Annotated in this window: 51 protein-coding genes and 1 pseudogene (1 of these 52 cut by a window edge); 25 read left to right on the top strand and 27 right to left on the bottom strand. The window is 70.1% G+C overall.

The genetic code is table 11. The features are described 5' to 3' along the window. Positions 1-293 carry the 5' end (the start) of a phosphatase PAP2 family protein gene (locus ABD235_RS32355; RefSeq protein ID WP_344181105.1) on the bottom strand. 409 nt of this gene lie to the left of the window's left edge, so the window shows 293 of its 702 coding nt (coding positions 1-293); it begins with the start codon at positions 291-293; its stop codon lies off the left edge, out of view. Between the two features lie 252 nt (positions 294-545). On the opposite strand from ABD235_RS32355, the gene ABD235_RS32350 reads away from it, so the two are divergent. Next, complete coding sequence (locus ABD235_RS32350) at positions 546-1088, top strand: nucleotidyltransferase family protein (RefSeq protein ID WP_344181103.1); 543 nt, start codon at positions 546-548, stop codon at positions 1086-1088. Here the strand turns inward: ABD235_RS32350 and ABD235_RS32345 are convergent. The 5 genes from ABD235_RS32345 to ABD235_RS32325 form a co-directional block, all read right to left on the bottom strand. Further along, positions 1060-1641 carry a hypothetical protein gene (locus ABD235_RS32345; RefSeq protein ID WP_344181101.1) on the bottom strand — a complete coding sequence of 194 codons (582 nt, stop codon included), beginning with the start codon at positions 1639-1641 and terminating at the stop codon, positions 1060-1062. The two genes, ABD235_RS32350 and ABD235_RS32345, sit on opposite strands and share 29 nt — an antisense overlap. A gap of 17 nt (positions 1642-1658) precedes the next feature. Further along, the gene (locus ABD235_RS32340) at positions 1659-2804 is read right to left on the bottom strand and encodes a zinc-dependent alcohol dehydrogenase (RefSeq protein WP_344181099.1); all 1146 of its coding nucleotides are present in this window, start codon (positions 2802-2804) and stop codon (positions 1659-1661) included. A 143-nt stretch (positions 2805-2947) separates the two neighbouring features. Beyond that, a complete protein-coding gene (locus ABD235_RS32335) occupies positions 2948-3508 on the bottom strand; it encodes a DUF1360 domain-containing protein (protein WP_344181096.1) in 561 nt (186 codons plus the stop codon). A 100-nt stretch (positions 3509-3608) separates the two neighbouring features. Further along, positions 3609-5249 carry a DNA repair helicase XPB gene (locus tag ABD235_RS32330; protein ID WP_344181094.1) on the bottom strand — a complete coding sequence of 547 codons (1641 nt, stop codon included), beginning with the start codon at positions 5247-5249 and terminating at the stop codon, positions 3609-3611. Between the two features lie 72 nt (positions 5250-5321). Then, positions 5322-6767: an MFS transporter gene (locus tag ABD235_RS32325; protein WP_344181092.1), complete on the bottom strand. Its 1446-nt coding sequence runs from the start codon at positions 6765-6767 to the stop codon at positions 5322-5324. A gap of 129 nt (positions 6768-6896) precedes the next feature. On the opposite strand from ABD235_RS32325, the gene ABD235_RS32320 reads away from it, so the two are divergent. Next, positions 6897-7520: a TetR/AcrR family transcriptional regulator gene (locus ABD235_RS32320; RefSeq protein WP_344181090.1), complete on the top strand. Its 624-nt coding sequence runs from the start codon at positions 6897-6899 to the stop codon at positions 7518-7520. Between the two features lie 31 nt (positions 7521-7551). Continuing rightward, on the top strand, positions 7552-8424 hold the full coding sequence (locus tag ABD235_RS32315; protein ID WP_344181089.1) for a DUF2797 domain-containing protein: 873 nt from the start codon (positions 7552-7554) through the stop codon (positions 8422-8424). Here the strand turns inward: ABD235_RS32315 and ABD235_RS32310 are convergent, their stop codons facing one another. The 3 genes from ABD235_RS32310 to ABD235_RS32300 are packed head-to-tail and all read right to left on the bottom strand — an operon-like array spanning position 8425 to position 12091. Continuing rightward, positions 8425-10704 (bottom strand): helicase-associated domain-containing protein, encoded by a 2280-nt coding sequence (locus ABD235_RS32310; protein WP_344181087.1) that lies wholly within the window; start codon positions 10702-10704, stop codon positions 8425-8427. A 53-nt stretch (positions 10705-10757) separates the two neighbouring features. After that, positions 10758-11315, bottom strand: a complete 558-nt coding sequence (locus ABD235_RS32305) for an AAA family ATPase (RefSeq protein ID WP_344181086.1) — start codon at positions 11313-11315, stop codon at positions 10758-10760. After that, complete coding sequence (locus tag ABD235_RS32300; protein WP_344181084.1) at positions 11312-12091, bottom strand: GNAT family N-acetyltransferase; 780 nt, start codon at positions 12089-12091, stop codon at positions 11312-11314. Before ABD235_RS32300 ends, ABD235_RS32305 begins: the two co-directional genes overlap by 4 nt. 84 nt (positions 12092-12175) lie before the next feature. Between ABD235_RS32300 and ABD235_RS32295 the strand changes: the two genes are divergently transcribed. Then, positions 12176-12958, top strand: a complete 783-nt coding sequence (locus ABD235_RS32295; protein WP_344181082.1) for an alpha/beta fold hydrolase — start codon at positions 12176-12178, stop codon at positions 12956-12958. Here ABD235_RS32295 and ABD235_RS32290 read toward each other — a convergent pair. The 4 genes from ABD235_RS32290 to ABD235_RS32275 form a co-directional block, all read right to left on the bottom strand. Next, positions 12945-13322, bottom strand: coding sequence for a DUF427 domain-containing protein (locus ABD235_RS32290; RefSeq protein WP_344181080.1), 378 nt, complete (start codon positions 13320-13322; stop codon positions 12945-12947). The two genes, ABD235_RS32295 and ABD235_RS32290, sit on opposite strands and share 14 nt — an antisense overlap. 63 nt (positions 13323-13385) lie before the next feature. Continuing rightward, positions 13386-14192 carry a metallophosphoesterase gene (locus tag ABD235_RS32285; protein WP_344181078.1) on the bottom strand — a complete coding sequence of 269 codons (807 nt, stop codon included), beginning with the start codon at positions 14190-14192 and terminating at the stop codon, positions 13386-13388. 1 nt (position 14193) lies between these two features. Next, the gene (locus ABD235_RS32280; RefSeq protein WP_344181076.1) at positions 14194-15429 is read right to left on the bottom strand and encodes an Nramp family divalent metal transporter; all 1236 of its coding nucleotides are present in this window, start codon (positions 15427-15429) and stop codon (positions 14194-14196) included. 62 nt (positions 15430-15491) lie between these two features. Beyond that, positions 15492-16112 carry an SIMPL domain-containing protein gene (locus ABD235_RS32275; RefSeq protein WP_344181074.1) on the bottom strand — a complete coding sequence of 207 codons (621 nt, stop codon included), beginning with the start codon at positions 16110-16112 and terminating at the stop codon, positions 15492-15494. 101 nt (positions 16113-16213) lie between these two features. On the opposite strand from ABD235_RS32275, the gene ABD235_RS32270 reads away from it, so the two are divergent. Further along, positions 16214-17839 carry an AMP-binding protein gene (locus ABD235_RS32270; RefSeq protein WP_344181072.1) on the top strand — a complete coding sequence of 542 codons (1626 nt, stop codon included), beginning with the start codon at positions 16214-16216 and terminating at the stop codon, positions 17837-17839. A 62-nt stretch (positions 17840-17901) separates the two neighbouring features. Here the strand turns inward: ABD235_RS32270 and ABD235_RS32265 are convergent, their stop codons facing one another. Next, the gene (locus ABD235_RS32265; RefSeq protein WP_344181070.1) at positions 17902-18852 is read right to left on the bottom strand and encodes a R2-like ligand-binding oxidase; all 951 of its coding nucleotides are present in this window, start codon (positions 18850-18852) and stop codon (positions 17902-17904) included. Beyond that, entirely contained in the window at positions 18849-19430 is a 582-nt protein-coding gene (locus ABD235_RS32260) for a TetR/AcrR family transcriptional regulator (RefSeq protein WP_344181069.1), read from the bottom strand. The genes ABD235_RS32265 and ABD235_RS32260 overlap by 4 nt, the downstream gene beginning before the upstream one ends. A 120-nt stretch (positions 19431-19550) precedes the next feature. On the opposite strand from ABD235_RS32260, the gene larE reads away from it, so the two are divergent. Together larE and ABD235_RS32250 are read left to right on the top strand one after the other, a co-directional pair. Next, on the top strand, positions 19551-21020 hold the full coding sequence (larE, locus tag ABD235_RS32255) for an ATP-dependent sacrificial sulfur transferase LarE (RefSeq protein ID WP_344181067.1): 1470 nt from the start codon (positions 19551-19553) through the stop codon (positions 21018-21020). Between the two features lie 225 nt (positions 21021-21245). Next, positions 21246-21629 (top strand): cold shock domain-containing protein, encoded by a 384-nt coding sequence (locus tag ABD235_RS32250; protein ID WP_184798346.1) that lies wholly within the window; start codon positions 21246-21248, stop codon positions 21627-21629. A gap of 3 nt (positions 21630-21632) precedes the next feature. Here ABD235_RS32250 and ABD235_RS32245 read toward each other — a convergent pair whose 3' ends face one another. Continuing rightward, positions 21633-22352: a TetR/AcrR family transcriptional regulator gene (locus ABD235_RS32245; protein WP_344181064.1), complete on the bottom strand. Its 720-nt coding sequence runs from the start codon at positions 22350-22352 to the stop codon at positions 21633-21635. Between the two features lie 97 nt (positions 22353-22449). Here ABD235_RS32245 and ABD235_RS32240 point away from each other — a divergent pair, with 97 nt between their 5' ends. Together ABD235_RS32240 and ABD235_RS32235 are read left to right on the top strand one after the other, a co-directional pair. Further along, entirely contained in the window at positions 22450-23976 is a 1527-nt protein-coding gene (locus ABD235_RS32240) for an MFS transporter (protein ID WP_344181062.1), read from the top strand. A 270-nt stretch (positions 23977-24246) separates the two neighbouring features. Further along, positions 24247-24429: a hypothetical protein gene (locus ABD235_RS32235; protein WP_344181061.1), complete on the top strand. Its 183-nt coding sequence runs from the start codon at positions 24247-24249 to the stop codon at positions 24427-24429. Positions 24430-24568: 139 nt separating this feature from the next. Here the strand turns inward: ABD235_RS32235 and ABD235_RS32230 are convergent, their stop codons facing one another. Beyond that, a complete protein-coding gene (locus tag ABD235_RS32230) occupies positions 24569-26671 on the bottom strand; it encodes an MFS transporter (RefSeq protein WP_344181060.1) in 2103 nt (700 codons plus the stop codon). 86 nt (positions 26672-26757) lie between these two features. On the opposite strand from ABD235_RS32230, the pseudogene ABD235_RS32225 reads away from it, so the two are divergent. Continuing rightward, a pseudogene (locus ABD235_RS32225) lies at positions 26758-27513 on the top strand (DUF3027 domain-containing protein); the annotation flags it as partial. Positions 27514-27771: 258 nt separating this feature from the next. On the opposite strand, the gene ABD235_RS32220 reads toward ABD235_RS32225, so the two are convergent. Beyond that, a complete protein-coding gene (locus ABD235_RS32220) occupies positions 27772-28092 on the bottom strand; it encodes a DUF2530 domain-containing protein (protein WP_344181056.1) in 321 nt (106 codons plus the stop codon). 71 nt (positions 28093-28163) lie between these two features. On the opposite strand from ABD235_RS32220, the gene ABD235_RS32215 reads away from it, so the two are divergent. Continuing rightward, entirely contained in the window at positions 28164-29630 is a 1467-nt protein-coding gene (locus ABD235_RS32215) for an NCS2 family permease (RefSeq protein WP_344181055.1), read from the top strand. A 41-nt stretch (positions 29631-29671) separates the two neighbouring features. Here ABD235_RS32215 and ABD235_RS32210 read toward each other — a convergent pair whose 3' ends face one another. Next, positions 29672-30841 carry an InlB B-repeat-containing protein gene (locus tag ABD235_RS32210; protein WP_344181053.1) on the bottom strand — a complete coding sequence of 390 codons (1170 nt, stop codon included), beginning with the start codon at positions 30839-30841 and terminating at the stop codon, positions 29672-29674. A gap of 210 nt (positions 30842-31051) precedes the next feature. Between ABD235_RS32210 and ABD235_RS32205 the strand changes: the two genes are divergently transcribed. Then, a complete protein-coding gene (locus tag ABD235_RS32205) occupies positions 31052-33118 on the top strand; it encodes a S9 family peptidase (RefSeq protein ID WP_344181052.1) in 2067 nt (688 codons plus the stop codon). Here ABD235_RS32205 and ABD235_RS32200 read toward each other — a convergent pair. After that, entirely contained in the window at positions 33060-34148 is a 1089-nt protein-coding gene (locus tag ABD235_RS32200) for a hypothetical protein (protein ID WP_344181051.1), read from the bottom strand. The two genes, ABD235_RS32205 and ABD235_RS32200, sit on opposite strands and share 59 nt — an antisense overlap. Before the next feature lie 104 nt (positions 34149-34252). On the opposite strand from ABD235_RS32200, the gene ABD235_RS32195 reads away from it, so the two are divergent. From ABD235_RS32195 to ABD235_RS32185, 3 genes are all read left to right on the top strand, one after another. Then, a complete protein-coding gene (locus tag ABD235_RS32195) occupies positions 34253-34702 on the top strand; it encodes a MarR family winged helix-turn-helix transcriptional regulator (protein WP_344181050.1) in 450 nt (149 codons plus the stop codon). Then, on the top strand, positions 34699-36000 hold the full coding sequence (locus ABD235_RS32190) for an MFS transporter (RefSeq protein ID WP_344181048.1): 1302 nt from the start codon (positions 34699-34701) through the stop codon (positions 35998-36000). The genes ABD235_RS32195 and ABD235_RS32190 overlap by 4 nt, the downstream gene beginning before the upstream one ends. A 67-nt stretch (positions 36001-36067) precedes the next feature. Continuing rightward, complete coding sequence (locus tag ABD235_RS32185) at positions 36068-37468, top strand: mycothione reductase (RefSeq protein WP_344181046.1); 1401 nt, start codon at positions 36068-36070, stop codon at positions 37466-37468. Here ABD235_RS32185 and ABD235_RS32180 read toward each other — a convergent pair. Beyond that, positions 37465-38931, bottom strand: coding sequence for an LLM class flavin-dependent oxidoreductase (locus tag ABD235_RS32180; RefSeq protein ID WP_344181044.1), 1467 nt, complete (start codon positions 38929-38931; stop codon positions 37465-37467). The genes ABD235_RS32185 and ABD235_RS32180 overlap by 4 nt on opposite strands. Before the next feature lie 30 nt (positions 38932-38961). On the opposite strand from ABD235_RS32180, the gene thpR reads away from it, so the two are divergent. From thpR to ABD235_RS32155, 5 genes are all read left to right on the top strand, one after another. Further along, the gene (gene thpR / locus ABD235_RS32175) at positions 38962-39525 is read left to right on the top strand and encodes an RNA 2',3'-cyclic phosphodiesterase (protein WP_344181042.1); all 564 of its coding nucleotides are present in this window, start codon (positions 38962-38964) and stop codon (positions 39523-39525) included. Positions 39526-39567: 42 nt separating this feature from the next. Then, positions 39568-40401 (top strand): iron uptake transporter permease EfeU, encoded by an 834-nt coding sequence (efeU, locus tag ABD235_RS32170; RefSeq protein ID WP_344181040.1) that lies wholly within the window; start codon positions 39568-39570, stop codon positions 40399-40401. 39 nt (positions 40402-40440) lie between these two features. Beyond that, positions 40441-41583, top strand: a complete 1143-nt coding sequence (gene efeO / locus ABD235_RS32165) for an iron uptake system protein EfeO (protein WP_344181038.1) — start codon at positions 40441-40443, stop codon at positions 41581-41583. Further along, the gene (gene efeB / locus ABD235_RS32160) at positions 41580-42851 is read left to right on the top strand and encodes an iron uptake transporter deferrochelatase/peroxidase subunit (protein ID WP_344181036.1); all 1272 of its coding nucleotides are present in this window, start codon (positions 41580-41582) and stop codon (positions 42849-42851) included. The genes efeO and efeB overlap by 4 nt, the downstream gene beginning before the upstream one ends. 91 nt (positions 42852-42942) lie before the next feature. Then, positions 42943-43728: a hypothetical protein gene (locus tag ABD235_RS32155; protein ID WP_344181035.1), complete on the top strand. Its 786-nt coding sequence runs from the start codon at positions 42943-42945 to the stop codon at positions 43726-43728. A gap of 53 nt (positions 43729-43781) precedes the next feature. On the opposite strand, the gene ABD235_RS32150 is transcribed toward ABD235_RS32155, so the two are convergent. From ABD235_RS32150 to ABD235_RS32135, 4 genes are all read right to left on the bottom strand, one after another. Continuing rightward, positions 43782-44621 carry a carbohydrate ABC transporter permease gene (locus ABD235_RS32150; protein ID WP_344181033.1) on the bottom strand — a complete coding sequence of 280 codons (840 nt, stop codon included), beginning with the start codon at positions 44619-44621 and terminating at the stop codon, positions 43782-43784. Next, positions 44614-45594, bottom strand: a complete 981-nt coding sequence (locus ABD235_RS32145) for a carbohydrate ABC transporter permease (protein ID WP_344181031.1) — start codon at positions 45592-45594, stop codon at positions 44614-44616. The genes ABD235_RS32150 and ABD235_RS32145 overlap by 8 nt, the downstream gene beginning before the upstream one ends. An 88-nt stretch (positions 45595-45682) precedes the next feature. Then, the gene (locus ABD235_RS32140; RefSeq protein WP_344181029.1) at positions 45683-46999 is read right to left on the bottom strand and encodes an ABC transporter substrate-binding protein; all 1317 of its coding nucleotides are present in this window, start codon (positions 46997-46999) and stop codon (positions 45683-45685) included. A 215-nt stretch (positions 47000-47214) separates the two neighbouring features. Next, positions 47215-48300, bottom strand: coding sequence for a LacI family DNA-binding transcriptional regulator (locus ABD235_RS32135; RefSeq protein ID WP_344181027.1), 1086 nt, complete (start codon positions 48298-48300; stop codon positions 47215-47217). A 97-nt stretch (positions 48301-48397) separates the two neighbouring features. Between ABD235_RS32135 and ABD235_RS32130 the strand changes: the two genes are divergently transcribed. Together ABD235_RS32130 and ABD235_RS32125 are read left to right on the top strand one after the other, a co-directional pair. Next, the gene (locus ABD235_RS32130) at positions 48398-50071 is read left to right on the top strand and encodes an acyltransferase (protein ID WP_344181025.1); all 1674 of its coding nucleotides are present in this window, start codon (positions 48398-48400) and stop codon (positions 50069-50071) included. A 102-nt stretch (positions 50072-50173) separates the two neighbouring features. After that, complete coding sequence (locus tag ABD235_RS32125; protein ID WP_344181023.1) at positions 50174-51277, top strand: hypothetical protein; 1104 nt, start codon at positions 50174-50176, stop codon at positions 51275-51277. On the opposite strand, the gene ABD235_RS32120 is transcribed toward ABD235_RS32125, so the two are convergent. Together ABD235_RS32120 and ABD235_RS32115 are read right to left on the bottom strand one after the other, a co-directional pair. Then, positions 51210-52535 (bottom strand): MFS transporter, encoded by a 1326-nt coding sequence (locus ABD235_RS32120; protein ID WP_344181022.1) that lies wholly within the window; start codon positions 52533-52535, stop codon positions 51210-51212. The genes ABD235_RS32125 and ABD235_RS32120 overlap by 68 nt on opposite strands. Next, complete coding sequence (locus ABD235_RS32115; RefSeq protein WP_344181020.1) at positions 52532-53104, bottom strand: ArsR/SmtB family transcription factor; 573 nt, start codon at positions 53102-53104, stop codon at positions 52532-52534. The genes ABD235_RS32120 and ABD235_RS32115 overlap by 4 nt, the downstream gene beginning before the upstream one ends. Before the next feature lie 164 nt (positions 53105-53268). Between ABD235_RS32115 and ABD235_RS32110 the strand changes: the two genes are divergently transcribed. From ABD235_RS32110 to ABD235_RS32100, 3 genes are all read left to right on the top strand, one after another. Beyond that, on the top strand, positions 53269-53634 hold the full coding sequence (locus ABD235_RS32110) for a hypothetical protein (RefSeq protein ID WP_344181018.1): 366 nt from the start codon (positions 53269-53271) through the stop codon (positions 53632-53634). 72 nt (positions 53635-53706) lie between these two features. Continuing rightward, a complete protein-coding gene (locus ABD235_RS32105; protein WP_344181016.1) occupies positions 53707-54972 on the top strand; it encodes a class I SAM-dependent methyltransferase in 1266 nt (421 codons plus the stop codon). Positions 54973-54995: 23 nt separating this feature from the next. Then, positions 54996-56168, top strand: a complete 1173-nt coding sequence (locus ABD235_RS32100) for a hypothetical protein (protein ID WP_344181014.1) — start codon at positions 54996-54998, stop codon at positions 56166-56168. Positions 56169-56555 lie beyond the last annotated feature (387 nt).

Genomic DNA, 56555 nt, shown 5'->3' with positions numbered 1-56555 from the left:
GTCCAGCGCACCCGGGGGTAGGCCATCGGGCGCCAGATGCTCAACCAGAGCAGGACGATCGCGGTGAGTGGGGCGTGGACGGACGCGTAGTACAGGTTGGCGCCCTCGACCAGGTGGGGGACCTGCAGGGCGTGCTGCTGGAGTGCTGCCTCGTTCGGCAGGTGCAGCCAGCGCTGCAGCGACAGCACCTGGTCGGCGTGGTCGAAGGCCGAACCGGTGTGCTTGGCGGCGATCTGCCGGCCCGCGCTGTAGACCAGGAAGAGCGTCGCCAGCAGGACTGCTTCCCGGACCACCCGCCACACCACCGGACCTGCCGACCGGTGGCGTTCACCTAACCCGACGGGCTCCAGTGCCTGTGTCCCCATACTTTTCGACGGTACCGGTCGAAGCCTCCGGAATGGCCCAGGCTCGACCCTGATGTTGCCCTGGGCAACCCCCGAGCCACGGTCCGCTACCGGTCCGTCACCCCCTCTCCTGGGGTGCAACCCACGCCGGTGCCAGGTCAATTCCTGGATGACTCGCAGATCACAGTCCAGACTGTCCGGATGGGAGAACTGGTGGGCGTCCTGCTGGCCGCCGGCGCCGGGACCAGGCTCGGGATGCCGGGCGGTCTGATGCGCGCGGCGGACGGTACGCCGTGGGTCGTCACCACCGTCGCCACCCTGCGAGCGGCCGGGTGCGGACCGATCGGTGTCGTCGTCGGCGCCGCGGCGCCGGATGTGGTCGCACTGCTCGCGGGGGAGGACGTCACCGTCGTACCGTCGCCGGACTGGTCCGACGGCCTGTCCCAGTCGGTCAAAGCCGGCTTCGCCTGGGCCGAGCAGACCGACGCGGCCACAGCGCTCTTCCACATGGTCGACCGCCCGGAGGTCGGCCCGGCCGTCCTGAAGCGAGTGGCGGCCGCTGCCGAGCCCGGCCCGGCCGCGCTGGCCCGAGCCGGCTTCAACGGCTTCGCCGGCTACCCGGTCGTCATCGGCCGGGACCACTGGTCAGGCGCAGCGGCCGCCGCCACCGGCGACCGCTCGATGGGCCCTTACCTCAAACGCGTCCCCTGCCCGCTCATCGCCTGCGACGACCTGCTGGCCTGAGCCGCCGGTAGACGGCGTAAGCGGACAGCCCGAGCGCGATCCACCGGCCACCGATGAACAGCGCGTCCAGAGGCTGGTGGACCAGGTCCACCCGCTTCTGGCCGCGGCGCGACTTCAGACCGTGGTGAGTGACCTCGGTGCGAATGCCGGTCTCGGTGAGCGGGTTGTCCGGCCGCAGGGTCGCGAACGAGCGCAGCGTGCTCCCGAAGGTGTCCACCCGGTCGGCGGCCAGCAGGAGCAACCAGTGCGCGGCCCTTCCTTCGCTGTACTTCGCGTACGACAGGCGCCGGATCGCTCCGGACACGCCGCGCGGCGGGCACGACGTACCGAAGACCGGGGTCAGGAACGCGTGCTCGATCGAGCGCTCACGCGGCCACTTCTCCGGCTGCCGCTCCGGGAACTCCCAGTGCGCCCCGGACAGATTCGGGTCGAACTGCTCCCGGGGGACCGACGGGCGGTCCGCGGGGTCCAGGTCGGCACCCCAGCCGGGAATCCGGGCCCGCAGCTGCTCACTGGTCTCCGGGGCCGGCGGTTTCTGCGCGGTGTAGGCCATGGTCTGCTCCCGTCAGGTCAGGCGGCCGGGACGATCAGCGGCTTGATGCAGCCGTCGAGCTTGGCCGAGAAGATGTGGTAGCCGTCGGCGATGTGGTCCAGCGGGATCCGGTGCGTGACCAGGTCGCTGGGCTTGAGGTAGCCGTTGCGGACGTGCTCGAACAACCGGGGCCACTGGCGCTTCACCGGGCACTGGTTCATCCGCAGCGTGAGGCCCTTGTTCATCGCGTCGCCGAACTTCACCGCGCTGAACATCGGCCCGTACGCGCCCATCACCGAAACCGTGCCGCCCTTGCGGACCGAGTCGATCGCCCAGTTCAGCGCGATCGGCGAACCGCCCTGCAGCTTCAGCTTCGCGGCCGTCACGTGCTGCAGCAGGTTCCCGTCGGCCTCGGCGCCGACCGCGTCGATCGCGACGTCCGCGCCGAGGTGGTCGGTGGTCTTCTTCATCTCGACCACGATGTCGTCGTACTCGGCGAAGTTGCGGGTCTCGGCGTGGGCGAACTCGCGCGCCTTCTCCAGCCGGTACTCCAGGTGGTCGATCACGATCACCCGGCCGGCGCCCATCAGCCAGGCCGACTTCGCGGCGAACAGGCCGACCGGGCCGGCGCCGAAGACCACGACGGTGTCGCCCTCGGAGATGTCGCCGAGCTGCGCGCCGAAGTACCCGGTGGCCAGGGCGTCGGTCAGCAGGACGGCGTCGTCGTCGTCCATCCACTCCGGTACGACGGACGGCCCGACGTCGGCGAACGGGACCCGGACGTACTCGGCCTGCCCGCCGTCGTACCCGCCGCAGGTGTGCGAGTAGCCGTAGATGCCGCCGACCGCGGTCGCGTTCGGGTTGACGTTGTGACAGTTGGAGTACAGGCCGCGGGCGCAGAAGAAGCAGCTGCCGCAGTAGATGTTGAACGGCACCATCACCCGGTCACCGACCCGCAGGTTCCGCACCGACGAGCCGACCTCGTCCACCACGCCGACGAACTCGTGGCCGAACGTGTGGCCGACGCGGGTGTCCGGCATCATCCCGTGGTACAGGTGCAGGTCGGACCCGCAGATCGCCGCCCTGGTCACCCGCACGATCGCGTCGTTCGGGTGCTCGATCGCCGGCCGGTCCTTCTCCTCCACGCGGATCCGGTACGGCCCGCGGTACACCATCGCTTTCATCATCGCCTCCACCAAGGCATCGTCGGGAATCGGTCAGCGCAGCAGGAGATTCAGTACGACGGTCAGCAGCACCGAGGCGACGACGGAAAACAGGATCATCGCCAGGCAGCCCTTGGCCCCGCCCACCGGACGGACCGCGGCCATCAGTCGCGCTCCCGCGTCGCGGCGTCGGTCAGGATCGTCGAGGACAGCTGCAGCAGGTCGGCGCCGGCCAGCACGGTCAGTCCGGTCGCTCCGAGCCGGGTTGCTTTCGGGCAGAGCGCCAGACCGGCCGTGTAGGTGGCGGCGGCCCAGACGGAGACGCAGAACGGGCAGGTGATCAGCTCACCGATCACCCGGCGCGCGCCGGATCCGCGGGCCTCCTCGAGCGTCTCGGCCGGGCCACCCGGAGCGGCGTACTGGGTGAAGGGCGCTCTGAGCGGACTGGTCACCGAGTTGCGGCTGACCAGCTTGCTGAACCGGAACGTCGCGGCCGCGCCCACGACCAGATCCAGCGGCTCGATCCGTCCGGGTAGTCGCCGCCCGGTCGCTCGGGCGGTCGCGGCCAGCGCGACGGAGTACGCCGCGAAGGCTGCGATCGCGCCCAAGTATCCGCGCAGTGATCGTTCCGGCCCGTACGCCTGACTCTGCCGCCGCGCAGCGGTCGCCAAGCGTCTGCCCCAGGTCTGGTCCGCCTGGCCGGCGGTCCCCGTCTCGGCTGTCATGGAGCAGCGGTACCCCGCCGATGCCGCCCGATTCACGCGAACGACAGAAATCGCATCAGGCGAAGAGGTTCCCGGCGATCGAGAACCCCTTTCCCTTGGATCAGGCGAACAGGTTCTCCGCGTCGACGATCGTGTACGCGTAGCCCTGTTCGGCCAGGAAGCGCTGGCGGTGGGCGGCGAACTCGGCGTCGACGGTGTCGCGGGCGACGATCGAGTAGAACCGCGCCGTCCGGCCGTCGCCCTTCGGGCGCAGCACGCGGCCGAGGCGCTGGGCCTCCTCCTGCCGCGACCCGAACGTCCCCGATACCTGGACGGCGACCGAGGCTTCGGGCAGGTCGATGGAGAAGTTCGCGACCTTGCTGACCACCAGGCGGTCGATCTCGCCGGTCCGGAACGCCTGGAACAGCCGCTGGCGCTCCTTGACCGTCGTCTCGCCCTTGATCACCGGGCACTCCAGCCGCTCGCCGAGCTCGTCCAGCTGGTCGATGTACTGCCCGATCACCAGCATCGGCTCGCCCTTGTGGTGGTCGGCGATCCGCCGGACCAGCCGCGACTTGGCCGGCGTCGACGCGGCCAGCCGATACCGGTCCTCGGGCTCGGCCGTGGCGTAGACGAACCGCTCGGTCTGCTCCAGGTCGACGCGCACCTCGACGCAGTCGGCGGGCGCGATCCAGCCCTGCGCCTCGATGTCCTTCCACGGCGCGTCGTACCGCTTCGGGCCGATCAGCGAGAACACGTCGCCCTCGCGGCCGTCCTCGCGGACCAGCGTCGCGGTCAGGCCGATCCGCCGCCGGGTCTGCAGGTCCGCCGTCATCCGGAAGATCGGCGCCGGCAGCAGGTGCACCTCGTCGTACACGATCAGGCCCCAGTCGCGGGCGTCGAACACCTCCAGGTGCGAGTAGACGCCCTTCCGCCGGGTCGTCATCACCTGGTACGTCGCGATGGTGACCGGCCGGATCTCCTTGCGCGCGCCGGAGTACTCGCCGATCTCGTCCTCGGTCAGGCTGGTCCGCTTGAGCAGCTCGTCCTTCCACTGCCGCGCCGACACCGTGTTGGTGACCAGGATCAGCGTGGTCGCCGAGGCCTGGGCCATCGCGGCCGCGCCGACGATCGTCTTGCCCGCGCCACACGGCAGGACGACGACGCCGGAGCCGCCGTGCCAGAACGAGTCCACCGCCTGCTGCTGGTACGGCCGCATCTCCCAGCCGTCGTTGACCAGGTCGATCTTGTGCTTCTCGCCGTCGACGTACCCGGCCAGGTCCTCGGCGGGCCAGCCGAGCTTCAGCAGGGTCTGCTTCAGGTGGCCACGCTCGGACGGGTGCACCAGCACCATGTCGTCGTCGATCCGCTCACCCAGCAGCGGCTTGATCTTGGCCGAGCGCAGCACCTCCTCCAGCACCGGCCGGTCCGTCGTGACCAGGACCAGTCCGTGCTCCGGGTGCTTCTCGAGCCGCAGCCGGCCGTACCGGTCGAGCGTCTCGGCGATGTCGACCAGCAGCGAGTGCGGGACCGGGTAGCGGCTGTAGCGCAGCAGGACGTCGATCACCTGCTCCGCGTCGTGCCCTGCGGCCCGCGCGTTCCACAGGCCGAGCGGAGTCAGCCGGTAGGTGTGCACGTGCTCCGGTGCCCGCTCCAGCTCCGCGAAGGGGGCGATCGCCTTGCGGCAGTCGTTCGAGTCCGGGTGCGCCGTCTCCAGCAGCAGGGTCTTGTCGGACTGCACGATCAACGGCCCGTCGGTCACGCCTGTCTCCCGTCAAGTGGAGGGTCGGGCAGGACACCCTGCCCGACCCTCCATTGTGCCTCGTCCCGCAAATCAGCCGACGGGGTCGGCTTCCAAGGCCCCCGGTACGGCGGCCGGCTGCACCACCGGCGGCGTGTGCTTGGGCAGGAACGCCGCGATCACCAGTGCCAGCAACGACGCCCCGCAGCCGATCGCGAGGATCAGGCGGAACCCGTTCTGCGACGGGACCTGGAAGCCGCCGAACGAAATGGTCACCTGGGCCAGCACCAGCCCGGCGACCGCACTGGACACCGACGTTCCGATGGACCGCATCAGCGTGTTCAGGCTGTTGGCGGCGGCCGTCTCGGAGACCGGTACGGCGGCCATGATGAGCCCCGGCATCGCGCCGTACGCCAGACCGATGCCGGCGCCGATCACCGCGGCGATCACGACCAGCTGCCAGACCGCGGACATCATCACGATGCCCAGGCCGTAGCCGAGCGCCACGATCACCGCGCCGAGCATCAGCGTGACCTTCGGCCCGCGGGTGCGGGAGATCTTGGCGGACAGCGGAGCCGTCGCCATCATCACCAGCCCGGACGGCGCCAGGACCAGGCCGACGGCGAGCATCGAGCGGCCCAGCCCGTACCCGGTGGCCTTCGGCAGCTGCAGCAGCTGCGGGAGCACTAGCGACATGGCGAACATCGCGAAGCCGAACACCGCCGAGGCGATGTTGGTCAGCAGCACCTGGCGCCGTGCGGTGGTCCGCAGGTCGACCAGCGGCTGCTTGGCGCGCAGTTCGTACCAGCCCCACAGCACCAGCACCAGTACTGCGGCGGCGAACAGGCCGTCGGTCAGTCCGCTGCCCCAACCCCAGTCTGCGCCCTTGGAGATCGCCAGCAGCAGGCAGAAGAGCCCGACGGACAGTCCGACCGCGCCGAGCGCGTCGAAGCGGCCGCCACTCCGTACAGAGGACTCCGGTACGAGCGAGACGACCAGTACGAGGACCAATGCGCCGGCCACGGCTGCCGTCCAGAACAGCACGTGCCAGTTGGTGTACTCGGCGATCAGTGCGGCGGCCGGCAGACCCAGTGCGCTGCCGATGCCCAGTGAGGCGCTCATCAACGCGATGGACGTACCGAGCCGGTCGGACGGCAGCTCGTCACGCATGATGCTGATGCCGAGCGGGATCACGCCGGCGGACAGGCCCTGCAGCGTGCGGGCCACGATCATCGGGGTCAGCGAGTCGCTCAGCGCGCCGATGACCGAGCCGATCACCAGCATGCTCAGGCTGAGCAGCAGCATCCGGCGCTTGCCGTACATGTCGCCGAGCCGCCCGATCATCGGCGTCGCGATCGCACCGGCCAGCAGGGTGGCGGTGATCGCCCAGGTGGCGTCGCTCGGGGTGGCGTGCAGCAGGGCCGGGAGCTGCGGGACCAGCGGGATGATCAGGGTCTGCATCAGCGAGACCGTGATACCGGCACAGGCCAGCGCGGCGACCACCGCGTTGGGGCGTGGCGCGGCAGGGACAGCAGACATGCAGGGGCCTCCGGGCGGCAGTGTTTGGTTGCGGAATACAACTAACGGTAAATCAGTCAGTTGACTTAAAGCAAGCGAGTCGGCAATCTGATGCCGACAACCGGCGAACAGGTGGGGCAAGGTAGGGCGATGGCAGTCCGGGCACAGCAGACACGCGAGCTGATCCTGGCCGCCGCCGAGCGGCTGTTCGCCGAGCACGGCGTCGGCGCGGTCTCCAACCGGCAGATCAGCGAGGCCGCCGGCCAGGGCAACAACACGGCGGTCGGCTACCACTTCGGCACCAAGGCCGACCTGGTCCGGGCCGTCGTACGGCGGCACAGCGAGCCGATCGAGCAGATCCGGACGCGGATGCTGGCCGAGCTGCCGGCCGAGCCGCAGCTGCGGGACTGGGTCGGGTGCATGGTCCGGCCGAACCCGGAGTACCTGGGGACGTTGAGTACGCCGACCTGGTACGCGCGGTTCGGCGCGCAGGTGATGACCGATCCGGTACTGCGGCAGATCATCCTCGAGGAGGCAATGACGTCGCCGCAGCTGCAGCAGGTGCGGAACGGGCTGAACACGTGCCTGCCCGCCGTACCGGCCACCGTGCGGGCTGAGCGGGGCGAGATGGCTCGGCACCTGATCGTGCACACGTGTGCCGAGTACGAGCGCGCTGTTGCCGCGGGGGAGCCAACGCCTAGTCCGACCTGGTCCCGGCTGGCCACTGGGCTGACCGATGCGATCACCGGATTGCTCCTGGCGCCGGTGTCCTGAGGTTGTCCGTGGGCTGCTGTAGCTTTCGCGCATGCGGGTGACTGGGCTGCTGTGGAGCGGTGGGGAAGCGCAGCTGGAGTGGGCCACAGGGAAGGTCATTCCGCTCTCGGTAGGGACCGAGTTGGCGTTCGTGTTCGGGGCGGACCGGCGGTGCATCGGGATCTGGCGGTCGGGGCGGCGGTTGGCGTGCTCGACCGCGACCGTCCTGGATCCGGCGAGCCGGAGTCCGCAGTGCCCGGACTGCCAGGCGATGGAACGGTCGAACTCGATCGCCGCTGACACGCGGCTGGACGATCCGCGGTCGTTCTCGGTGTACCTCGCGCACCACGGGAGCGTGGTGAAGGTCGGCATCACGGCGACCGAACGCGGGGAGGCCCGGTTGCTGGAGCAGGGCGCGCTGTCGTCGACGTTCATCTCCAGCGGCTCGCTCCTCGGTGCGCGCCGCATCGAGAACCTGCTGATGACGACGCTGGGCCTGCCGGACCGGGTCTCCACCACCCGCAAGCGCGCGGCTCGCAGTCGGCCGGCGGCTGGCGCCGAGCGCATTGCCGCTCTGCAGGATCTGGTCGGCCGAGCAGCTGAGTTGTCCTGGCCGCAAGGTCAGACCCGCTGCGAGTCACCGATCCGCGACCACACCCCGACGTACGGGCTGCCAGCTGAAGGACTCCACCCGGGCGCTGCTCTCCGGTCACCTACTGCCGGCAGCACCCTGACCGGTGAGATCGCCTGCACCATCGGCGCAGACGTCTACCTCCGTACGACGGCGGGCGTGGTGCTGCTGGACACCCACCTGCTGGCCGGCTGGTCACTGCACAGGGCTCAACCCGACGCCGAGCTCACTGTCCCGCTCGAACCGGTGGAAGCGTTGCCCCCACCGGAGATCGAGCAGGACGCGCTGTTCTGATCAGACCGGTCGCGCGGTGGCTATGCGGTGGAGGGCGTAGGTGCGGGGCTGGTCGGCGCCGTCGTCGTACGCGGTGAGCCAGCCGTCGGCGACGCGGACCGGCTCGACCACGCGTTCCGAGGCGTTGCCGTTGTGGTCGACGTACGAGATCCAGGTACGGCTGTTCGCCTCGGCGGCGTTGGTGAGGATGCTGATGGTCTCGGCGGGGGCGCTCGGCTCCTGGCCGGCGTCCTCGGGGCGTTCGGCGGCCAGGCGGTCGCCGGTGCGGACCTTCTCGATGACGGCCTTGACCTGGTCCTCGGTGAGCTCGGTCGGGGTGTCGACGAAGTCCCGGCTGGTCCGGCGACGCGGTGCGTCACCGCGGCGCGCGGTCGCCGTACTGATCTGGACGACACCGTCGAACGTCTCGGCCAGCGGCGCCAGGCCGGCTTCACGCAGGCGAGCGAGCACCATGTCCGGCGGCGAGGGTGAGACCACGACCGTCGGCGCGAGCCGGCGGAACCGCACGCCGGGCAGGTTCGAGTTGAGGAGTTGCGTCAGCACGTCCTCGTCGTCGCAGCGCAGGTACGTCGTCGCCGTACCGATCCGCAGTACGCCGTGCCGCCGCGCGACGTCGTCGATCAGGTAGGTCAGCGGCTGCGGCACCGGAGTGCGCGAGTGCTCGGCCAGCCACTTGTGCAGCTGGTCGCTGGTCCGGCCCATGTCGAACGCACGCCGTACCGAGCTCTCGCTGAAGCGGAAGACCCCACCACCACCGTGCGACTCGGCATCGGCCATCGCCGCCAGGTCATCCTGTACGGCGCGCACCAGCGGCCCAGGCGCCACAGCGGTCAGGTCGGCCTGCAGCAGGAACTCCGTCACCGGCGCGGGCACCATCGGCTCGATCGCCGCGGCCAAATCGTCCGCCGTCGGCTCCTCGTCCAGCAGCGGCCGCGCATGAGCACCCAACGAACCAAGGCCAGTCAGGCCGAGCAGAGCGGCCTCCGTCAGCGTCCACTCGACCAGGTCGTCCCGGAACTGCCCGCCGCGCCGCGGCCGGTGCCACGCCACCCAGGTCACCACCGACTCGGTCGCCGGCGCTGAGCCCGGGCCGGCCTCGGCCAGCGCCTGCAGCGTCAACTGACGCACCTCGGGCGCCAGAAGCCGTTCCAGGTCAGGCGCCAACGCATTGACCAGTCGCTCGCGCGCAGCAGCAGTCGCACCGCCGCTGTCGCGCCGGCCGATCAGACCGATCGCCCGCAGGCCCGTGTGCCACGCGATGACCAGCTGCGCCCAGCGGTGTGCGGTGTCGAGCTCCAGCCAGTCGTCATACGCGCCGGTCGGCAGCCACATGTCGTTGGAGCCGACCTCGACGGCAGCGACCAGCCCGGCGGCGTACGCGATCTCCAGCACGGCACCGGCGGTCTGCTCCTCGACACCGATCCGCCCGGCGAGCGAACGCAGCTCACGGACTCCGACGCCGCCGGTCCGCAGTACTGGCGGCGGCTCGGTGCCCAGCTGCTCCAGCGCACGGTCGACCAGTCGAACCAGGTCGAGCGCAGCACCAGCAGCAGCCCGGTCGGCGATGGACGCCGACACCTGCTTGCCGTCCAGCGGCGGGGGAGTCGGCCGGGTCGACGGCAGCACCCGGCCACCACGCAGGTGCAGACCGATCTGCCGAGGCAGTACGACGGTCGTCGGGTCCTTCGGTACGACGAGCCCGCGGGCGAGCAGCTGCTCCACCGGACTCTTCGCCGAGGCGATGGTCACCGGCCGCTCGGCCTTTTCCACCGTGCCGGTCGGCGGACCCCAGGTGAGCTTGGCGAGCACCTCCCGGGCCTCCGGACCGGCCTCCTCGATCAGCTTGTCCAGGTCGCCGAAGTGGCGGGTCGTGACAGGGCCCAGCCCAGCAGGGGTCGGGCCGAGCAGCTCGTGCACGGCTCTGATCGGGCGCAGGTCGTCCTCGGTGCCCCAGACCAGTGCCAGCGCCAGCAGCTCGACCACTCGGGGCTGGACAATCTCCACGGGCTGGCCGACGCCGGCGGCGAGTCCGGCGACGTCCACCGGCTCGGGCAGCGCCGACAGTGCCTCCAGCAGGTCGACGCCGAACTCGTCGAGCCGGTTGATCGCGCGGGCCGCGGAGGCGTTGGTGGTGGCCCTCGCCGCCAGCTGGCCGGTGTCGGCAGGGATCGGCGTCGCCAGGTCGGGCCGGTGCCGCAGCAGGTGCCCGAGAGCAGCGTCGTCCCAACTCCGCAGGGCCTCGGCGAGGGTACGGGGGCGGGTCCGCTCGGTGTTGCTCATCCCTCCCACGGTACGGCCCCCGGCCCAACCCGGACGACTCGCGCCCGAATTCTTCACCGACCGTACGAGGTCGCCCCCGGATCGGCGGGCAGGTCCGGCGGCAGACCCAGGTCCTTCAGGATCCGGCCCAGTACGGCGTCCAGGTCCTGGTGCTCGTCGAACACGTGCTGCTCGACCCCGGCCAGCAGGTCCCGGGCCTCGTACCACTCGCGCATCGACTCGGGCGCCACGTTCGCGGCCCAGGACCGGGTCGCGTGCCGGACCAGCGTCTCCTCGAACGGGATGTCGAAGTAGTAGTGCCGGGTGGTCCCGCGGTGGTCGGCGGTCAGCCCGCGCAGCATGTCGCCGTACCGGTCCTCGTTCATGATGCCCTCGACGATCACGTCGAAGCCGCGGGCGAGGCAGTACCGGGCGTTCAGCCCGATCAGGTCGATCGCCGCGTTGCCGGGCACGTCCTTCTCCCACAGCAGCACCCGGCGGATCTGGTCCTGCTCGACGATCGCCGTCCCGCGCCCGAGCCGCGCGCGCAGCTGCCGGGCGGTGGTGGACTTGCCGGATCCGGAGTTGCCCCGGAGCACGATCAGGCGCGACTCGGTCGTGCCAAGACTCACTCGGCGCCGCCGGCGTGGCCGATCCGGTGGAAGCCGACTCGTTCGTAGACCGCAGCCACCGCGTCGTTCTGGGCGGACAACAGGATCAGCTCGACGCCGTTGGCCAGCGCGTGCTCGACCAGGCAACTGGTGACCGCGGCGCCCAGGCCTTGGCGGCGGGCGGACGGGAGGGTCGCGACCCCGACGATCTCCGAAGCGGTACCGACCGGCTGGTGTACGCCGGACGCCAGCATCCCGTCGTCGCCGAAGGCCGCGGCGGTCACCGAGACCCCGGCTTCGGCCCGCTCGAGCAGAGCGGCCGCCGTCTCGTCCGAGACCTCGTGCGCGTCCCGCTCGGCAGCGCCGGCCTCGCCGACGTCGGTGCCCGGAGTGCTGAAGCCGACGTTCGCCACCGCCCGGGCCTGGCGCAGGAGCTCCACGTCAGCCGGCAGGATCTCGCAGCGGGCGGCGGTCTCCACCGGCTTGAAGTCGGCGCGCTCGAGCACCAGCAGCGGGTACTCGACCACAGTCAGCCCAGCAGCCTCAGCGGCCGGTCCGAGCGACGGGCAGGTCTCCACGACCCACTCGAAGCTCAGCGGCAGGTCCAGCTCGGCACACCGCTCCCGCACCCGTTCCACGTCCGCCTGCTCGACCACACTGCCGCCAGGCAGCGGGCGGGCGTAGTACGGCCAGATGGTGGTCGTCCGGAAGAGCGTGAACGGCCCAATCTGCTCCCCGGTCGCACCGGACAGCGGGACCGCATGCAAGTACTCGTCGACGCGCGTGAGATGAGTCATCGCCCGCAGTGAAGCGCATGGACCGGCTCATGTCGAGCAAATTCCGTCGGCTCCGACGTCCCTGCCGATCCCCAGGAGGAACCGATGGACCACGTTGTATCCGCCGACGGCACCCGCATCGCCTACGAGCGCTCCGGCAGCGGCACGCCACTGATCCTGATCGGCGGCGCGCTCTGCGACCGCGGCAGCACCCGGCCACTGGCCCAGGCGCTCGAGCCCGACTTCACCGTCGTCTCGTACGACCGGCGCGGTCGCGGCGACAGCGGCAACACCAGCCCGTACGCCGTCGCCCGCGAGGTCGAGGACCTCGCCGCACTGATCACCGCGCTCGGTGGGACCGCGGCGGTCTACGGGCACTCGTCCGGCGCGGGCCTGCTCGTGGAGGCCGCCGCGGCCGGCCTGCCGATCAGCAAGGCCGTGCTGCACGAACCGCCGTACAGCCCGGACGACCCCGAGGCGCAGCGGCAGTCCGACGAGAGCGCGGTCGTCGTCGAGCGGCTCATCGCGGACGGCCAGAACCTGAACGCCGTCACCGAGTTCTTGCAGATGACGGGCATGCCGAAGGATGCCGCCGAGGAGTGGGTGGCGTCGTACGGTCTCGCGGCGCTGGCGCCGACCATCCTGCACGACTTCGCCGTCATGGACAGCTCGCCCGGCGGCGTCGTGCCGGTCGACAAGCTCGCGCGCGTCACCCAGCCGGCGCTGGCGCTCTGCGGCAGCTTCAGCCCGCCGTTCATGGTCGACGCGGCGCGGCTGGTCGCGAAGGCGCTGCCGAACGGGCAGTACGTCGTGCTGGAAGGCCACCACCACGTCGTACCGCCCGAGCTGCTTGCGCCTGTGCTCAGGGACTTCCTCAGTCCGCGATGATCTCCAGCTCGACCCGGTCGGTGTAGAACGCGACGTGGTCCTTGATGTCGGCGACCGCGTCGTACGGCTGCTCGTAGGTCCACACCGCGTTCACGCCGGCCTCGCCGAGTGCCGGGATGCTGTAGTACGCCGCGTCGCCCTTGTACGGGCAGTACGTCGTGTGGTCGGTGCGCTCGAGCAGGCTCAGGTCGACGTCACCGCGCGGGAGGTACTGCACGGCCGGGTACGTCGACTCCTGCAGCGACAGCGCGCCGCGAGTGTCGGCCAGCACCTGGCCGGCCACCTTCACCACCACGCGGTCCGGGTTCTTCTCCACCGTGATCGGGTGGTCAGGGCCCGGGATCTTGACCGGCTTGTCCGACATCTGGGTCTCCGCTCTCGGCAGGCAACTACGTCCTCTCAGCAGCAACCCCGGTGTCGACCGGATTCATTCCCCGGAGTCGCCGAGAGGTTCGAGCTCGACCACCAGCGACGGTCCGCCGTCGAAGGTGCCGGCGTCGATGCCGAGCACCAGGTCGTCGCAGTACAGCAGCGGACCGGTGACCCAGGCCGGGTCGATGCCCATCTGGTCGGCCACGATGCTGTGCCCGTGCACGATCCGCTCGCCGCCGAGGTGCTGCAGCAGGGTCCGCGCGATGGCCGGCCCGTCCGGCCCGCGGAACGCGTAGCGCGACGTCATCCGGCGCCAGATCTCCCACCAGACGGTGATGTCGTCGCTGTGCAGGTCGGCCCGCGCGGCCGCGTTGATCTCGTCGATCGTGCTGCCCCACTCGACGTACTCGGCGGTGTCGGAGTGCATCAGCAGGTGCCCGGCGTCCAGCCCGAGCATCGGCTGGTCCAGCAGCCACTCGACGTCCTCGTCGGTGAGCAGCTCCTGGTCGCGGTCGATGCCGCCGTTCAGCGCCCAGCTGCGCTCGAAGCTGCGCAGCGTGATCCCGTCGTGCGGCACCGCCTCGTCGCCGAACTTGTGCATGCCCAACGCGAGGATCTCGTGGTTGCCGAGCAGCATCCGCACCTCGCCGGTGCCGTGCGACGCCTGCGCGCTCAGGCGCTGGACCAGACGCAGTACGCCGATCCCGTCCGGGCCGCGGTCGAAGAAGTCGCCGAGCAGCCACAGCCGGGCGTCCCGGCCGGACCAGTTGCCCTCGGCGTCGACCAGCCCGGCCTCCAGCAGCGAGGCGGCCAGCTTGTCCGGGTGACCGTGCACGTCGCTCACCACGAACGACGCGGTCACGTCAGCCTCGCAGCGTCAGCACGATCAGTACGACGTTGAGGACCGAGACGGCGGTGGCGACCAGACATGCGGTGAGAGTAGTCGGCAACCGGTTGACCAGGCTGCCCATGATGCGCCGTGTTGCCGTCAACTTCACCAGCGGCCACAGCGCGCACGGGATCCCGAAGCTCAGCACGACCTGCGAGACCACCAGCGCGCGGCTCGGGTCGATGCCGATCGCGAGGATGACCAGCGCCGGCAGCAGCGTGACCAGCCGCCGTACGGCGAGTGGCACGTGCCGCTGCCAGAACCCTTCCAGGATGACCGATCCGGCGTACGTGCCGACCGAGGACGACGCGAAACCGCTCGCCAGCAGGGCCAGCGCGAACAGCAGCGCCGGCAGCTGACCGAGCCGGTCGCCGATCGCGGAGTGCGCCGCGTCCAGCGAGTCGGCGCCTGAACCACTCAGCGCGGCCGCGGCCAGCACGACCATCGCCAGGTTGACTGCGCCGGCCAGGGCCATCGCCACGGCCACGTCGATCCGGGTCGCCCGCAGGACGCGCTGCTTGCCCGCTGCCGAGCGCAGGGACTTCCAGTGCCGGTCCGTGACCAGGGCGCCGTGCAGCCAGATCGCGTGCGGCATCACGGTCGCGCCGAGCATCCCGGCCGCCAGCACCAGCGACTCCGTCCCGTCCAGCCGTGGCACCATCCCGCCGATCACGCCCGACGCCGACGGCTCGGCCTGGATCGTCGACACCACGAACCCGACCAGTACGACGGCCAGCAGCCCGATGATCGCCGCCTCGAACGGCCGCTGCCCCCGCTTCGACTGATAGATCAGCAACCCGAACGAGACCGCGCCGGTGATCACGCCACCCAGCAGCAGCGGTACGCCGAACAGCAGGTTCAGCGCGATCGCCCCGCCGACCACCTCCGCCAGGTCGGTCGCGACGGCCACCAGCTCGGCCTGCGCCCACAACCCGCGCGACGTGGTCGGCCGGAAGTGCTCGCGGCACAGCTGCGGCAGCGTCTTCCCGGTCGCGATGCTGGCCTTGGCCGCCAGGTACTGCACGAGCACGGCCATCAGGTTCGCCCCGACGACGACCCAGCACAGCAGGTACCCGTACGTCGCGCCCGCGGCGATGTTGGTGGCGAAGTTCCCGGGGTCCACGTACGCGACGGCCGCCACGAAGGCAGGGCCGAGCAGCAACAGACCCGATCGGTTCAGCTGTCGTCGAAGCGGCGCCGGTGCGTACATGGGAGAACTATGGCCGACACAACCGACATCTGGGCCGGTTGTCTTGTTTTGAGACCAACAACTCAGCCCCAGTTCCAGCGGACCTCGAGCGTGACGTCGACGGTCTGCTCGCCGGGGCTGACTCCCATGTCAGCGGCGAAACCGCCTGTGCTGGCGGCCTTGGCCGACATCTCCCGCAGCGGGACGTACCCCTGCGACTCGCTGACCGCCGCGATCCCACCGATCGACTGACCGGTCAGCTCCGCCAGTTGCGCGGCCTTCTGCTGCGCCTGCTGGAACGCCAGCTGACGGGCCTTGTCGACCAGCGCGGCCTTGTCGGCCACGTCGAACTGCAGGAAGTCCAGGCCCAGGCTGTTGCCCACAGCGGCGACCGCGGCGTTCAGCAACCGGCCGAAGCCGGTCAGGTCGCGTGTGGTCACCGCCATCGAGTGCGAAGCCCGGTAGCCGGTCACGGTCATCGACTCGCCGTACTGCGGGTGCACGGACACGGAACTGGTGGCGATGTCGTCGGCGGCCACCCCCTCGGCCTGCAGCGCGGCCATGACGGCAGCCGTCTTCTCGGCGACCTGTGCGACCGCGTCCGCGACGTCAGGCGCGTCCTGCCCGACGCTGAGCGTGAGGCGCAGCAGATCCGCCGGCGCGGTGGCCTGCCCGGTCCCGGTGACAGTGATCCCAGTGTCCATGCGTGCAGTCTGACACCTCGCCCGGCCCACAGCCCGTGGTCGGCTGTGCCGACAGGCCGCCGGGGTTGTCGCCCGGCCTACCCGCGAGTCACGATGGCGCCATGAGCCTGCCGTCGTACGCGTCCGGGGTGTCCGAGGTTCCGTTGCTGGGCGAGACCATCGGCGCGAACCTGCGCCGGACCGTCGCCACGTACGGCGGGCAGGAGGCGCTCGTCGAGGTCGTCTCCGACCGGCGCTGGACCTACGCCGAGTTCGGGGCTGCCGTCGACACCTTCGCGAAAGGCCTGATGGCGCGGGGGATCCGCAAGGGCGACCGGGTCGGGATCTGGGCGCCGAACTGCGCCGAGTGGACGATCACCCAGTACGCGACGGCGACGATCGGCGCGATCCTGGTGAACATCAACCCGGCGTACCGGACGCACGAGCTGTCGTACGCGCTGAACCAGTCCGGCGTCCGGCTGCTGATCTCGGCGACCGCGTTCAAGACCAGCGACTACCGCGCGATGGTCGACGAGGTCCGCGGCGACTGCGCGGCGCTCGAGGACGTCGTCTACATCGGTACGCCGGACTGGGACGCCGTCGTCGACGCGGCGGCCGGGACGACCGACGAGCAGCTCGCCGAGCGCGAGGCCGAGCTGGCCTTCGACGACCCGATCAACATCCAGTACACGTCGGGCACGACCGGTTTCCCCAAGGGCGCAACGCTTTCGCACCACAACATCCTGAACAACGGCTACTTCGTCACCGAGCTGATCGGCTTCACCGCCGAGGACCGGCTCTGCATCCCGGTGCCCTTCTACCACTGCTTCGGGATGGTGATGGCCAACCTCGGCTGCACCACGCACGGCGCCTGCATGGTGATCCCGGCGCCGGCCTTCGACCCCGCGGCGACGCTCGAGGCCGTCCAGGACGAGCGCTGCACCGGCCTGTACGGCGTACCGACGATGTTCATCGCCGAGCTCGGCCTGCCGGACTTCGCCGACTACGACCTGACCTCGTTGCGTACCGGCGTGATGGCCGGGTCGCCGTGCCCGATCGAGGTGATGAAGCGCTGCGTCGCCGACATGCACATGGCCGAGGTCGCGATCTGCTACGGCATGACCGAGACGTCCCCGGTCTCTACACAGACCCGCCGCGACGACGACCTGGACCGTCGGACGTCGACCGTCGGTCAGGTGATGCCGCACGTCGAGGTGAAGCTGGTCGATCCGGCCACAGGCCTCGTCGTACCGCGTGGTGAGCCGGGCGAGCTCTGCACCCGCGGCTACTCGGTGATGCTCGGCTACTGGGACGACGAAGAGAAGACCGCGGAGGCGATCGACCGCGCCCGCTGGATGCACACCGGCGACCTCGCGGTGATGCGCGACGACGGCTACGTGAACATCGTCGGCCGGATCAAGGACATGGTGATCCGCGGCGGCGAGAACGTGTACCCGCGCGAGATCGAGGAGTTCCTCTACACCCACCCCGCGATCGCCGACGTCCAGGTGATCGGCGTCCCCGACCCCAAGTACGGCGAGGAGCTCTGCGCCTGGATCAAGCTCAAGGACGGCGCTCCCGAGCTGGACGCCGCCGCGGTCCGCGAGTTCGCCACCGGCAAGCTCGCCCACTACAAGATCCCGCGCTACGTCCTGCTCGTCGACGACTTCCCGATGACGGTCACCGGCAAGATCCGCAAGATCGAGATGCGCGAGAAGTCCGTCGAACTGTTGGGACTCACCAACTAATCATCCGCGGGGCGACTTGTCGACAAAACGCGTGCGCTGACTGCCCTGGCGGTCGTCCTTCGTCACCGGACGGCGGCCAGGGCCGCCGAGTCCTCGTCGCCGAAGTCGTCCTCGAGCTTCTCGGGGGAGTAGTCCAGGTCGATGCCGGACACGTCCGCGCCGACGGCGGACTCGATCGCGCCGAGGCGTCGGGTCGCGCGGTCGCCGGCGTACGTCATCAGGGCGGTCGGGTTGATCTCCGGCGGGAGCTCCGGCGAGTTCTCCAGCGCCCACTGGATCTGCACGAGCGCGTGCGGGAGCAGCTCCTCCATCGTGTCGGTGACGACCTTCCAGTTGGACTCGTCGGCCGCAACGTGGCGACGGCAGGTGAACGTGCCCCAGGCCATGTGGCGGCGCTCGTCGTCGCCGATGCGCCGGATCAGCTCCTGCATGCCGGGCAGGATGCCGCGGGCGGTGCAGAGCAGGTTCCAGGCGTGGTAGCCGGTGAGGGCCAGGGTGCCTTCCACCACGTGGTTGTACGTCACCGAGGCGCGCACCTGGTTGGCGGGCGACGGGTCGTCGGCCAGCGACTTGAGGGCCACCGGCAACGCTTCGTAGAAGATCGCCCGGTAGCCGGGGTTGTGCTCGACGTACCGGTGCAGGTCCTCGGTGACGCCGACCGCGTCCAGCCAGAGCCGGAAGACCGCGGTGTGCTTGGCCTCCTCGAAGCAGAACTGGGTCAGGTACATCTCGTCGCCGAACCGGCCCTCCGCGGCCATCGCCTGCAGGAACGGTTGCAGATCCTCGGTGACCGCTTCCTCGCCGGCGATGAACTGCGCACACAGCATCATCGCGTTGTCCTTCTCGTTCGGCGTCAGCCGCTGCCAGTCCTCGGCGTCCTGGCTGAAGTCGATGTCCCTCGGGTTCCAGAACTTGCGGTTGCCCTTGTCGAACAGCCGCAGCGGCAGCGCGTCCCAGTTGAAGCCGCCTTCGCGCAGCGAGTTGAAACCCTTGCGGTGCAGGGGATTCGTCATGCCGACCTCCTGAGGAACGGGCCCAGCACCTGAGCCACCTGGGACGCGACGACCGCGGGCGCGGCGCCGGGATTCACGATGTGACTCAGTACGACGCGCAGCGCGACGTCCACGCAGGTCGTTGCGTCCTGCGGCGACACCTCCGGCCAGTGCTCCCGGACGTGCGCGTCGAGCCGCTGGTGGCTCAGCTCCAGCACCTGCTGCCCCCGTGTGGTCAGCAGCTGACTGGCCTGGTCCGAGCCGGGCTGGCCGAGCGCGGCCTTCACCAGCGGGTTGTCCGCGGCCAGCGTCAGCGCCCGCTCGACCGCGGCCCGCAGCCCGTCGATCGGGTCGCCGTGCTCGCTCAGCGCCGCGTTCACCTCGACCAGGAACCGCTCGGTCTCCCGCGCCGCCACCGCCTGCAGCAGACCCCACCGATCCTTGAACTCGTTGTAGACCGTCTGCCGGGACACCCCGACCCGGCGACCGACCTCGGCCATCTTCAGCCCGTCGTACCCGCCGGCCACCAGCACGTCGTACGCCGCGTCGAGCAGTTCGTCGCGCAACCGCCGCTTGGTCCGCTCGGCGAAGGAGTCCATGCCGACCATGGTTTACAGATGAGCCCTGGATGTCAAGCAGCCGGACACCAACGGGTGTTATGTCAACCACGATGCAGACCGATCGGTGTCCTGGGGGTGCGGCGTCGTAGGGTTGGAGACGTGTCAACCGCCGAGATCCAGCCCAGTCCCACCACCACCGACGTCCCGGAGCTCGTGGTCGGGTTCGATCTGGACATGACGCTGATCGACTCGCGACCGGGGATCCAGGCGGTGTGGGACCTGCTGGCCGCCGAGACCGGTGCGGAGATCGACACCGACCTGGTGGTGAGCCGGCTCGGGCCGCCGCTGACCTGGGAGATGGCGCACTGGTTCCCCGCGGACCAGGTCGACGCGATGGTCGCGCGGTACCGCGAGGTCTACCCGGAGCACGCGATCACCGGCAGCCTCCCGCTGCCCGGTGTCGCCGAGTCGCTGGCCGCGATCCGCGCGCTGCGCGGGCGGTCCGTGGTGGTCTCGGCGAAGTACACCCCGAGCGTGAAGCTGCACCTGGACCACCTCGGCCTGGACGTCGACGAGCCGGTCGGTGACCTGCACGGCGCCGACAAGGGCATCGCCCTGCGCGAGCACAACGCGACGATCTACGTCGGCGACCACACCGCCGACATCGACGGCGCCCACGCGGCCGGAGCGGTCGCGGTGAGCGTGGCGACCGGGCCGTTCACCGCCGACGAGCTGCGGGCGTACGGGGCGGACGTCGTACTGAACGACCTGACCGAGTTCCCCGCCTGGCTCGACGCGTACGTGCTCGAGCAGCGACTCGAGGCGCTGATGGCCCGCCTGGCGACGTACCCGAGCCTGGTCGTCGCGTTCAGCGGCGGCGCCGACTCGGCCTTCCTGCTCGCGGCCGCGGCCCGCGCGATCGGCCCGGCCAACGTGGTCGCCGCGACGGCGGTCAGCCCGAGCCTGCCGGTCGCGGAGCTGGAGCCGGCCGCGCGCTTCGCCGACAGCCTCGGCGTCCGGCACGTCACCCCGCACACGCACGAGATGGACCGCGAGGGCTATCAGGCCAACGCCGGCGACCGGTGCTACTTCTGCAAGGCCGAGCTGGTCGAGACGTTGCAGCCGATCGCCGACGAGTTCGGCATCGCCGCGATCGCGACCGGGACGAACGCCGACGACGCGATCGCCGGGTTCCGGCCGGGGATCCGGGCCGCGTTCGAGCGCGGCGCGATCACGCCGCTGAAGGACGCCCGGCTGACCAAGGCGCAGATCCGCGAGGCGTCGCGCAGCTGGGGCCTGGAGACGTCGGACAAGCCGGCCGCGGCCTGCCTGTCGAGCCGGATCGCGTACGGCGTACGGATCACGCCGAACCTGCTGGCCCGGGTCGACCGGGCCGAGCAGGCCGTCCGCGCGCACCTGGCGCCGTACGGCGTGCAGAACGTCCGCGTTCGCGACCTCGGCCAGTCCGCGAGCATCGAGATCGACGCCGCGCTGCTCGGCGCGGTCGACAACTCGGCGCTGGTCGAGCTGGTCCGCGCCGAGGGCTTCCTGGCGGCCGCGGTCGACCCGCGTGGGTTCCGCTCGGGGTCGATGAACGAGCGGCTCAAGGAGCCCGAAAAGTATCGGTGAACCGAGCCGGTGCTCCGGTTGCCGGGGGATCGTTCCATCGGCGACCTGGTCGCAGCAGGTGGGGACCCGGAATTACGAGACCGGGGAGTGTGGAATCGGTGCCTGATCAGGTAGTTTTCCACAGGCGCGGTGCACCCGGTTCACGTACGCTGGGTAGCCGGCCCGGGCAGCCTGTCCGGTCGCCTTTTCCGTCCTGTTCCGTCGATCGACATCGAAGAGGTTCCCGTGCCTGTTGGCAAGGTCAAGTGGTATGACTCCGAGAAGGGGTTCGGCTTCCTCAGCAAGGAGGAGGGCGGGGACGTCTACGTGCGCGCGGAGGCCTTACCGGCCGGAGTGACCAGCCTCAAGCCGGGCCAGAAGGTCGAGTTCGGTGTCGTCGAGGGCCGCAAGGGCGAGCAGGCGCTGCAGGTCCGGCTGATCGACCCGCCGCCGTCGGTGGCCAAGGCGATGCGGCCGAAGCCGGAGGAGATGGCGCTGGTCGTCGAGGACCTGATCAAGCTGCTCGACAACCTCGGCGAGGGCTACCGCCGAGGCCGCCACCCGGATGGCAAAGCCGCCCGCCAGGTCGCGACCGTACTGCGCGGAGTGGCCGACCGCCTCGACATCTGAGTTCTACTTCTTACGCCGTTCGATCAGTTGCTGGATGCCGTCCAGGACGACGTCCAGCCCGTCCTGGAAGTCGTCCTCGAAGTCGATGTCCAGCTGGCCGGGCGACTGCAGGCTCGCGGCGATCGCCGGGAAGCGGTCCGGCGTCGCCAGCATCGCGAGCCGCCGCGCGTAGAGCTGGTCGGCGCTGTCGTCGGTCCGCAGGTGAGCGGTCAGCTGCGCCGTACCGCGCACGTAGATGTTGACCAGCATCATCGACGACAGCTGATCGTTCGGCGTCAGCGGCGTGCCGTCGAACGCGCGCAGCGCCGCCTCCATCCAGTCCAGCTGCTGCGGTGACAGCGGCGCCTCGAACAGCGGCACCTGCAGCACCCACGGGTGCCGGACGAGCGCGTCCCGGAGCTGCTCGGCCCACGCGGTGATCCGGCCCCGCCAGTCGAGCGCCTCGTCGACCGGCGCCGGCTTGCCGAAGGCCTCGTCCAGCATCACGACGTACAGGTCGTCCTTGGCCTCGACGTACCGGTAGAGCGACATCGTGGTGAAGCCGAGCTCGGCCGCCACCTTGCTCATCGAGACCGCGCCGAGCCCGCCCGCGTCGGCCAGCCGGACCGCGGCCGCGCCGATCTCGCTGATGTGGAACGTCGGCTTCGGCCCCGGCCGGGCCGGCCCTTCCCGTCCCCACAGCTGCTGCAGCACCCTCGGCAGCTCGACCTCGTTCGTCTCCATGGCCGCAGTCTATCTGTTTACAACATAGACAGATAGCGGCTATGGTCTGCGTACGCCGCACACAGTGTGCGCCATACACAGATCACCTGGAGGGGTCATGACCGAACGCGCCGGCCGGAAGGAGTGGATCGCGCTGGGGGTGCTCGCGCTGCCGCTGCTGCTGGTCTCGATGGACGTGTCGGTGCTCTACTTCGCCGTCCCCTTCATCTCGGCCGACCTCGGGGTCTCGGCGACCGAGCAGCTGTGGATCTTCGACATCTACGGTTTCGTGCTGGCCGGGATGCTGATCACGATGGGCGCGCTCGGCGACCGGATCGGCCGGCGCCGGCTGCTGCTGCTCGGCGCGGTCGCGTTCGGGCTGGCGTCGGTGGCGGCGGCGTACGCGCAGACCCCGGAGCAGCTGATCGCCGCCCGCGCGGCGCTCGGGATCGGCGGCGCGACGCTGATGCCGTCGACGCTGGCGCTGATCCGCAACATGTTCCACGACGCCGGCCAGCGGCAGAAGGCGATCGCGTTCTGGAGCGCGGTGATGCTCGGCGGGATCTCGCTCGGTCCGGTGCTCGGTGGAGTGTTGCTCGAGCACTTCTGGTGGGGCTCGGTGTTCCTGATCAACACGCCCGCGATGGTGCTGCTGCTGGTGATCGCGCCGGTGCTGCTGCCGGAGTTCAAGGCGCCCGCTCTCGGCCGGTTCGACCTGCTCGGGTCGGTACTGTCGCTGGCCGCGGTGCTGCCGGTGATCTGGGGGATCAAGGAGATCGCGGCGCACGGCGTGGACGCGCTGCCGGTGGTCGCGATCGTGGTCGGGCTGCTGATGGGCGTGGCGTTCCTGCAGCGGCAGCGCACTGCGGCGTACCCGATGGTGGAGCTGGGGATGTTCCGCAACCGGGCGTTCAGTGGCGCGTTGGCCGCCAACACGATCGGCGCGCTGGCGCTGGTCGGCAACGCGGTCTTCATGACGCAGTACCTGCAGTTGGTCCTCGGGCTCAGCCCTCTGAAGGCGGCGCTGTGGGCGCTCGTCCCGTCGATCGCCGTCGGCGCCGCTGCCCCGCTGTCGACCGTCCTCGCTGCTCGCATCGACCGTGCCTACGTGCTCGGTGGGGCCTTTCTCTTGTCGGCCGGCGGCTTCGTCGTCCTCACCCAGATCGAGGTCACCTCGGGTTTGTGGGTCCTTCTCACCGGCTCGGGTCTGCTGGCCGCGGGCCTGGTCATGGTGATGGCCCTGGTCACCGAAGCCGTAGTCGGCGCCGTGGCCCCCGAACGCGCCGGCTCGGCCTCCGCCCTGATGGAGACCTGCAGCGAATTCGGCGGCGCCTTGGGCATCGCCGTCCTCGGCAGCATCGGTACGGCGGCCTACCGCTCCGACCTCCAACTGCCGGCCGACCTCCCAGCCGGTGCTTTGGCGCGGGCCCAGGAGGGACTCCCTGCCGCCACCGCCGTAGCCGCGCAACTCCCGGCGCAACTCCATGACGCAGTGCTGGCCGCGGCCCGCCACGCCTTCAACCACAGCCTCAACACCGTGGCCGTCGTCGGAGCAGCCCTCCTGATCGCCACGGCCGTCACCATCACGGCGGTACTCCGAGGAACCACGGAGAAGAAAGCCGCCGAACCCGCCAAGCTCGCCTAGACGACCAGGGCTGCCGCCTGCAGCCACTCGACGCCAACCAGCCGAACAGGACTCGGCCGAAGCCGTACGCCTCCGACTCCGACGCCCACCACTGATCAACCGCGCCGAACACGCCCCGGCCGACTTCGCCGCCGCGGGGCAAGGCGCCGGCGGGAGGGTTGATCAGTGGTGGGCGTCGGTCGTCTGCGGACCTGCACCGCTCAGCAACCGTCGCGCCGCAGGGTGGTTGAGCGGGGCGTCTGGTGCGGCGCAGGCGTTGAGTGGAGGTTGGTGAGTGGTGGGAGTCCGCTGCTGCGGGAAGGCTCGGTCGGGGTCTCCGGTGCGGGGGCCGAGATCGCCGCGGTCGGGGCCAAGGTCGCGGCGACGGCCGCCGCGCCGCGCGGAGATGGTAGGTATGCCGCCGGGGTGGCGGTGAGTGCCGGCAGGGCCTGGCGCCAGCGGGTGGCGCCGTAGCGGATCACCGCAGGGGCGGCGCACACCTAGCTCGCCCTAGATCAGTGCGGATAACGGCGAGGGGACGGGCGACGGGGCGGCGACGGGCGAGGGGAGACGGCACCGGGGGATCGCGACGGTGTCTGGCGGCGGCGACTGGTCAGCGGGGGCGGCGGCGGCGGAAGAGGCCGGGGCGGGGTTCGACGCGGGTTTCGTCGTCCGGCCGGGTGCTGTTGGATCGGCGGTCCGACGAGGCGCTGCGGCGGGTCGACGGGTCGGCGTCAGCGCCGCGGCGGTGGGAGGCGGGTTGTTCGGCGGTGCGTTCGACGGTTGGTTCTTCGGCCCAGGGGGCTGGTTCGGCGACGGTTTCGTCGTCTTCGGGTTGGCCGCTCCACCAGCCGCCGGGGGTCGCCGGGGCGCCGGTGCTCGGGGTGGGCCGCGATCCGGCGGGGGAGGTGGTGCCGGGGGCCGAGCGAGGAGCGTCGTGATCTGCTGCGCGGGCGCCGGGCTCGCGCCGGCCGTCACCAGCGTTGATGCGGAGTTCGACGGTGGGTTCGGTCGTGCGGGACGTGTCGGTGCGGGGGCCCTCGGCTCGGCGTTCGCTGATGCGGGTGGTCGGGGGCTCGCTGGTCATCACCGTGCGGGTGGTGCCGTCGGCACGGGGGACCGGGCGGGTGTCGGCGTGCGGCGCGGGAGTGCGCGGGGCTGACGGGGTGGTCGCCGTACGGGGTTGCGGGGCGGGCTTGTGGCGGATGACCAGGAAGATCACGACGAGCAGGACGGCGGCGAGGAAGCCGAAGCCGAGGCGGGGGATGAGGGGGAGGACGATGCCGCAGCCGCCGCCGATCACCCAGGAGAGTTGGAGGACGGTTTCGGAGCGGGCGAAGACCGACGTCCGGACGGTTTCGGGGACGTCGCGCTGGATCATCGCGTCGAGGGACAGCTTGCCGAGCGAGCTGCACAGGCCGGCGACCAGGCCGAGCAGGATGAGGGTCGGGAAGCCGTAGAAGATCGCGACGGTGACGGCGATCGCGGCGTCCGCGAGCAGGACGACGAGGACGACGGCCTCGGGTTTTCTTGCCTTGAGCAACGATCCGGTCAGGGTCCCCAGGCTGTTGCCGAGGCCGGCGGCGGCGATCACGGCGCCGGCCGCGACCGCGCCGTCGAGGCCGCTGATCGGTTTGTCGCGGAGCAGGAACGCCAGGTACATGGTCAGGAAGCCCGAGACGAACCGCAGCCCAAGATTGCACCGGATGCCCCGCGACACCGCCGCGGTGATCGCGCGGCGCCGCGCCTCGCGTCCGGCCGAGCCGGTCATCTCCTCGCCGGCGGGCGAGTCCACGCGGCTGGGCAGGCGGATCGCGAGGATCAGGCCGACGGTGTAGACGACGGCGGCCCAGCGCAGCGACCACTCCGGCCCGATCGCCGCGAACGCGCCGGCGATACCGGCGCCGACCGTCGCACCGGCCACGCCCGCCAGCGAGATCCGCGAGTTGGCGGTGACGAGGGTGATCTCCTTCGGCAGCAGGCGCGGTACGGCGGACGCCCGCGTCACGCCGTACGCCTTGGAAGCGACCAGGCAGCCGAGCGCCGCCGGGTAGAGCCAGGTCGAGCTGTCGTGGATCGACGCGGCCAGGCTCCAGACCAGGAAGCCGCGCAGCCCGAGGGTCGCGCCGATCGCCCAGCGGCGGCCGTGCCGGAACCGGTCCAGGATCGGGCCGATCAGCGGAGCCATCAGCGCGAACGGCGCCATCGTCAGCAGCAGGAACAGCGCGACGCGGTCGCGCGCCTGCTCACTCGGTACGGCGAAGAACACCGTGCCCGCCAAAGAAACCGCAAAGGCAGTGTCACCCGCGGCGTTCACCGCGCCGAGCTCGATCAGCCGCGACAGCCCGGACTCGCGCGCACCCTGCGCGCCGGTCAGTCCCTGGATCCGCCGCCCGGTCGCCTTGCCCACCCGCCCGGTGACGCCGGCGGTCTTCTTCGAGATCGACGCGAACCCGGTGGCACCGACCTTCGAGGCGTGCCCGACCTTCTTGCTCGCACTCCCGAGCCGCTGCCCGGCCGTCCCCAACCGCTCACCGGCGGACTTCTTGGCGGAACCCGATCCGGGGTGGGAGTTGGAGCCGGCGCGCGTCCCCGGGCCGGAGTCGCCTGGCGGCTTCCCCGAGCCGGCGCCGACGCCGCCGCGGCCGCTCGAGCGCGAGCCGCGCTCGCCCGGCGGACCGGCGGAACCGGTGTTCGTCGGGTCGGGAGTCTCCATGCACCCATCCTGCCTTGTGCGGGGGACAGAGCGCAGGCGCGGCACGGTTCGGATTCCTTGGGGAGGGCGTGCGAGAATGACCGACTGTGACTCCCGTCAAAGCTCCGGAACCGGTCCGCGCCAAGCCCGACGCCGTCTGCGTCGCGGCGGTGGAACCTGCCCGCGACGCCGCGATCGAGGAAGCCGGCGCCGCGCAGGTCGGGGAACACCTCGGCTACACGGTCGAGGGCGAGCGCCTCGTCACGCACTACTTCGCCTCCACCCACCCCGGCTACAAGGGCTGGCGCTGGGCGGTCACGGTCACCCGCGCGTCGCGCGCGAAGACCGTCACCATCAACGAGGTCGTGATGCTGCCGGGCGACGTCGCGATCGTCGCGCCCGAGTGGGTGCCGTGGTCGGAGCGCGTCCAGCCGGGCGACCTGCGGCCGGGCGACCTGTTCCCGACGCTGCCGGAGGACCCGCGGCTCGAGCCCGGGTACACCGACACCACCGGCGCGCCCGACGAGGTGCTCACGGTCGTCGAGGAGCTCGGTCTGGGACGCGAGCGGGTGCTGTCGCCGATCGGTCGTGAGGACGCGGCCGAGCGCTGGTACGCCGGGGACTTCGGCCCGGCCTCACCGATCGCGCAGGCCGTGCCCTTCAAGTGCCACTCCTGCGGGTACTGGATCCGCCTGGCCGACCGCCTCGGCCAGGCCTTCGGCGCGTGCGCGAACGAGATGGCTCCGGGCGAGGGGCGCGTCGTCGCCTACGACTACGGCTGCGGAGCGCACTCCGACGTCGTGATCGACGCCCCGGACCACCCGTCGACCGAGCACGCGTTCGACACCACCGGGTACGACGAGCTGGCGATGCCGGTCGACCCGACGCCGGCCGAGGCCGACGACGAGCTCGCGGAAGCGGACGCCGTCCAGGCCGAGGTCGAGGCCGCGGCCGAGCCCGCGTCGGACGACGAGGTCGTGGACCTCGCCGAGGCCGTCGAAGAGAGCGTCGACCAGGACTGACCGGTCGTTCGGCTCAGAAGCAGCCGCGCAGACGGGGAGGGTCCGGCGCCTGGACGCCGTGTCGGAGTGGGCGTGCTGGCCTGCGCGTCGTACGGAAGCTCAGTCCTCGTGGGCCGGCGTGCCGTGCCCGGCCTGGATGCTCGACCAGCGCCGCTTGCAGTACGCGAGCCCGATCCACCCGAGGCCGAAGCCGGCGACCGTGACCCACAACCACCACTCGTCGCCGGACCGCTTCAGGTCGTCGTGGAAGATCAGCACCACCACGAACGCCAGCGCCCAGGCGACGATCCCGGCGATCACGGTCGGGATGCCGGACAGGTCGAGCGGCTTGACCTCGGCGTGCACCAGCTCACCGCGGGCCAGCTGACTGGTCGGGTCGTTGCGCTTCTTCGACGCCGGCACCGGCTGTTCGTCTGCCACGTGATCACCTTAACGCGTCGGCTCCGCCGGATCGCTCGCGCAGGCCCGCCCGGAACTGGCACGATGCGGTCATGAGCGAGCGCCCGGCTGTTGCCTCCCGCCCCGGTTTCCTGGACTCCTTCTTCAAGATCACCGATCGCGGCTCGACCGTTCCCCGGGAGATCCGCGGCGGGCTGGTGACCTTCTTCACGATGGCCTACATCGTCGTGCTGAACCCGTTGATCATCGGCACCGTCAAGGACGGCTCCGGCCAGTACGTCGGTGGCGGCACCGACCCGACCGCCTCGATCGCGAAGGTCGCCGTCGCGACCGCGCTGATCGCGGGCGTGATCACGATCCTGATGGGCCTGGTCGCGAACTTCCCGCTCGCGCTGGCCACCGGCCTCGGCCTGAACGCCTTCCTGGCCTACTCGGTCGCCTCGAAGATGACCTGGGCCGACGCGATGGGCCTGGTGGTGCTCGAGGGCATCATCATCCTGCTCCTGGTGCTCACCGGCTTCCGCCGAGCCGTCTTCGAAGCCGTACCACGGCAGCTCAAGATCGCGATCAGCGTCGGCATCGGCCTGTTCATCGCGTTCATCGGCGTGATCGACGCCGGCTTCGTACGCCGGCCCGCCGCACCCACCGGTCCGCCGGTCGAGCTCGGCGTCGGCGGCAGCCTGCGCGGCTGGCCGGTGCTGATCTTCGTGGTCGGCCTGGTCCTGATCGTCACGCTGTACGCGCGCAAGGTGAAGGGCGCGATCCTGATCGGCATCCTGGCCGCGACCGTGCTGGCGATCGTCGTCGAGGCGATCACGAACGTCGGCGCCCGCACCACCGACAACCCCGGCGGCTGGGGCCTGAGCGTGCCGGCGCTGCCGGACAACTGGTTCAGCAAGCCCGACCTCGACCTGCTCGGCGAGTTCAACCTGTTCGGTTCGTTCGAGAAGATCGGCGCGGTCTCGGCGATCCTGCTGATCTTCACGCTGATGCTGGCCGACTTCTTCGACACGATGGGCACGATGACCGCGATCGGCGCCGAGGCGAACCTGCTGGACGCCGACGGCAACCCGCCGAACGCGCAGCGGATCCTGATCGTGGACAGCGTCGCCGCGGCCGCCGGTGGTGCCGCGTCGGTGTCGAGCAACACGTCGTACATCGAGTCGGCCTCGGGTGTCGGCGAAGGGGCCCGGACCGGACTGGCCAGCGTGGTCACCGGGATCTGCTTCCTGATCTCGATGGTGGTCGCGCCGCTGGTCACGCTGGTCCCGTACGAGGCCGCGACGCCGGCGCTGGTGCTGGTCGGGTTCCTGATGATGACCCAGGTCAAGGGCATCGACTTCGACGACCTCGAGGTCGCCATCCCGGCGTTCCTGACCATCATCCTGATGCCGTTCACGTACTCGATCTCGGCCGGCATCGGCGCCGGGTTCGTCTCGTACACGCTGCTCAAGGTGGTCCGTGGCAAGGCCGGTCAGGTGCACCCGCTGATGTGGATCGTGTCGGCGCTGTTTGTGGTGTACTTCGCGATCGGCCCGCTGGGCGACTGGCTGACCTGAGGGCTTCCCCCGGCCCGGACGGGCCGGGGGAAGGTCCAGTACTACGCCTTGCGCCAGACCGCCGTGAGCGCGACGGCTCCGCGCGTGGTGGTGTGCAGCACGGTCGCGCCGTTCTTGTAGACGTAGGCCTTCCAGCCGCTCGGCTGGTGGCCCGCGGCGTACCAGCCGGTCTTGCTGGTGTCCTTCGGGTTCTGGTAGCGGGTCTTGTCGTCGCTGGACCGCTTCGCGGTCCAGCCGGCGAAGGTGTAACCGGCGCGGGTGAAGGTGTTCTTGCGCAGTGCCGTCGACCGGTCGTAGAGCACGATCGTCGGCGCCATCGATCCGGTGCCACCGTTCTTGGCGTAGGTCACCGTGAACTGGAAGCCGTCGAGGCGGTAGAGCCGGCCCGCGCCGATGTTGAAGCCCAGGTAGTAGGTGCCGCGCTGGTGGGTGAGGTGCTCGCTCTCCGAGCCGGAGGCGTACTCGTAGGTGCGGACCAGCTTGAACGCCCAGGTGTAGACGAAGATGCGGTTGGTCTTCTGGGCGCCCTTGGGGCTGGTGATGACGTAGACGTAGCTCTGGTCGCAATCGATGCCCTGGCCGGTGCCGGTCATCGCCAGCTTCGCCGACTTGCCGGTCTCCTTGAACGCGCTGTTGTAGGCGTAGTACTGGTTCAGCACACCGCCGGCGTACCGGTTGTTGACCGCGTCGTAGCACAGGCCGGTCGTCGTGTGCGGCAGCGTGACGGTCTTCTCGATCGCCAGCGTGCCAGGGTTGACGATGCGGACGGCCCGCGCCTGGGTCGCGCCCTGGACCGAGTCGTCGTTGGTCCAGGCGGGGATCAGCAGCCGGTTGGTGTCGGCGTTGTAGGCGATGTCGTTGCCGTGCCCGAGCAGGTTCGTGTGGTGACCGGAGCGGATCCGGAAGGTCGCGACCTTGGTCGGCTTGGCGGCGTACAGCTTGGTCTTGATCAGCTGGGTGGAGTCGTACGTCTTGGTGCCGGACTTGGCGTGCTCGGACACGACGCTGTACCAGTACGTCCCGTCCGTGACCCCGCCGTTGAGCGCCGTGTACTTGGTGGAGGTCGGTGTGGCCGTGCCGGCCAGGGTCGGACCGGTGACCCTCGGCAAGGCGGCGCTCGCGGTCACTGTGCCGCCGATCGTGAGCGCGGTGGCGGCGCCGAGCGCGACCACGGTCCGCGCTGCGCGGCCGATTCCGGAACGAGTCAGCATGAAGCCCCCTTCGCTGCGTGCGATGCCTCCCTGCGAAGCCGCACTGGTCCGCACGATAGGGGCCGAGGGAGGTCAAGGGAGGCGCCTCGGGTCCTGGTCGGTTCCTGTCGGCTGGTAGACTGCCGGTGTCTTCGGGCTCTCCGATTCGAGAAGTGTCTCCGTAAAAATCCCCTTTCCGCGGTTGCTGGTACGACGCCAAGACTCTCGGTTATGGACAACTACCTCGAGACCTATCCCGCCTCATCGGCCCGCACCCAACGCTTCACCCTCGGCCTGCCGAAGGCTTTCGCCGCCTCCCCGGACGGTGAGCGCGTGCTGTTCCTGCGCACCCGCGGCCCCGAGGACCGCACCAGCTGCCTGTGGATGCTGGACGGTGACGAGGAGCGGCTGCTGGTCGCTCCCGAGCAGCTCGGCGCCGACGGCCCGATCCCCGAGGCCGAGAGGATCCGCCGCGAACGCACCCGGGAACGCAGCAGCGGCATCGTCGCCTTCTCCGCCGACGAGCAACTGACGGTCGCCGTCTTCCCGGTCAGCGGCAAGCTCTGGCACCTCGAGCTGCAGACGGGCGCGCTCCGCGCCCTGGACACCCCGGGCACAGTCGTCGACCCACGGCTCGATCCGACCGGCCACCGTGTCGCCTACGTGACCGACGGCAGCCTGCACGTTCTGGAGCTTGCCGATGGCAACGATCGGCAGCTGGCCGCCGCCGATGGTCCCGACGTGTTCTGGGGCCTCGCCGAGCACGTCGCCTCCGAGTCGATGCACCGCACCCGCGGTCACTGGTGGTCGCCCGACGGCACCCGCCTGCTCGCCACTCGGGTGGACCAGACCCAGGTCCAGCGCTGGTGGATCGCCGATCCGGCCAACCCCGCGACGCGTCCTCGCGAGATCGCCTACCCGGCGGCCGGTACGCCGAACGCCGTGGTCACCCTGCACGTCCTCGACCTCGACGGCGGACGGGTCGACATCGAGCAGGGCGACCTCGAGTACCTGCCCACGGCGGCCTGGGACGCGCACGGCGTACTGCTCAGCGTCCAGTCCCGCGACCAGAAGACCGTACGGGTCCTCGCCGCCGACCCGTCCACAGGCCGAACCGAGCTCCTCCACGAGCAGCGCGACGACGCGTGGGTCGAGCTCGTCCCCGGCACACCGGCCCGGACCGCCTCCGGCAAGCTCGTGGTCGCCGACGACACCCCCTCCACCCGCCGCCTCCTGGTGGACGGCCGGCCAGTGACTCCCGAGGGCCTCCAGCTCCGGGCGGTCCTGGAGGTCACCGGTGAGTCCGTTCTCTTCCAGGCGAACGACGAGCCGACCGAGCGCCACCTGTGGCTGCACGACCCCGCCGGGCTCCACCAGTTGACCACCAGCCCAGGTGTCCACACCGCCGCCGGTGGCGTGGTCGTCTCCAACACCGAGACCGGCCAGACGTTCGCCGTACGACGTACTGGTCGCCAGATCCAGTCCCTGGCGGCCCGGCCGGCTCTGCAGCCACGCATCACCTGGCTGCGCGCCGGCGAGCTGCAACTCCGGACCGCGCTCGTCCTGCCCACCTGGTACGAGCCGGGGACCACACTGCCCGTCCTGATGACCCCGTACGCCGGTCCGGCGCTCCAGGTCGCGGTCCGCGCCACCACTCCGCTGTGGCCGACCGCCCAGTGGTACGCCGAAGCAGGCTTCGCGGTGATCATCGCCGACGGCCGCGGTACGCCGGGCCGCGGTCCGGCCTGGGACAAGACCGTGTACGGCGACACCCTGTCGCTGCCGCTCGAGGACCAGGTCACCGCACTGCACGCCGCCGCGGAGCACTGCCCCGACCTGGACCTGACGCGCGTCGGCATCACCGGCTGGAGCTACGGCGGCATCCTGTCGACCATCGCCGTACTGCGTCGGCCGGACGTCTTCCACGCCGCTGTCGCCGGTGCCGGTCCGAGCGACCCGAGGCTGTACGACACGCACTGGCGTGAGCGCTTCCTCGGCCACCCGGACGACAACCCGGAGGCCTACGACCGCAGCTCACCTCTCCCGGAGGCCGCACGGCTGTCCCGCCCGCTGCTGCTGGTGCACGGCCTGGCCGACGACAACGTGGTCGCTGCTCACACCCTCCGCATGTCAGCCGCGCTCCTGGCGGCCGGTCGGCCGCACCAGGTGCTGCCGCTGTCCGGTGCGACGCACATGCCCACCGACGTGGCGACCGCCGAGGGGCTGCTCCGCCATCAGCTCAACTTTCTGCGGGAAGCACTCGGGATCGCAGCTCCAGGTACTCCGCCCGTGCGGTGAACAGGGTGCGCAGCTCGTCGGTGACGTTGTCGAGGAACTCGGTGCGGTAGGTGGCGTCCGTCATCAGTGAGATCGAGTAGTACAGCCCGGTGAAGTTCGCGATCCCGACCGCGACCTTCACCAGGGCCGCGCTGATCAGCACCGGGTGGCCGAGCAGGTCGAACGTGTACGACCACGAGCCGGTCTCGACACCCCAGCCGGTGTAGATCTTCTCGCTGATCGCGAGCATGCCGAAGGCAACGAAGAAGGCGCCGACGCCGGCGCTGACCACCAGGACCTGCATCCACTGCCGGACCACCAGGCTGATGCTCAGGTTCAGCCGCTGGATCCGGCGCAGCGGTGGGCCGGTACCGGCGTCGCGCTCGATCTTGTCCAGCTCCTGCGGCAGGCGCAGGACCAGGAACAGGTCGCTGAGCAGGGCGAACGCGATCGCGGAGAGCACGATGAACGCGATCGGCATGCCCGCGAAGACCTGCCACATCTCGGTGTTCACGAACAGCACGAGGGAGAACACGAGCAGCAGCGGCAGCGCCCGGATCAGGCTGGCCAGCGAGTTCGCCAGCTCGCTCGCGAGGCGTCGTACGCCCCAGATCGTCGTACCGATCAGGCCGTAGCCGACCACGACGTACACGAGGCCGAGCAGGACCAGGTTGCTGACCGCGACGCCCAGGAACTGCTTCCACTGGAAGTGCGAGACCACGGGCAGCAGCGCGGGCAGGAGCACGAACACGGCCAGCTCGGGCGTCCCGAACCGGGTCGGGAACGACCAGAACGGCCGTCCGCGCATCCCGTTCAGCAGGCCGAAGCCGCCGATCAGGACGGCCAGCCCGCCGAGCACGGCCAGAGCGTTCTGCCACCAGTGCCAGGTCAGTTCGATCGCGCCGAGCACCTCGGCGAGGAAGACCAGCGCCAGCACCGGCGTGGCCCGGGCGAAGATGTCGTGCGTCGGCGAGAAGTCCTCGATGAACAGCGGCAGCCCGGCCCGCCGGAACCGTTGCTCGTACTTCACCAGCTCGACCGGAGTCCCCATGGCGGCTCACCCTAGCCGCCGGCGGTGTCGCGCCGCCCGGACCACCGGGCGGAATGTCCGGAAACTCTTTTTCGTTAGCAAAGGTAATGAGTTATGCTAATGACATGCCCGAGATCGTAGCCCAGCAGGTGAAGAGCGACGTCGGGCTGGCCAGCGCGCTGCGGTCGTCCACCCTGCGGCTGTCCCGCCAGCTCCGGCGGCAGCGCGAGGACGGGCACGACCTGACCGCGAACCAGCTCGGCGTCCTCGGTGCGCTCGGCAAGCACGACGCGATGACCGTCGGTGAGCTGGCCGCGCACGAGCAGGTCAAGCCCCCGTCGATGACGCGCATCGTGTCGAACATGGAGGAGGCGGGTCTGGTCGTCCGCCGCCCGCACGCGACGGACAAGCGCCAGATCGTGGTCGAGCTGACCGACGCCGCCCATGCCCTGCTGCGCGCCAACCGGCGCCGCCGCGACGAGTGGCTGCAGACCAAGCTGAAGAAACTGACTCCCGAGGAGCGCGACATCCTGCGCAAGGCAGCACCTGTTCTCGAACGACTGGCGGGCTCGTGAGCCCGACCTTCCGGGCCTTCAAGGTCCGCAACTTCCGTCTCTACGCCTCCGGCGCGATCATCTCCAACACCGGCACCTGGATGCAGCGGGTCGCCCAGGACTGGCTGGTCCTCGAGCTGACCCACTCCGGGACGGCGCTCGGCATCGTCACCGGCCTGCAGTTCCTGCCGGCCCTGCTGCTGTCGCCGTACGCCGGTCTGGTGGCCGACCGCTTCCCGAAGCGCCGGGTGCTGACCATCACCCAGCTGGCGATGGGCTCCGTCGCGCTCGTGCTCGGCACGCTCGCCGTCACCGGCGTCGTGCAGGCCTGGCACGTCTTCGCGCTGGCCTTCCTGTTCGGCGTCGGCACCGCCTTCGACGCCCCGACCCGGCAGGCCTTCGTGGTCGAGATGGTCGGCAAGGACGACCTGCAGAACGCGGTCGGCCTGAACTCGGCGTCCTTCAACGCCGCCCGGCTGATCGGCCCCGGCCTGGCCGGCCTGCTGATCGCCTGGATCGGGACCGGTCCGGTGATCATCATCAACGGCCTGAGCTACGCCGCGGTGATCCTGTCGCTGTGGCTGATGGTGCCCGACGAGCTGCACACGCCGAAGATGGCGGCCCGGGACAAGGGCATGATCCGCGACGGCATGCGCTACCTGTGGCGCCGGCCGGACCTGATGATGGTGCTGGTCGCGGTGTTCTTCGCCGGGACCTTCGGGCTGAACTTCCAGATGACGTCGGCCCTGATGGCCACCAGCGCGTTCCACAAGGGCGCGGGGGAGTACGGCATCCTCGGCTCGATCCTCGCCATCGGCTCGCTGATCGGAGCCCTGCTGGCGGCCCGCCGGGTCCGGACCAGGGGCCGGCTGGTGATCGGCGCCGCGCTGGCCTTCGGGGTGATGGACGTGGTCAGCGGCCTGATGCCGACCTACCTGTCGTTCGCCGCGGTGCTGCCGCTGGTCGGGTTCACCGCGCTGACGATGCTGACCGCGGCCAACGCGACCATGCAGCTCGGCATCGAGCCGACCATGCGCGGCCGGGTGATGGCGCTCTACATGACCGTCCTGATGGGCGGTACGCCGATCGGCTCGCCGTTCATCGGCTGGATCGGCCAGGAGTTCGGCGCCCGCTGGTCGCTGGTCGTGGGCGGTGGACTCACCATTCTCGGCACGGTCGGTTCGGTGCTGTACTTCTCCCGCCGCCAGGGCCTGGCCATCCGGCCTCACCTGCTCCCGCGGCCCCGCCTGGAGGTACTGCCGCAGAGCGAACTGCTCGCCGACAAGGCGACGGTGGACACCAGCCCCAAGGTCGCCTGACCTTTCGGCCCGCGAACGGCCGCCGGGGGTGGCGGGCCGGCGTTTGATGACAGGGTCAGAATGGGGTGTGACTCATTACGACCTGGCGATCATCGGCACCGGCTCGGGCAACTCGATCCTCGACGGGCGGTTCGCGGACCTCAAGACGGCGATCGTCGAGCGCGGCACCTTCGGCGGGACCTGCCTGAACGTCGGCTGCATCCCGACCAAGATGTTCGTGCACACCGCCGACCTGGCCAAGACGCCGTCGTACAGCTCCCGCTTCGGCGTCGACGAGGACCTCACCGGCGTCCGCTGGCCGGACATCCGGGACCGCATCTTCGGGCGGATCGACCCGATCGCGGCCGGCGGCGAGGAGTACCGCGAGCACCACGCCGACAACGCGAACGTGACCGTGTACCACGGCACCGGCCGCTTCACCGGGACCAAGGAGCTGTCGATCACGGCGGCCGACGGGTCGGTCCGGGTGATCACCGCCGACCGCATCGTGCTCGCCGCCGGCAGCCGCCCGAACGTCCCGTTCGTTCCGGGCCTGGCCGAGGTCGGCTACCACACGTCGGACACGATCATGCGGCTCGGCGAGCTGCCGGCCCGGCTCGGGATCATCGGCAGCGGGTTCGTCGCCGCCGAGTTCGCGCACGTGTTCGCGTCGCTCGGCGTCGAGGTCACGCTGATCGCGCGCTCCGGCCTGCTGCTGCGCCACGAGGACACCGAGATCGCGACCCGCTACACCGAGCTCGCGTCCGCGGCGTACGACGTCCGGCTGAACCACGACACGGTCAGTGCTTGCCGCCTGGACGACGGCTCGATCGGGCTGGAGACCCTGAGCCCGGGCGGCCGCGACGAGATCGCCGTCGACGAGGTCCTGGTCGCGATCGGCCGCCGCCCGAACTCCGACCTGCTGGACCCGGCCGCGACCGGCGTGACCCTCGACGAGGACGAGCGGGTCGTCGTCGACGCCCACCAGCAGACGGTCGTCGACGGCATCTACGCGCTGGGCGACCTGTCGTCGAAGTACCAGCTCAAGCACGTCGCGAACCACGAGGCCCGGGTCGTCCAGCACAACCTGCTGCACCCCGACGAGCAGATCGAGTCCGACCACCGCTACGTCCCGTCCGCCGTGTTCGGCTCGCCGCAGATCGCGTCGGTCGGGCTCACCGAGGAGGAGGCCGTCGAACAGGGCGTCCAGTACGTCGTGGGCCGCGCCGAGTACGCCGGGATCGCGTACGGCTGGGCGATGGAGAACACGACCGGCTTCGCCAAGCTCCTCGCCGATCCGAAGACCGGCCTGCTGCTCGGCGCCCACATCATCGGCCCTCAGGCCAGCGCGATCCTCCAGCCGATCATCCAGGCGATGAGCTTCGGCCTCGACGCCCACACGATGGCGCGCGGCCAGTACTGGATCCACCCGGCGCTGCCCGAACTGATCGAGAACGCCCTCCTCGACCTCCCGCTCGCGAAGGGCTAACGGAAGGCGGCGATCACCTCGCCCGCGGTGTCCAGCGGGCCGAGGTCGTCGTCCAGGGCGGGCAGGCTGAACATCACCTCGGCCGCGCCCGCCTCCGCGAGCTCGCGGAAGCGGCTGACCTGGTCGGCGACCGTGCCCGCGTTCACGGCCGCGGCGTACTTGGCGGGGTCCTGGTTGCGCGGCCGCAAATGGTTGACCAAGGCATCGACCTCCCGCTGGTCACGACCGATCAGCGTCGTCGACAGGTGGGTGAGCTCGATCTGCCGCGGCCGGCCTTTCAGGTACTCAGCCTTCTCGCGCACTTGATCAGCACCGCCGAACACGTTGGCCGCGTCGGCGTACCGGGCAGCCAAGCGCAGAGTTCTCAGGCCGCTTCCACCCACCAGCAAGGGGACTCGCTCCTGCAACGGGCGCGGATAGCAGGTGGTGTCCGGTACGTCGAGAACCTTGCCCCTGAAGGGTTTGTTGCCCGCTCCCCACATCGCCGGCAGCAACTGCAGCGCGTCCTCAAGCAGGGCGTACCGCTCACCGACCGCCGGAAACTCCCACCCGTACGCCTTGTGCTCGGCCTCGAACCACCCCAGCCCGACGCCGCACACCGCGCGCCCGCCGCTCAGCACGTCCAGCGTGGCCGCGATCTTCCCCAGATGCGCGACGTTCCGGTAGGTGATCCCACTGACCAGCGTCCCCAACCGAACCCGCTCCGTGCACGCCGCCAGATAAGCGAGCGTCGTCCAACTCTCCAGGAAGTCCTCCCAGGCCCGCCCGACCTGCGGGATCTGCCGGAAGTGATCCATCACGTACACCGCGTCGAACCCCGCGGCCTCCGCCCGTACGCCGACCTGCCGGATCCACTCGCCCGTCGTCTTCCGCCCGCCCTTGTGCGTGTAGCTGCTCACCTGCAGCCCGAACCGCAACCCCGACGGCGCCTCCTCCTGTCGCCGTACCGCCGCTTCCGCCTGGACGAACGCCTCCGGCACCACCCGGACCTCGGTCGCCGCCTGCAGCACCTCGTCGAACCCGTCGCCCGGCAGCTCTTTCTTCACCGCGCCCCACGTCTTCAACTGCGCCGTCAGCACGTCCGCCGGAATCCGCTTCGCCCGCTCCCGGTTCCGCCGCCGGCACTCGGCGGCCGGCGTGTCGAAGGCCACCGCCACACACGGCACGCCGTGCTCCCGAGCCAACGCCAACCACCCGAGCCGCCGCTCCCGATCCATCCCCAACGTGTCGATGACGGTCGTCAACCGCCGCCCGATCCGCTGCCGCACCACCTGCTCCAGCAACGCGAACGCATCCGCACTCGCCGCCAGATCGTCCTCCCCGGCCCCCACCAGCGCCCGCAGCCGATCACTCGACACCACCAGCTCCGTCGCAAACCGCGCCGCCGCCCACGTCGACTTCCCCGCCGCCCCCGGTCCCACCAGCACCACCACACACGGCGAAGGCAACTTCCGCTCGTCCATACCTCAGTGTGCGGTCTCTATCCTGTGGGGATGCGATTGTTCGTGGCCGTGGTGCCGCCGGTGGAGGTTGTCGAGCATCTGAGTGAGTACGTGGAACCGCGCAGGTCGCACCCGGACGAGGACGTCCGGTGGGCCAGTGACGAGACCTGGCACATCACCCTCGCGTTCCTGGGTGAGGTGCCGGAGTGGAAGACCGATGAACTGGGGGAGGGGCTGGAACGGGCCGCCGCCCGGCAGAAGCCGTTCGATCTGAGCCTGGGCCGGGCGGGCGCTTTTCCCGGCGTACCGAATGCCCGGGTGCTGTGGACGGGCGTGCGGGACGAGACCGAGGCGCTCAAGCACCTCGCGATGACGACGCGGGCGGCGGCCAACAAGGCCGGTGTCACCGTCGACGGCCGGAAGTTCACGCCGCACCTGACGCTGGCCCGGATGCGGCGGCCGATGGACGTGGTGAAGTACGTCCGGGTCCTCGACGAGTACCAGGGACCGACCTGGACCGCGGACCGGCTGCAGCTGATCTCGTCCCGCCTGGGCGAGGGGCCGGGCCACGGTGCGGCGTACGACACAGTGGGCGAATGGGAATTCTTAGGCTAACCTTCCGAAGGTTAGACAACCCTAAGCTCCAGGAGTACCGCCATGCTCGCCAACTACCTCATCGGCCTCCGTGAGGGACTGGAAGCATCCCTGGTGGTCAGCATCCTGGCCACCTTCCTGGTCAAGTCGGGTCACAAGGACCGGCTCAAACTGGTCTGGGCCGGCGTGGCCGCGGCGGTCGCCGTCGCGGTCGCCGGCTGGGCGCTGCTGCAGTTCATCACCTCGCTGACCGCCAAGTCCTTCACCGCCCAGGAGACGATCGGCGGCGTGATGTCGATCGTCGCGGTCGGCTTCGTCACCTGGATGATCTTCTGGATGCGCAAGGCGTCCCGCAGCATCGCCCGGGAGCTGCGCGAGCGGATGGGGGCCGCCCTCGAGGTCGGCCCGGCCGCCGTCGTGCTGCTCGCCTTCCTGGCCGTCTTCCGGGAAGGCATCGAGACCGCCTTCATCGTCTACGCCTCGGCCGCGACGGCGACCACCGCGACGCCGTTCGTCGGCGTACTGCTCGGTCTGGCCACCGCCGTCGGGCTCGGCTTCCTGATCTACCGCGGCGCGGTCAAGATCAACCTGGGCGTCTTCTTCAACTGGACCGGCGCCCTGCTGATCCTGGTCGCGGCCGGCATCTTCGCGTACGGCTTCCACGACCTGCAGGAAGCCGGCATCCTGCCCGGCCTGCAGACGCTCGCCTTCGACATCTCCCACGTGATCCCGCCGGACAGCTGGTACGGCGTGGTGCTGAAGGGGATCTTCAACTTCAACCCGTCGCCGACCGTGATCGAGCTGACCGCCTGGCTGGTCTACCTGATCCCGGTCCTGGTGCTGTACTTCCGTCCGGTCAAGCACACACCGGCCCCCGCGGTTCCCGCCCAAGCCTGAACCACAGCCCGAACGACCCGTCCGTCGACAAGGAACACCATGAACCCGATCACCACCCGCCGAGGCCTCGCTGCCGGCTCCGTACTGCTGCTGGCCGCTCTGGCCGGCTGTGCCGAGGACACCCCGGAGGCCGCGCCCGGTGACACCACCGGTCCGGTCGCGGTGAAGGCTTCCGACGACGGCTGCGACCTCAGCCGCCGGGACGTGAAGTCCGGGACCAGCACCTTCTCGGTCTCCAACGGCGGCAGCAAGGTCACCGAGTTCTACGTGTACGCCGAGGGCGACCGCGTGATGGGCGAGGTCGAGAACATCGGCCCGGGCCTCAAGCGCGACCTGATCGTGGAGCTGCCGACCGGCAAGTACCAGGCGGTCTGCAAGCCGGGCATGATCGGCGACGGCATCCGCGGCGACCTGACCGTCACCGGCGACGCGGCCGCGCAGGTCGACGGCGACACAGCGCTGAAGGACGCCACGGTTTCCTACCAGCGGTACGTGAACTCCCAGGCGATCGCGCTGGAGGAGAAGACCACCGAGTTCGTCACCGCGGTCAAGGCCGGTGACGTCGCCAAGGCCAAGGCGCTGTTCCCGGTCTCGCGCACGTACTGGGAGCGGATCGAGCCGGTCGCGGAGTCGTTCGGCGACCTGGACCCGAAGATCGACGCCCGCGTGAACGACGTCGAGCCGGGCACGGAGTGGACCGGGTACCACCGCATCGAGCAGGCGCTGTGGGAGAAGAACACGACCGCCGGGATGGCCAAGTACGCCGACCAGCTGCTCGTGGACGTCAAGACCGTGGTGAGCAAGGCCAAGACCGTTCAGCTGAACCCGCTCCAGCTGGCCAACGGCGCCAAGGAACTGCTCGACGAGGTCGCCACCGGCAAGATCACCGGTGAGGAAGACCGCTACTCCCACACCGACCTGTGGGACTTCCAGGCCAACGTCGAGGGCTCGCAGGCCGCGATCCAGGCCCTGCGCCCGGCGCTGCAGCAGCGCGACGCCGCCCTGGTCGCCACCCTGGACACCAACTTCAAGGCCGTCTTCGCGGCGGTCGACAAGTACCGCGTGGGCGACGGCTTCAAGCCGTACCAGCCGACGGCCGACGAGCGCAAGCAGCTCGGCATCGTCGTCGACGCGCTGGCCGAGCCGGTCAGCAAGGTCGCCGGGGTCATCGCCAAGAAATGAGTGAGCCGAAGAAGAAGGGCATCTCCCGCCGCAGCCTGTTCGGTGCGGCGGGGGCAGCTGTTGCCACCGGTGTTGCCGGGTACACCGCCCACTCCGTCATCAGCGGCGAGGAGTCGCAGGCCGCCGACAGCACCGGCCCGGTCGAGTTCCACGGCGCGCACCAGGCCGGGATCGTCACCCCGGCCCAGGACCGGCTGCACTTCGCGACCTTCGACGTCACCACCGACAAGCGCGACGCCGTCATCGCGCTCCTCAAGGAGTGGACGGCCGCCGCCGCGCTGATGACCGCCGGCCGCGACATCGGCCAGTACGGCGCGGTGAACGGCCCGGCCGAAGCCCCGCCGGAGGACACCGGCGAAGCCGTCGGCCTGCCGCCGGCCCGGCTCACCCTGACGATCGGCTTCGGGCCCAGCTTCTTCCAAGATGCCAAGGGCAACGACCGCTTCGGCCTCAAGGGCAAGCGGCCGGAGGCACTCGTCGACCTGCCGCACTTCATCGGCGACAACCTCGACCCCGCCCGCAGCGGCGGCGACATCGCCGTACAGGCGTGCTCCGACGACCCGCAGGTCGCCGTGCACGCGATCCGCAACCTTGCCCGGATCGGCTTCGGTACGACGGCCGTGCGCTACTCCCAGCTCGGCTTCGGCCGGACGTCGTCGACGTCGCGCGCGCAGACCACGCCGCGCAACCTGTTCGGCTTCAAGGACGGCACCAACAACCTGAAGCTCGAGGACACCGCCAAGCTCGAGGAACAGCTCTGGGTGCAGCCCGAGGACGGGCCCGAGTGGATGGTCGGTGGCTCCTACCTGGTGTCGCGCCGGATCCGGATGACCATCGAGACCTGGGACCGGACGTCGCTCAGCGAGCAGGAGACCATCGTCGGCCGCGGCAAGGGCACCGGCGCCCCGCTCGGCAAGTCCGACGAGTTCGACCCGATCGACTTCACCGCCAAGACCGCCGACGGCGAGCTCAAGGTCGCCAAGGACGCGCACATCCGGCTGGCCCACCCGCAGTTCAACAACGGCGCCGAGCTGCTCCGCCGCGGCTACAACTTCGTCGACGGCTCCGACGGACTCGGCCGCCTCGACGCGGGCCTGTTCTTCCTGGCCTACCAGCGCGACCCGCGCAAGCAGTTCATCCCGATCCAGAACCAGCTCGCCCGCTCCGACGTCATGAACGAGTACATCCGGCACGTCGGCTCCGGCATCTTCGCCTGCCCGGGCGGCGTACCGGCCGGCTCGTACTGGGGCGAGAAGCTGTTCAGCTGAAGGCCGATGCCTGCGGCAACGAACAACGCGCCGGAAGTCCAACCTTTCGACCAGGACGCAAATGATCCGGCGCGACCCTAGAGTGCGTTCCGTGGCCAATCACTACGGACAACCAGGACCTCAGTACGGGGGCTACCCGCCGCCACCTCAGCCGCCGCCCAGGAAGTCGCGGGCCGGACTGGTCGTGGTCGGCATCGTGGCGGCGCTGGCGATCGCCGGGACCGGCATCATCCTTGCCACTGGCAACGGTGACGACAGCGCCGGTGCTCCGACCGCGACCCGGCCGGTGGACGACAAGCCGACGGAGCCGGCGGGCAGCCCCACGCCCGGCGGCAGCCCGACGGCCGCCGACAGTCCCAGTGCGAAGGTCAGCCCGAGCGCCCCGCCGGCCTGCAAAGGCTGCTTCCCCGGGGTGACGGTCAGCGGGCTCGTGAACACGCTGAAGTCCAAGGGCTACCGGTGCACCGAGGACCGCATCCTCGGGATCGAGTGCGACAAGGGCAACCTCGAGATCGGCATCGACCGTGCCCTGTCCGACAAGAACTCCGTCGAGAGCGTCGACTTCGGCGGTCGCGCCACCGGCAAGGGCGAGTTCCCGCAGGGACCGGACCGGGCGTTCGCGACGCTGAAGGCCGGTCTGCCGGGCGTGCTCCCGCTGGCGGTCCACGACGCGGCGGTCCGGCAGCAGATCACGGCCTTCACCACGCAGCACGCCGGACAGGCGAACGGCGGTCCGAGCACGGTGAAGGAGGCCAGGTTCGGCGTCTTCCGGCTCTCGATCCACGGGGTCAGCGGAGCGACGGTGGGCCGGGGTGCTCGCGCCAGCTCCAGCTTCTCCACGTCGGTAACCGTCTACGCCGCGTCGGCGTTCGAATGACACGACGCGCCCGGCCCCGATGAAAGGGGCCGGGCGCAACGACGTACGGCGTGCTACTTGACCGCGCCCGCGGTGACGCCCGCGACGAAGTGCCGCTGGGCGAGCAGGAAGCCGATGACCACGGGGACGCTGACCACCAGAGCGGCGGCCATGATCTGGTTCCAGTAGATGTTGGTCTGGGTCGAGTACTGCCGCAGACCCACCGACAACGTCCGGTTGGCCTCGGTCGTCATCACCGACGCGAACAGCACTTCTCCCCAGGCCGTCATGAACGAGTAGATCGCGACCGCGATCACGCCCGGCCGGGCGGCCGGCAGCACGACGCGCCACAGGGCGCCCATCGGACCGCACCCGTCGACCATCGCGGCCTCGTCCAGCTCCCGCGGGATGCTGTCGAAGTACCCGGCCAGCATCCAGATCGAGAACGGCAGGCTGAACGTCAGGTAGGTGATGATCAGCCCGAGCCGCGTCCCGACCAGCTGCACGCCGAGCCCGTTGTTGATGTTCACGAAGATCAGGAACAACGGCAGCAGGAACAGCACGCCGGGGAACATCTGGGTGGACAGCACCGTGGTGGTGAACACCGTCCGCCCGCGGAACTTGAACCGCGACACCGCGAACGCGGCCAGGATCGCCAGCACCACCGAGAACACCGTCGCGGCCACCGACACGATCGTGCTGTTCACGAAGTACCGGGCCAGCGGCACGGTCTTCCACATGTCGATGAACGGGTCGATGGTCAGGTTCGACGGCCACCAGGTGAACGCGCCCTGCACGTCCTTCAGCGGCTTGAGCGACGACGTGACCATGACGTACAGCGGGACCAGCACGAACAGGCCGAGCACGACCAGCACGACCCCGCGGTAGACCTTGAAGCCCTGGGTCTCACGCACGACGCGACCTCCTTCCGGTGACGAACAGGTAGATGCCGGTGACGATCATCAGGAAGATCAGCAGCAGCACGGACATCGCGGCGCCGGTGCCGAAGTTCCAGGTCAGGAACGACGCGTTGTAGATGTGGAACGTGATCAGGTCACCGGCCGGCGGCTGCGCCGTACCGAACAGCACGTACGGCGTGTTGAAGTCGCTGAACGTCCACAGGAACAGCACCAGCACGAGCACCAGGTTGACCGGCCGCAGCGACGGCAGCGTGATGTTGCGCCACTGCCGGATGTTGCCGGCGCCGTCCACCGAGGCGGCCTCGTACAGGTCGCCGGGGATGCTCTGCAGCCCGGCCATCAGCGTCAGGAAGGCGAACGTCCACAGCTTCCAGGTCGCCACCACGATCAGCGAGACCAGCGCGTTGCCGCCGATCAGCCAGAACGTCGTACCGTCGCTGAGGTGCAGCTGCTCCAGCACGTGGTTCACCGCGCCGGTGTCGCGCTGGAGCATGAAGTTCCAGGTCAGGATCCCGGCGTACGCCGGCAGCGCGTACGGCACCAGGAACATCGTCCGGAGCAGGCCCCGGCCGCGGAACGGCGGCTGCAGCGCGACCGCCGCGGCCATCCCGAGCACCCAGGACAGACCCACGGTGACGAGCGAGAAGACCACGGTGACGCCGAACGACTTCAGCAGGCCCTCGCCGACCGCGTTGTTGAAGTCGAGCGCCACCTTGTAGTTGCCGAGCCCGGCGGAGGGCGCGGCGGACCAGTTCGAGATGAAGAACTTGGTCAGTTTCACGAAGCTCATCCAGATCCCGACGATCATCGGGATGATGTGGATCAGCAGTTCGGCCAGCACGGCGGGTGCCAGCAGCAGATACGGAAGCCACCGGTTCAGACCGGGCCGGTGCTCGAGGCCGCGCTTGGACTTCTTCTTCGCAGGCTTCGCGGCGGCCGGCGTCGCTTCCTGTGTGGCGACGGACATCCTGGAGGTCGCCTCCTGTCTTCTGGGTGCTGATGGGCTGACGCGGGGCAGTGGCCCGGACGACGTCGCCCGGGCCACTGTCGCACGGTCAGCTGCTCGCGGCCACCTGGTCCTGGGCGGTCTGCAGGGCCGCCTTGACCTCGTCGGCGGTCACGGTGCCACCGGTGGCGATCTTGGCGAACATGCTGTTCATCGCCTTGCCCACGGTGGACTCGAACTGGTCCTCGGCCGGCACCAGCGGCAGCGGCTTGGACTTGGTGTTGTAGACGTCCTGGAACGTCGCCGCCTCGGCCGCGTCGGTGGTGAAGACCGGCTTCGCGTCCTTCAGCACCGGCAGCGAGGAGAACGGCTTGCCCAGCGTGGTCTGGGTCTGCGCGTCGGTCATGTACTTGACGAACTTCAGCGCGGCGTCCTTGTTCTTGGTGTTCTTGAAGACCGACAGGTTGATGCCGGCCACGTGGCTGGCCACCTGCTCGCCACCGCTCGGCGACGGGAACGGCACGACGCCGTACTCGCCGGCCTTCATGCCGTTGGCGACGATCGAGGAGTCGGCGTTGTTCTGGTTGATCACCATCGCGACCTTCTTGGTCGCGAAGTCGTTCACCGACTTGGTGCCGTTGTCGTACTGGGCGTTCGACGGGTTGGCGACCTTGTCCTTCTGCATCAGGTCGAGGTAGCGCAGCACACCCTGCACGTTGCCGTCACCGGTGAAGGTCGGCTTGCCGTCGGCGTCGAACCAGTCGGCCTTGTTCTGCGCGGCGTTGATGAACGCGAAGTGCACGTTCTCGGTGTAGCTGCCGGCCGCGAGAGCCATGCCCCACTGCTTCTTGGCGGGGACGGTCAGCTTCTGCGCGGCGGTGACCATCTCCTCCCAGGTCTTCGGCGGCTGCAGGCCGGCCGCGGCGAACATCGCCTTGTTGTAGTACAGGCCGTAGGCCAGACCGTAGAGCGGGACCGACGTCGGGTCGGTGCCTTCCTTGCCGCCGGTCGCCAGAGCCGTCGGCACGAACTTGTCCTTCCCGCCGATCGCCGTCATCGCGTCGCCGTCGAACGGCAGGAACGCGTCGGTCGCCTGCAGCGAGGCGGCCCAGGTGTTGCCGATGTTCACCACGTCGGGCGCCTGGCCGGAGGTGATCGCGGTCTGGATCCGCGTCTGCAGGTCGTTCCAGCCGATCACCTCCAGGTTGACCTTCACGCCGGTCTCCTGGGTGAACTTCTCCAGCACCGGGGTCAGGACCTGCTTGTCGTTGTCCAGGCTGGTGCCCTGGTTGCTGGCCCAGTAGGTCAGCGTGGCGTCTCCGCCACCACCGCCAGAAGAATCACCGGAGTCACTGCCACCACAGGCGGCCAGGCTGATTCCCAGGGCGGACACCGCTACTGCGGCTACAAGCGAACGCAGTCTCACGTCGGACTCCCTCGTCCCATCGAGCCTCCGGCAGGGAGCGGAGGCTGGTTGTTAGGGCCCAGAGTGGCCTAACCGGTTAAGTTGGTAAACCCTAACCGGTTCAGTCGGGTCAAGTTCGTTACTGCTCCGTGACCAGAACGGAACCGTCTGCGGGTTATCCGCAGCTTTGCGCACGAGTGCGCAAGGTGCGGTTGCGGCGGTGTTGCGGTTTGGGACTAGTGCGGCGCGCGAGCGCTGGACTCCCGGGCCCGCAGTACCCCGGCGGGAGCTTCCACATGCAGCTGAGGGTCGCCGGCCGCGATCCGGAACAGCAGATCGGCCGCCGCTCGGCCGCGTTCCATCGTCTGCTGGTCGACCGCCGTGATGCCCGGCCGGGCCAGCTCGCACAGGGGTGAGTCGTCCCAGGCGACGATCGACAGCTCGTCCGGTACGACGGTGCCGAGCTCCGTGGCCACCCGCAACGCGGCCACGGCCATCAGGTCGTTGCCGAGCACCAGCGCGGTCGGCCGGTCGCTGCCGGTGAGGATCTGGCGAGTGAGGTCGGCGCCGTCCTCGTACCGGTAGCTGCCCTCGTAGTGCCGGACCCGGATCCCACGCCGTACGGCGTGCTCCTGGAGCAGCTGCACCCGGAGCTTCTCGTGCACGAAGTGGAACGGCCCGCTGACGTGGGCAATGTCCCGGTGGCCCAGCTCGATCAGGTGGTCGAGCAGGAGCAGCACGGTCTCCTCCGGCGAGCTGATCAGCCGGCCGACACCGTCCGGTGGCGCGTTCGAGCTGACCACGACGCTGGGAACACCCAGCTCCTTCAGCAGCGTGATGCGCGGGTCCTCGTGGTGCTCGTCGAACAGGATGAACCCGTCGACCCGGCCCTGCCGGCTCCAGCGTCGCAGGACGTCCAGGTCCTCGCCGTGCTCGCCGGTCAGCCGCAGCAGCAGCGACGAGTCGACCTCGTTCAGGTACTGCTCGATGCCGACCAGCGTGCGCATGTAGAACGCTTCGGTGGAGATCAGCGCCGGGTCGCGGGCGATCACGATGCCGATCGTCCGGGTGCGGCTCGCGGACAGCGCGACGGCGGCCGAGTTCGGGTGGAAGCCGAGCTCCTCGGCCAGCTCGAGCACGCGCCGCCGGGTCTCTTCGCTGACGCCGGACCGGCCGTTCAGCGCGTAGGAGACCGAGGCCTTGGAGATGTCCAGCCGGCGGGCGAGGTCGCTGATCGTGACCCGCCGGCCAGGGCGTGCGGCAGCGCCGGCCGGGGTGTCGCCGACGGTCTGCTCGCCGTCCGAGGACCCGGTGTCGATCATCTGTGTCTCCCGCCCCACATGTTCCGGAGAGTAGCAGCGCGTCTCAGCGACTGGCCGCCGTGAGGCGCGCGTCACGAGTTGCGGATAGCGTTATCCCATGGTCGATCGCCTGGATTTCCTGCCCTGGGAGTACGCCCGCACCGCCACCGCCGAGCAGCGTGCCGAGCAGGCCGAACGGCACCGGGACCTGGCCGGCAAGGTCGAGCTCGCCGACGACGTGTACGTCGCGTCGACGGCGGCCGTGTTCTGTGACGAACTCCGCATGGGCGAGCGCTCGTACCTGGCCGCGCACAGCTACGTGACCGGCGAGATCAGCATCGGCTCGGACTCCACGGTCAACCCGTACGCCGTGGTTCGCGGCAAGATCACCATCGGCGACGGGGTCCGGATCGGCGCGCACACGTCGTTGCTGGCCTTCAACCATGGCAGCAGCCGGACCGACCAGCCGATCTTCCGCCAGCCGCACACCGCGCTCGGGATCACCGTCGGCGACGACGTCTGGATCGGCTCGAACGCGATCATCCTGGACGGTGTGACGATCGGTCCGCACAGCATCATCGGCGCGGGCGCGGTGGTCACCAAGGACGTCCCGGCCTGGTCGATCGCGGCCGGCAACCCGGCTCGCGTGCTGCGCGACCGCCGTGAGCCGGCCGCGGCCCGCTCCGCCGCCGCCGCTCGCCCGACCGCCGCTGCCGACCTGCCCGAGCGGCTGGCTGCCTTCGCCTCCCGCGCCCGTGACCAGGTCGGCGACGTACTGGCCCGCTCGTACGACGGCGAACGCTTCATCGACCGCCCCGGCGTCGACGCCGAACCCGCGATCCGCCCCTGGTGCGACGCCATCGAGATCTCCGACCTGCTCGTCCGCCGTACGCCGGAAGGCCACACCGCCGACGACCTGATCCGCCGCCTCCGCTCCCGCCAGGACCCGGCGACCGGCCTGATGGCACCGGGCGACCTGGCCGGCGACGACAAGCCCGACTTCACCGGCCTCTCGGTCCTGCAGGGTCCCGCCAGCTACCACATCCTCTGCGCCGGCTACGCCCTCCAGATCCTCGGCAGCGGCTTCGAGCACCCGATCGCCCTGCCGACCGATCTGCCGGCCAAGCTCGACGCGTTGCCGTGGGCAAGGAACTCCTGGAGTGCCGGCAGCGGACTCGATGCCCTGGGCACCGCCATGGCCCGGAACATCCTTGACCACAACGAAGATCCGGGCGACGCGTTCTTCACCACCTTCGGCTGGCTGACCGCCCGGGCCGATCCGGAAACCGGTGCCTGGGGCAACCATCACCCCGACGACGGCTGGCTGCAGGTCGTCAACGGGTTCTACCGGCTGACCCGCGGCACGTACGCCCAGTTCGGCCTGCCGCTGCCGTACCCCGAGCAGGCAATCAAGACCGTGCTCACCCACGCCCAGGACCACGCGGTCTTCACCGGCGACGGCTACAACTCCTGCAACGTGCTCGACGTGATCCACCCCCTCTGGCTGGCCGGCAAGCAGACGTCGTACGGGCGGGCCGAAGGCGAGCGCTGGGCCCGGGAGATGCTGGACGGCCTCCTGACCCGCTGGGTCGACGGCCAGGGATTCGCGTTCGCTCCGGACGGCACCGACGACCGGTCGATCCCAGGGCTCCAGGGCACCGAGATGTGGCTGTCCGTCATCTGGCTGCTCGCCGACTACCTCGGCACCGCGGAGCCCCTCGGCTACGAGCCCCGCGGTGTGCACCGGCCCGACCCGCTGGTCACGCCGCCCGGAGGTCATCTACTAGCCTGAGCCGGTGGACCCCCGGACCCGACGGCTCGTCACCTCTGTCGTACTGCTGGCCCTCGTCGCCATCGTGGTGGTCGCCTCGCTCACCCGCTAACCTGGCGCGCCATGAGCACGCCGACGCGGTCGCCGTATCTGATGAGGGCGGGGCTGGTCCGCAACGTCCGCAGCGGCGAGCACCTGACCACGTTCGTGGTCTCCGGTGTCACGACCGTGCTGATCACGCGGCTGATCCTGCAGCTCAGCGGGTACCCGCAGATCGGTGGCAAGGGGCTGCACATCGCCCACGTACTGCCCGGCGGCCTGCTGATGCTGGTCAGCATCGTCCTGCTGCTCGCGTACGTCGGTCCGGTGGTCAGGCCGGCCGCTGCCCTGGTCGGCGGGATCGGCTTCGGCCTGTTCATCGACGAGGTCGGCAAGTTCGTCACGTCGGACAACAACTACTTCTACCAACCCACCGCCGCGATCGTGTACGTCGTGTTCGTGCTGATCGTGCTGGGCAGCCGGTTCGTCACCACCCGGCGGCCGATCGACCCGCGCGAGCAGCTGGCCAACGTGGTCGACCACGCCGTCGAGGGGGTCGCTGGTGGGCTGTCGCGGCGCCGGCTGGCGCAGGCGTCGGAGCAGTTGCGGCAGGTCGGGCCGGACGTTCGCGGACGTCGCGAGACACGCGCACTGCTCGCTGCGGTCGAGCCGGACGAGGTGGAGCTGGCCGCGCCCGTCGACGCAGCCTGGCGGACCCTGAAGCGGGGCTTCGACCGGCTGGCCACGCATCCTCTCGCGCCGACCGTTGCTGTCGGCGTACTGGTCGTGCAGGCCCTCGGCGCACCGGCGATCGCGGCCGGCATCCGCTTCGACCGGGGCCAGCTGCTGACCGACTTCCCCGTACTGGGAGTGGCTGCCGGGAGCGTGCTGTCGGCCACCTTCACCGTACGAGGGGCGCTACGGCTACGGGTGGGGGACCGGGCTCGGGCGGTGCGGCTGTTCGAGCTCGCCGTACTGGTGTCGCTGCTGGTGACTCAGGTGTTCCAGTTCGCCGGGACGCAGTTCGCCGCGGTGGGCGGGATGCTGCTCGACCTCGTGCTGCTCGGTCTGCTCGGAGCCGAGCGTGACCGGCTGCGACGCGAGGCCGAGCCCAGTGTGACTACGACTGCGATGAAGCGGCTGCCACCTGATGGTCCGTTGTTTCCGGAGGATCCGAACTCGGATTAGCGTGCCGTCCGGATTGGCGGCCGCCCCAGTTCTCGCCGCGGCCGAAGACGAGTGGTGACGTCGTGGCGACGAAGTAGACGGCACCCGCGGCGAGCAGCGCCGGAGCCATGCCGATCCCGGCGATGGCCGCACCGGCGACCACACCACCCAGCGGTACGCCGGTCCAGGCCAGGGCGTCGCCGAGGGAGTTGACCCGGCCCAGGAGCGGGCGGGGGATCCGCTCGATGAACAGGGCGCCGAGCACGGGGTTGATGAAGCCCGCACCGACCCCGGCGACGGCGCAGACCACCATCAGGCTCCACAGCGGGCTGTCGAACGCCATCACGAGGAAGCGCGGGGCGCCGCAGATCAGGAACGCCGCGGTGAAGACCAGCTTGCGCGGGACCCGCTCGCCGATCGCCGCGGCGACCAGGGCGAACAGCGTGGCCGACAGGCTGAAGACGGCCAGGACGAGGCTGAAGTGCTCGGGCCCGTAGCCGTGGTCCCTGATCCAGACGGGGAGCAGGACCACGGAGAAGGCCGCGTCCAGCAGGTTGGTGACGGCGATCATGATGATCAGGGACAGCAGCAGCTTGTCGCTTCTGAGGAACTGCCAGCCCTGGCGCAGGCGCTCCAGGTAGGTGCCTTCGGCCGCTTCGCTGTCCTTCTGGGTGTCTTCCTGGATCTGTCGCTTGGGGATCCAGCGCTGGATCAGCAGGGCGCAGAGTCCGAACGAGAGCGCGTCGATGATCAGCGCGTTGGCCTCGCCCACCAGTGCGATCAGTGCGCCGGCCAGCGCGAACGCGATGAACCCGGCGAGCCGCTCCGTCGTACTCTCCAGCCCGGTCACCCGCTCCAGCGGAGTCCTGGCGGCGGCTGCGATGTCGGGGATCAGCGTGCCCTTCGCTGCATCGCCAGGGCCTCGCAGCGCACCCGCCACGGCGACCAGGATCAGGAGGATTGGGAAACTCAGCGCCTGCAGGTGGTGCAGCAGCGGGATGAGTGCGACGACGACCAGGCTGGCCGTGTCGGTGGTGACGCTGACCCGCTTGGGTCCGATCCGGTCGATCAGCGGGCCGCCGAGCGCCTTGCTGAGTACCAGCGGCAGCATCTCCGCCAGCGCGACGACACCGGTCTTCACCGGCGATCCCGTGCTCATCAGCACGAACCAGGGGATCGCGATCGTGCTGACGCGGGTGCCGCAGATCGACACCACGTTGGCGATCAGGAACGCGATCAGCGGCGCCCGGTACGGCGTACCGGCTTGCTGGGGGCTCATTCGTGCTCCCAGGGGAAGGTCTGGATCTGGACGGTGACCTTCTCGGTGCCGGCGGGTCTCGGCTGGGTCAGGTCTGTCCGGTACTTGTCGAACACGGCGATGAGGTCCTCGTTCAGCGCCTTGGCCTGCTCCGCGGTCAGGTGGAAGGCCCAGTCGGACAGCATCGTCGCCTCGCGCCACTCCGGCTCCAGCGTCTGCCAGCCGTTGATCGCGCGGAACATGTTCTCGGCGTAGGTCTGGCCGATGCCGTGCAGGAAGCCCATCGTCAGCTCCGGCTCGGTCTGCAGCAGGGAGGCGGCGTCGAAGTCCGTCCCCTGGTGCGACGCCTTCCACCACCGGTCCCGGGCGTTGCCGCGGGTCTCGTCCTCCTCAACCAGCCCGGCCTCGGCGAGCTGACGCAGGTGGTAGCTCGTGGCGCCGGTGTTGACCCCGAGCCGCCCGGCCAGCGTGGTCGCGGTCTGCGGGCCGTGGATCCGCAGCAGGCCCACGATGCGGTTACGCATCGGGTGGGCCAGCGCCCGCAGCACCCGGCCGTCCAGCTGGACGATGTCGTCCTTGTCCTCACTCATGCCTCTGACTGTAGAACTGCAAAGCGCGTTTGCAAAGAGGGTTTGCAGAATCTCTTTGCAATCGCTGTGGGCGGTTGTCCACAGGTCGCGAAGTTCTTGGGGGACTTGCGCGAGATCGCGGCACCTTCTTCACGAGAGCCCAACACCACCTGGAGGTAGGAACCATGCTGCGAGTGATGCTCGAGGACGCCGACTACTGCGACGTCCCGGCCGACCTGATGACCTTCGACGACGGCGTGGTCGTCTTCTGGCGCGAGGGCGAGGAGGTCGGCCGGCATCGCCAGCGCCGGATCCGGTCGCTGGAGGTGATCAGCGCCCGGTCGATGACCCGCAAGATCGAGGAGGCCCGCAAGGCCCACCCGAACGCGTTCCGCGTCTGGACCGAGGACCAGGAGGAGCTGCTGACGAAGATGTGGCACGAGAAGGCAACCCTGGAAGAGCTCGTGGCCGCGCTGGGCCGCCAGCCGGGCGGAATCGCGACCCGCCTGAGAGCCCTCGGCCTGCTCGGGGAGGACGAGAAGATCAGCTGACGGCGACCCGCCGGACAGCGGCCGAACGAGACCCTTTTGTGACTCGGGGAAGTGGTCGGAGACAATGGCCCGATGCGTACCGAGCTGGAGCCGGTCTCGACCCCGGACATGGACCCGGAGGCGGCGGACGACGAGTCCGGGCCACTGGGGGCGATCCGGGGTGCCCTGCTCGGCCGGGAGACCCTGGTCCGCGCGATCGGATCCGGGCGGCGCCGGGGTGCGGAAGCGCCGGCGTACCACCGCGTCGAGCTGCGGTACGTCGACCTCAAGGGCGGCCGTCACCTGCAGGTCACCGAGTTCGACGAGCGGCAGTCGCACACCCGCAACGCACCCGCCGACACCGCGGAGGCGGGCGTGGTGGTCGACGAGCTGCTGCGGGCGCCGTACGGGAACTGGCACGTGGAGACGACCGGCGAGACGCTGCGGCTGCGGTACACGAAGAAGGGCAAGCTGCTGCTGCACCGCGAGCAGGACGCTCGCGAGCAGTGGACCGACCACGACCGGACCAAGCAGCGGGTGCTCGACCCGGCCGCGCCGTTCCTGGTCGAGCTCGGGATCAGCGACCACCACGGCAAGGTCAAGCCGTCGCGGCAGTCGAAGTACAAGCAGATCGAGGAGTTCTGCAAGCTGCTCGCGCCGGCCCTCGACGAGGCGATCGCGGCGGGCCGGATCGCGACCGGCCGGCCGATGCAGGTGGTCGACCTGGGCTGCGGGAACGCATACCTGACGCTCGCGGCGTACCACCTGCTGACGGCAGCCGGCCACGACGTGCGGATGACCGGGATCGACCACAACCCGGCAGCCCGCGCCCGCAACACCAAGCGGGTGGCGGCGCTCGGCTGGCAGGACCACCTGCGGTTCGTCGACGCGACCATCGCCGACGCCCAGCTGGAGGTCCGGCCGGACGTCGTACTCGCGCTGCACGCCTGCGACACGGCGACCGACGACGCGCTCGCCAGAGCGGTCGGCTGGGAGGCGCCGCTGGTTCTCGCGGCACCTTGCTGCCACCACGACATCCAAAAGCAGCTGAAGAGCGTCGTACCACCGGCGCCTTACGCCTTGATGACGAGGTATGGCATCGTTCGGGAGCGGCTCGCCGACATGCTGACGGACTCGTTGCGTGCGGCGGTGCTGCGACAGGTCGGCTACCGGGTGGAGGTGGTGCAGTTCGTGGACAGTGAGCACACGCCGCGGAACCTGCTCCTGCGCGCCGCCCGGACCGGAGCGACCGCAGGACCCGAGGTCCGGGCGGAGTACGAGGAGCTCGTCGGCGCGTGGCAGGTCACACCGCGCCTGGCCACGCTGCTCCAGGATCTCGACCGCGAGGCGGTGTCGTGAGCGCGCTGCGCACAGTCCTGACCGTGACAGCAGCAAGCCTGCTCACCCTGACCGGCACAGCCCTCCCCGCAGGAGCTGCCGACGCCGCGACACCGGCGACCTCCGGCGTGATCCGCCCCGCGAGCGCCGGCCTCGCACCGGCCGGCCTCCGCGCCGCTGCCCCCGCCGCGTTCGTCGCGCCCGCGGCCGGTTCCTCGCTCGAGGCGGACCCGCCGCCCGCGCCGAAGCGGCGGTTCACGATCAGGGACGACCGGGTGGACCAGACCTCGGGGCTGGCCAGGAGCCAGAACTACGATGGCATCTGGTGGACGGTGAACGACTCCGGCGACAAGCTGGAGGTGATCGGCGTCGACAAGGAGGGCAAGGTCCGGGCGGTGCTCGGCCTGAAGGCCCCGGTGAAGGACGTCGAGGCGATCGCGGTCGACCACGACGGCACGATCTACATCGCCGACATCGGTGACAACAAGAAGAACCGCGACATGATCGAGGTCTTCACGATCCCCGAGCCGAGCAACCTCGAGGACAGCGAGAGCGTGAAGTTCCACCGCTACGACTTCGAGTACCCCGACGGCGCGCACGACGCCGAGACGCTGCTGATCGATCCCGAGTCCAAGCGCCTGTTCTTCGTCACCAAGGTCAGCTCCGGCAAGGCCGGCATCTACGCCGCCCCCGAGCAGGCCTCCATCGAAGGCACCAACGACCTCACCAAGATCGCCGACGCCCCCGCCGGCGTCACCGACGGCGTCTTCGTCCCCGACGGCAGCCTGGCCGTCCTGCGCAGCATGACCGACGTCGCCACCGTCGAGTGGTCCGACGAGCCCAACGTCATCGCCCGCACCGCCACCCCCACCGCCGAAGGCGAGTCCATCGCCCTCAGCGACTCCGGCAACTCGGTCCTGATCGGCAGCAAGACCTCAGCCGTCTACGACCTGGCCGTCCCCTCCCGCAAACCGGCCGCGACCCCCACCACCCCCAAGGCCACCCCCGCCCCCGCAGCCGACGCCGCCGACTCCGGCACCACCAAGAAGTCCCACAACCTCCGCTGGATCCTCATCGGCGCCGCCCTCTTTGCCATCGTCATCACCTTCCTCACCTTCCCCCCAGGCCGCCGCGAACGACTCGACCGCATGGCCGAAAACGCCCGCCTCACCGGCCAACCCCCACCAGACCCCCACGGCCGCCGCCGAGCCGCCTGACCCGCGACTACCCCGCCTCATCAAGGCCGCCGCACCGGCGGACCCGCGGCTGCCCGCTTTACCCACGACCGCCGCGCCGACTGACCCGCCGCCCCTTTACCCACGGCCGTCGCGCTGCCTCACGCCCGCCACGCCTTACCCGCGGCCACCACGCACCCACCAAGCCGCCGCCCTGGCGCCAGCCGCACGGCGTCCCCATCCCCGAGCATCCCGGCCCCCGGCCGGCCGGCCCAGCCTGCCCCAACGCCAACCCGAGTCGTCCGTGCGGCACAGCACCAAGCAGCCGCACACCCCGTCCCACCGCGCAGCAAGCCCCACCCCCGGCACACCCCTCCGCCGCGCAACGACCCGCCCGGGCCGTCTCTGCGGTATGGCCAAGCAACCGCA

Origin of the sequence: Kribbella lupini, assembly GCF_039529595.1 — a bacterium.
GTDB lineage: Bacteria > Actinomycetota > Actinomycetes > Propionibacteriales > Kribbellaceae > Kribbella > Kribbella lupini.
Note: the sequence above shows the minus strand (reverse complement) of the source record. Positions and strands in the feature narration are given on the sequence as shown.

Bases quoted from the DNA above. Each gene is read 5' to 3' on its own strand.
- ABD235_RS32145 (WP_344181031.1), bottom strand. From the start codon at position 45,594: ATGTCCGTCGCCACACAGGAAGCGACGCCGGCCGCCGCGAAGCCTGCG.
- ABD235_RS32290 (WP_344181080.1), bottom strand. From the start codon at position 13,322: ATGTCGGACAAGCCGGTCAAGATCCCGGGCCCTGACCACCCGATCACG.
- ABD235_RS32275 (WP_344181074.1), bottom strand. From the start codon at position 16,112: ATGGACACTGGGATCACTGTCACCGGGACCGGGCAGGCCACCGCGCCG.
- ABD235_RS32115 (WP_344181020.1), bottom strand. From the start codon at position 53,104: ATGAGTGAGGACAAGGACGACATCGTCCAGCTGGACGGCCGGGTGCTG.
- ABD235_RS32325 (WP_344181092.1), bottom strand. From the start codon at position 6,767: ATGTCTGCTGTCCCTGCCGCGCCACGCCCCAACGCGGTGGTCGCCGCG.
- ABD235_RS32195 (WP_344181050.1), top strand. From the start codon at position 34,253: ATGCCCGAGATCGTAGCCCAGCAGGTGAAGAGCGACGTCGGGCTGGCC.
- ABD235_RS32295 (WP_344181082.1), top strand. From the start codon at position 12,176: ATGGACCACGTTGTATCCGCCGACGGCACCCGCATCGCCTACGAGCGC.
- efeB (WP_344181036.1), top strand. From the start codon at position 41,580: ATGAGTGAGCCGAAGAAGAAGGGCATCTCCCGCCGCAGCCTGTTCGGT.
- ABD235_RS32265 (WP_344181070.1), bottom strand. From the start codon at position 18,852: ATGACGAATCCCCTGCACCGCAAGGGTTTCAACTCGCTGCGCGAAGGC.
- ABD235_RS32200 (WP_344181051.1), bottom strand. From the start codon at position 34,148: ATGGGGACTCCGGTCGAGCTGGTGAAGTACGAGCAACGGTTCCGGCGG.
- efeU (WP_344181040.1), top strand. From the start codon at position 39,568: ATGCTCGCCAACTACCTCATCGGCCTCCGTGAGGGACTGGAAGCATCC.
- ABD235_RS32210 (WP_344181053.1), bottom strand. From the start codon at position 30,841: ATGCTGACTCGTTCCGGAATCGGCCGCGCAGCGCGGACCGTGGTCGCG.
- ABD235_RS32120 (WP_344181022.1), bottom strand. From the start codon at position 52,535: ATGAGCCCCCAGCAAGCCGGTACGCCGTACCGGGCGCCGCTGATCGCG.
- ABD235_RS32240 (WP_344181062.1), top strand. From the start codon at position 22,450: ATGACCGAACGCGCCGGCCGGAAGGAGTGGATCGCGCTGGGGGTGCTC.
- ABD235_RS32320 (WP_344181090.1), top strand. From the start codon at position 6,897: ATGGCAGTCCGGGCACAGCAGACACGCGAGCTGATCCTGGCCGCCGCC.
- ABD235_RS32350 (WP_344181103.1), top strand. From the start codon at position 546: ATGGGAGAACTGGTGGGCGTCCTGCTGGCCGCCGGCGCCGGGACCAGG.
- ABD235_RS32105 (WP_344181016.1), top strand. From the start codon at position 53,707: ATGCGTACCGAGCTGGAGCCGGTCTCGACCCCGGACATGGACCCGGAG.
- ABD235_RS32270 (WP_344181072.1), top strand. From the start codon at position 16,214: ATGAGCCTGCCGTCGTACGCGTCCGGGGTGTCCGAGGTTCCGTTGCTG.
- ABD235_RS32110 (WP_344181018.1), top strand. From the start codon at position 53,269: ATGCTGCGAGTGATGCTCGAGGACGCCGACTACTGCGACGTCCCGGCC.
- efeO (WP_344181038.1), top strand. From the start codon at position 40,441: ATGAACCCGATCACCACCCGCCGAGGCCTCGCTGCCGGCTCCGTACTG.
- ABD235_RS32205 (WP_344181052.1), top strand. From the start codon at position 31,052: ATGGACAACTACCTCGAGACCTATCCCGCCTCATCGGCCCGCACCCAA.
- ABD235_RS32310 (WP_344181087.1), bottom strand. From the start codon at position 10,704: ATGAGCAACACCGAGCGGACCCGCCCCCGTACCCTCGCCGAGGCCCTG.
- ABD235_RS32135 (WP_344181027.1), bottom strand. From the start codon at position 48,300: ATGATCGACACCGGGTCCTCGGACGGCGAGCAGACCGTCGGCGACACC.
- ABD235_RS32130 (WP_344181025.1), top strand. From the start codon at position 48,398: ATGGTCGATCGCCTGGATTTCCTGCCCTGGGAGTACGCCCGCACCGCC.
- thpR (WP_344181042.1), top strand. From the start codon at position 38,962: ATGCGATTGTTCGTGGCCGTGGTGCCGCCGGTGGAGGTTGTCGAGCAT.
- ABD235_RS32230 (WP_344181060.1), bottom strand. From the start codon at position 26,671: ATGGAGACTCCCGACCCGACGAACACCGGTTCCGCCGGTCCGCCGGGC.
- ABD235_RS32340 (WP_344181099.1), bottom strand. From the start codon at position 2,804: ATGAAAGCGATGGTGTACCGCGGGCCGTACCGGATCCGCGTGGAGGAG.
- ABD235_RS32335 (WP_344181096.1), bottom strand. From the start codon at position 3,508: ATGACAGCCGAGACGGGGACCGCCGGCCAGGCGGACCAGACCTGGGGC.
- ABD235_RS32300 (WP_344181084.1), bottom strand. From the start codon at position 12,091: ATGACTCATCTCACGCGCGTCGACGAGTACTTGCATGCGGTCCCGCTG.
- ABD235_RS32260 (WP_344181069.1), bottom strand. From the start codon at position 19,430: ATGGACTCCTTCGCCGAGCGGACCAAGCGGCGGTTGCGCGACGAACTG.
- ABD235_RS32280 (WP_344181076.1), bottom strand. From the start codon at position 15,429: ATGTACGCACCGGCGCCGCTTCGACGACAGCTGAACCGATCGGGTCTG.
- ABD235_RS32345 (WP_344181101.1), bottom strand. From the start codon at position 1,641: ATGGCCTACACCGCGCAGAAACCGCCGGCCCCGGAGACCAGTGAGCAG.
- ABD235_RS32315 (WP_344181089.1), top strand. From the start codon at position 7,552: ATGCGGGTGACTGGGCTGCTGTGGAGCGGTGGGGAAGCGCAGCTGGAG.
- ABD235_RS32180 (WP_344181044.1), bottom strand. From the start codon at position 38,931: ATGGACGAGCGGAAGTTGCCTTCGCCGTGTGTGGTGGTGCTGGTGGGA.
- ABD235_RS32245 (WP_344181064.1), bottom strand. From the start codon at position 22,352: ATGGAGACGAACGAGGTCGAGCTGCCGAGGGTGCTGCAGCAGCTGTGG.
- ABD235_RS32215 (WP_344181055.1), top strand. From the start codon at position 28,164: ATGAGCGAGCGCCCGGCTGTTGCCTCCCGCCCCGGTTTCCTGGACTCC.
- ABD235_RS32125 (WP_344181023.1), top strand. From the start codon at position 50,174: ATGAGCACGCCGACGCGGTCGCCGTATCTGATGAGGGCGGGGCTGGTC.